Source organism: Rubellimicrobium arenae (genome assembly GCF_017916275.1).
Classification (GTDB): Bacteria; Pseudomonadota; Alphaproteobacteria; order Rhodobacterales; family Rhodobacteraceae; genus Rubellimicrobium; species Rubellimicrobium arenae.
In genome coordinates this window covers 222,938-278,445 of the sequence record NZ_JAFMST010000006.1, presented here as the reverse complement: position 1 = coordinate 278,445, position 55,508 = coordinate 222,938, and the positions used below count along the sequence as shown (strand labels likewise).

The 55,508-nt window shown below is 67.8% G+C and carries 55 protein-coding genes and 1 pseudogene (2 of these 56 running past the window's edge); 31 read left to right on the top strand and 25 right to left on the bottom strand.

Annotation, left to right across the window (positions count from 1 at the left end; translation table 11 throughout):
- Positions 1–83, top strand: partial view of a transaldolase gene (gene tal, locus J3P31_RS11700; protein WP_210528619.1) — the 3' end only. Its footprint begins 859 nt before the window's first position; only the last 83 of its 942 coding nucleotides appear in the window; its start codon lies beyond the left edge, outside the window; it ends in the stop codon at positions 81–83.
- A 93-nt stretch (positions 84–176) separates the two neighbouring features.
- On the opposite strand, the gene phoB is transcribed toward tal, so the two are convergent.
- The 6 genes from phoB to J3P31_RS11670 form a co-directional block, all read right to left on the bottom strand.
- A complete protein-coding gene (gene phoB / locus J3P31_RS11695) occupies positions 177–875 on the bottom strand; it encodes a phosphate regulon transcriptional regulator PhoB (RefSeq protein ID WP_210528618.1) in 699 nt (232 codons plus the stop codon).
- The gene (gene phoU / locus J3P31_RS11690) at positions 872–1,594 is read right to left on the bottom strand and encodes a phosphate signaling complex protein PhoU (RefSeq protein ID WP_210528617.1); all 723 of its coding nucleotides are present in this window, start codon (positions 1,592–1,594) and stop codon (positions 872–874) included. The genes phoB and phoU overlap by 4 nt, the downstream gene beginning before the upstream one ends.
- 11 nt (positions 1,595–1,605) lie before the next feature.
- Positions 1,606–2,403, bottom strand: a complete 798-nt coding sequence (gene pstB, locus J3P31_RS11685) for a phosphate ABC transporter ATP-binding protein PstB (protein WP_210528616.1) — start codon at positions 2,401–2,403, stop codon at positions 1,606–1,608.
- 12 nt (positions 2,404–2,415) lie between these two features.
- Positions 2,416–3,774, bottom strand: coding sequence for a phosphate ABC transporter permease PstA (gene pstA, locus J3P31_RS11680; protein ID WP_210528615.1), 1,359 nt, complete (start codon positions 3,772–3,774; stop codon positions 2,416–2,418).
- A complete protein-coding gene (gene pstC / locus J3P31_RS11675; protein WP_210528614.1) occupies positions 3,771–5,195 on the bottom strand; it encodes a phosphate ABC transporter permease subunit PstC in 1,425 nt (474 codons plus the stop codon). The genes pstA and pstC overlap by 4 nt, the downstream gene beginning before the upstream one ends.
- 62 nt (positions 5,196–5,257) lie before the next feature.
- On the bottom strand, positions 5,258–6,298 hold the full coding sequence (locus tag J3P31_RS11670) for a substrate-binding domain-containing protein (protein ID WP_210528613.1): 1,041 nt from the start codon (positions 6,296–6,298) through the stop codon (positions 5,258–5,260).
- 254 nt (positions 6,299–6,552) lie between these two features.
- On the opposite strand from J3P31_RS11670, the gene J3P31_RS11665 reads away from it, so the two are divergent.
- The 4 genes from J3P31_RS11665 to J3P31_RS11650 are packed head-to-tail and all read left to right on the top strand — an operon-like array spanning position 6,553 to position 9,772.
- Complete coding sequence (locus J3P31_RS11665) at positions 6,553–8,031, top strand: FAD-binding oxidoreductase (RefSeq protein ID WP_210528612.1); 1,479 nt, start codon at positions 6,553–6,555, stop codon at positions 8,029–8,031.
- A gap of 1 nt (position 8,032) precedes the next feature.
- On the top strand, positions 8,033–8,440 hold the full coding sequence (locus J3P31_RS11660; RefSeq protein WP_210528611.1) for a DUF4383 domain-containing protein: 408 nt from the start codon (positions 8,033–8,035) through the stop codon (positions 8,438–8,440).
- Between the two features lie 5 nt (positions 8,441–8,445).
- Positions 8,446–9,492 carry a hypothetical protein gene (locus J3P31_RS11655; protein WP_368373071.1) on the top strand — a complete coding sequence of 349 codons (1,047 nt, stop codon included), beginning with the start codon at positions 8,446–8,448 and terminating at the stop codon, positions 9,490–9,492.
- Entirely contained in the window at positions 9,482–9,772 is a 291-nt protein-coding gene (locus tag J3P31_RS11650) for a hypothetical protein (protein WP_210528608.1), read from the top strand. Before J3P31_RS11655 ends, J3P31_RS11650 begins: the two co-directional genes overlap by 11 nt.
- 2 nt (positions 9,773–9,774) lie before the next feature.
- On the opposite strand, the gene J3P31_RS11645 is transcribed toward J3P31_RS11650, so the two are convergent.
- The gene (locus tag J3P31_RS11645; RefSeq protein ID WP_210528606.1) at positions 9,775–10,734 is read right to left on the bottom strand and encodes a TIGR03885 family FMN-dependent LLM class oxidoreductase; all 960 of its coding nucleotides are present in this window, start codon (positions 10,732–10,734) and stop codon (positions 9,775–9,777) included.
- Between the two features lie 140 nt (positions 10,735–10,874).
- Positions 10,875–11,450, bottom strand: a complete 576-nt coding sequence (locus tag J3P31_RS11640; protein ID WP_210528605.1) for a biliverdin-producing heme oxygenase — start codon at positions 11,448–11,450, stop codon at positions 10,875–10,877.
- A gap of 560 nt (positions 11,451–12,010) precedes the next feature.
- Between J3P31_RS11640 and J3P31_RS11635 the strand changes: the two genes are divergently transcribed.
- The 9 genes from J3P31_RS11635 to J3P31_RS11595 all read left to right on the top strand — a co-directional run bounded on the left by J3P31_RS11635 (position 12,011) and on the right by J3P31_RS11595 (position 20,365).
- Positions 12,011–13,033, top strand: a complete 1,023-nt coding sequence (locus tag J3P31_RS11635) for an acyltransferase family protein (protein ID WP_210528604.1) — start codon at positions 12,011–12,013, stop codon at positions 13,031–13,033.
- Between the two features lie 204 nt (positions 13,034–13,237).
- Positions 13,238–13,480 carry a hypothetical protein gene (locus J3P31_RS11630; protein WP_210528603.1) on the top strand — a complete coding sequence of 81 codons (243 nt, stop codon included), beginning with the start codon at positions 13,238–13,240 and terminating at the stop codon, positions 13,478–13,480.
- Between the two features lie 949 nt (positions 13,481–14,429).
- Positions 14,430–15,011 (top strand): VPLPA-CTERM sorting domain-containing protein, encoded by a 582-nt coding sequence (locus tag J3P31_RS11625; protein ID WP_210528602.1) that lies wholly within the window; start codon positions 14,430–14,432, stop codon positions 15,009–15,011.
- Positions 15,012–15,389: 378 nt separating this feature from the next.
- Positions 15,390–15,527 carry a hypothetical protein gene (locus J3P31_RS11620; RefSeq protein ID WP_210528601.1) on the top strand — a complete coding sequence of 46 codons (138 nt, stop codon included), beginning with the start codon at positions 15,390–15,392 and terminating at the stop codon, positions 15,525–15,527.
- A 517-nt stretch (positions 15,528–16,044) separates the two neighbouring features.
- Positions 16,045–16,320: a hypothetical protein gene (locus tag J3P31_RS11615; protein ID WP_210528600.1), complete on the top strand. Its 276-nt coding sequence runs from the start codon at positions 16,045–16,047 to the stop codon at positions 16,318–16,320.
- Positions 16,321–16,351: 31 nt separating this feature from the next.
- Complete coding sequence (locus tag J3P31_RS11610; protein WP_210528599.1) at positions 16,352–16,801, top strand: hypothetical protein; 450 nt, start codon at positions 16,352–16,354, stop codon at positions 16,799–16,801.
- A gap of 76 nt (positions 16,802–16,877) precedes the next feature.
- On the top strand, positions 16,878–18,371 hold the full coding sequence (locus J3P31_RS11605; protein WP_210528598.1) for a PepSY-associated TM helix domain-containing protein: 1,494 nt from the start codon (positions 16,878–16,880) through the stop codon (positions 18,369–18,371).
- 451 nt (positions 18,372–18,822) lie between these two features.
- Positions 18,823–19,335, top strand: coding sequence for a hypothetical protein (locus tag J3P31_RS11600; protein WP_210528597.1), 513 nt, complete (start codon positions 18,823–18,825; stop codon positions 19,333–19,335).
- 394 nt (positions 19,336–19,729) lie between these two features.
- On the top strand, positions 19,730–20,365 hold the full coding sequence (locus tag J3P31_RS11595; RefSeq protein ID WP_210528596.1) for a LysE family translocator: 636 nt from the start codon (positions 19,730–19,732) through the stop codon (positions 20,363–20,365).
- Positions 20,366–20,486: 121 nt separating this feature from the next.
- On the opposite strand, the gene J3P31_RS11590 is transcribed toward J3P31_RS11595, so the two are convergent.
- The 4 genes from J3P31_RS11590 to J3P31_RS11575 all read right to left on the bottom strand — a co-directional run bounded on the left by J3P31_RS11590 (position 20,487) and on the right by J3P31_RS11575 (position 25,466).
- Positions 20,487–21,071, bottom strand: coding sequence for a DUF1003 domain-containing protein (locus tag J3P31_RS11590; RefSeq protein WP_210528595.1), 585 nt, complete (start codon positions 21,069–21,071; stop codon positions 20,487–20,489).
- Positions 21,072–21,203: 132 nt separating this feature from the next.
- Positions 21,204–21,983 carry a ZIP family metal transporter gene (locus J3P31_RS11585; protein ID WP_210528594.1) on the bottom strand — a complete coding sequence of 260 codons (780 nt, stop codon included), beginning with the start codon at positions 21,981–21,983 and terminating at the stop codon, positions 21,204–21,206.
- Positions 21,984–22,470: 487 nt separating this feature from the next.
- Positions 22,471–23,664: an HPP family protein gene (locus J3P31_RS11580; protein ID WP_246849438.1), complete on the bottom strand. Its 1,194-nt coding sequence runs from the start codon at positions 23,662–23,664 to the stop codon at positions 22,471–22,473.
- Complete coding sequence (locus J3P31_RS11575; RefSeq protein ID WP_210528593.1) at positions 23,661–25,466, bottom strand: chloride channel protein; 1,806 nt, start codon at positions 25,464–25,466, stop codon at positions 23,661–23,663. The genes J3P31_RS11580 and J3P31_RS11575 overlap by 4 nt, the downstream gene beginning before the upstream one ends.
- A gap of 136 nt (positions 25,467–25,602) precedes the next feature.
- On the opposite strand from J3P31_RS11575, the gene J3P31_RS11570 reads away from it, so the two are divergent.
- The 3 genes from J3P31_RS11570 (at position 25,603) to J3P31_RS11560 (ending at position 27,063) form a co-directional block, all read left to right on the top strand.
- The gene (locus J3P31_RS11570; protein ID WP_210528592.1) at positions 25,603–26,007 is read left to right on the top strand and encodes a MarR family winged helix-turn-helix transcriptional regulator; all 405 of its coding nucleotides are present in this window, start codon (positions 25,603–25,605) and stop codon (positions 26,005–26,007) included.
- Between the two features lie 274 nt (positions 26,008–26,281).
- The gene (locus J3P31_RS11565; RefSeq protein ID WP_210528590.1) at positions 26,282–26,560 is read left to right on the top strand and encodes a SemiSWEET family sugar transporter; all 279 of its coding nucleotides are present in this window, start codon (positions 26,282–26,284) and stop codon (positions 26,558–26,560) included.
- 92 nt (positions 26,561–26,652) lie between these two features.
- Entirely contained in the window at positions 26,653–27,063 is a 411-nt protein-coding gene (locus J3P31_RS11560; protein ID WP_210528589.1) for a DUF6841 family protein, read from the top strand.
- Positions 27,064–27,427: 364 nt separating this feature from the next.
- Here the strand turns inward: J3P31_RS11560 and J3P31_RS11555 are convergent, their stop codons facing one another.
- Together J3P31_RS11555 and J3P31_RS21395 are read right to left on the bottom strand one after the other, a co-directional pair.
- Positions 27,428–27,715, bottom strand: a complete 288-nt coding sequence (locus tag J3P31_RS11555) for a hypothetical protein (RefSeq protein WP_210528587.1) — start codon at positions 27,713–27,715, stop codon at positions 27,428–27,430.
- A 506-nt stretch (positions 27,716–28,221) separates the two neighbouring features.
- Positions 28,222–30,216, bottom strand: coding sequence for a PP2C family protein-serine/threonine phosphatase (locus tag J3P31_RS21395; RefSeq protein WP_210528585.1), 1,995 nt, complete (start codon positions 30,214–30,216; stop codon positions 28,222–28,224).
- A gap of 131 nt (positions 30,217–30,347) precedes the next feature.
- On the opposite strand from J3P31_RS21395, the gene J3P31_RS11545 reads away from it, so the two are divergent.
- Positions 30,348–32,183, top strand: coding sequence for a glycosyltransferase family 2 protein (locus tag J3P31_RS11545; RefSeq protein WP_210528584.1), 1,836 nt, complete (start codon positions 30,348–30,350; stop codon positions 32,181–32,183).
- A complete protein-coding gene (locus tag J3P31_RS11540; RefSeq protein WP_210528582.1) occupies positions 32,180–33,541 on the top strand; it encodes a DUF3131 domain-containing protein in 1,362 nt (453 codons plus the stop codon). Before J3P31_RS11545 ends, J3P31_RS11540 begins: the two co-directional genes overlap by 4 nt.
- Before the next feature lie 19 nt (positions 33,542–33,560).
- Here J3P31_RS11540 and J3P31_RS11535 read toward each other — a convergent pair whose 3' ends face one another.
- The gene (locus J3P31_RS11535; protein WP_210528581.1) at positions 33,561–34,964 is read right to left on the bottom strand and encodes a DUF3131 domain-containing protein; all 1,404 of its coding nucleotides are present in this window, start codon (positions 34,962–34,964) and stop codon (positions 33,561–33,563) included.
- A gap of 69 nt (positions 34,965–35,033) precedes the next feature.
- On the opposite strand from J3P31_RS11535, the gene J3P31_RS11530 reads away from it, so the two are divergent.
- The 3 genes from J3P31_RS11530 to J3P31_RS11520 are packed head-to-tail and all read left to right on the top strand — an operon-like array spanning position 35,034 to position 37,197.
- On the top strand, positions 35,034–36,416 hold the full coding sequence (locus tag J3P31_RS11530; RefSeq protein WP_210528580.1) for a DUF3131 domain-containing protein: 1,383 nt from the start codon (positions 35,034–35,036) through the stop codon (positions 36,414–36,416).
- Positions 36,413–36,751, top strand: a complete 339-nt coding sequence (locus tag J3P31_RS11525; RefSeq protein ID WP_210528579.1) for an STAS domain-containing protein — start codon at positions 36,413–36,415, stop codon at positions 36,749–36,751. Before J3P31_RS11530 ends, J3P31_RS11525 begins: the two co-directional genes overlap by 4 nt.
- A gap of 11 nt (positions 36,752–36,762) precedes the next feature.
- A complete protein-coding gene (locus tag J3P31_RS11520) occupies positions 36,763–37,197 on the top strand; it encodes an ATP-binding protein (protein WP_210528578.1) in 435 nt (144 codons plus the stop codon).
- Between the two features lie 22 nt (positions 37,198–37,219).
- Here the strand turns inward: J3P31_RS11520 and galU are convergent, their stop codons facing one another.
- From galU to opgC, 4 genes are all read right to left on the bottom strand, one after another.
- On the bottom strand, positions 37,220–38,110 hold the full coding sequence (galU, locus tag J3P31_RS11515) for a UTP--glucose-1-phosphate uridylyltransferase GalU (RefSeq protein WP_210528577.1): 891 nt from the start codon (positions 38,108–38,110) through the stop codon (positions 37,220–37,222).
- A gap of 129 nt (positions 38,111–38,239) precedes the next feature.
- Positions 38,240–39,598 carry a GDSL-type esterase/lipase family protein gene (locus J3P31_RS21755; protein ID WP_210528576.1) on the bottom strand — a complete coding sequence of 453 codons (1,359 nt, stop codon included), beginning with the start codon at positions 39,596–39,598 and terminating at the stop codon, positions 38,240–38,242.
- A 195-nt stretch (positions 39,599–39,793) separates the two neighbouring features.
- Complete coding sequence (locus tag J3P31_RS11505) at positions 39,794–41,587, bottom strand: family 16 glycosylhydrolase (RefSeq protein WP_210528575.1); 1,794 nt, start codon at positions 41,585–41,587, stop codon at positions 39,794–39,796.
- Between the two features lie 127 nt (positions 41,588–41,714).
- A complete protein-coding gene (gene opgC, locus J3P31_RS11500) occupies positions 41,715–42,986 on the bottom strand; it encodes an OpgC domain-containing protein (RefSeq protein ID WP_210528574.1) in 1,272 nt (423 codons plus the stop codon).
- Between the two features lie 171 nt (positions 42,987–43,157).
- Here opgC and J3P31_RS11495 point away from each other — a divergent pair, with 171 nt between their 5' ends.
- The gene (locus J3P31_RS11495) at positions 43,158–43,676 is read left to right on the top strand and encodes a HupE/UreJ family protein (RefSeq protein WP_210528573.1); all 519 of its coding nucleotides are present in this window, start codon (positions 43,158–43,160) and stop codon (positions 43,674–43,676) included.
- A gap of 191 nt (positions 43,677–43,867) precedes the next feature.
- On the opposite strand, the gene J3P31_RS11490 is transcribed toward J3P31_RS11495, so the two are convergent.
- The 4 genes and pseudogenes from J3P31_RS11490 to J3P31_RS11485 all read right to left on the bottom strand — a co-directional run bounded on the left by J3P31_RS11490 (position 43,868) and on the right by J3P31_RS11485 (position 46,076).
- Positions 43,868–44,521: an IS630 family transposase gene (locus J3P31_RS11490; protein ID WP_246849459.1), complete on the bottom strand. Its 654-nt coding sequence runs from the start codon at positions 44,519–44,521 to the stop codon at positions 43,868–43,870.
- Positions 44,458–44,661 (bottom strand): annotated as a pseudogene (locus tag J3P31_RS21380) (winged helix-turn-helix domain-containing protein); the annotation flags it as partial. The gene J3P31_RS11490 and the pseudogene J3P31_RS21380, both read right to left, overlap by 64 nt.
- A 146-nt stretch (positions 44,662–44,807) precedes the next feature.
- A complete protein-coding gene (locus J3P31_RS21625) occupies positions 44,808–44,933 on the bottom strand; it encodes a hypothetical protein (protein ID WP_256439154.1) in 126 nt (41 codons plus the stop codon).
- Between the two features lie 465 nt (positions 44,934–45,398).
- Positions 45,399–46,076, bottom strand: a complete 678-nt coding sequence (locus tag J3P31_RS11485; protein WP_210528572.1) for a TetR/AcrR family transcriptional regulator — start codon at positions 46,074–46,076, stop codon at positions 45,399–45,401.
- 47 nt (positions 46,077–46,123) lie between these two features.
- Here J3P31_RS11485 and J3P31_RS11480 point away from each other — a divergent pair, with 47 nt between their 5' ends.
- The 4 genes from J3P31_RS11480 to J3P31_RS11465 all read left to right on the top strand — a co-directional run bounded on the left by J3P31_RS11480 (position 46,124) and on the right by J3P31_RS11465 (position 49,911).
- Positions 46,124–47,341 (top strand): HlyD family efflux transporter periplasmic adaptor subunit, encoded by a 1,218-nt coding sequence (locus tag J3P31_RS11480; protein ID WP_210528571.1) that lies wholly within the window; start codon positions 46,124–46,126, stop codon positions 47,339–47,341.
- Positions 47,338–48,513 carry an ABC transporter permease DevC gene (devC, locus tag J3P31_RS11475; protein ID WP_210528570.1) on the top strand — a complete coding sequence of 392 codons (1,176 nt, stop codon included), beginning with the start codon at positions 47,338–47,340 and terminating at the stop codon, positions 48,511–48,513. Before J3P31_RS11480 ends, devC begins: the two co-directional genes overlap by 4 nt.
- On the top strand, positions 48,513–49,241 hold the full coding sequence (locus tag J3P31_RS11470) for an ATP-binding cassette domain-containing protein (RefSeq protein WP_210528569.1): 729 nt from the start codon (positions 48,513–48,515) through the stop codon (positions 49,239–49,241). The genes devC and J3P31_RS11470 overlap by 1 nt, the downstream gene beginning before the upstream one ends.
- A gap of 160 nt (positions 49,242–49,401) precedes the next feature.
- Positions 49,402–49,911 (top strand): SH3 domain-containing protein, encoded by a 510-nt coding sequence (locus J3P31_RS11465; protein WP_210528568.1) that lies wholly within the window; start codon positions 49,402–49,404, stop codon positions 49,909–49,911.
- Between the two features lie 145 nt (positions 49,912–50,056).
- Here J3P31_RS11465 and J3P31_RS11460 read toward each other — a convergent pair whose 3' ends face one another.
- Positions 50,057–50,491, bottom strand: a complete 435-nt coding sequence (locus J3P31_RS11460) for an SRPBCC domain-containing protein (protein WP_210528567.1) — start codon at positions 50,489–50,491, stop codon at positions 50,057–50,059.
- A gap of 237 nt (positions 50,492–50,728) precedes the next feature.
- Here J3P31_RS11460 and J3P31_RS11455 point away from each other — a divergent pair, with 237 nt between their 5' ends.
- The 4 genes from J3P31_RS11455 to J3P31_RS11440 all read left to right on the top strand — a co-directional run bounded on the left by J3P31_RS11455 (position 50,729) and on the right by J3P31_RS11440 (position 55,196).
- A complete protein-coding gene (locus J3P31_RS11455) occupies positions 50,729–51,196 on the top strand; it encodes a glyoxalase superfamily protein (protein WP_246849795.1) in 468 nt (155 codons plus the stop codon).
- Positions 51,197–51,306: 110 nt separating this feature from the next.
- The gene (locus J3P31_RS11450; RefSeq protein WP_210528566.1) at positions 51,307–52,677 is read left to right on the top strand and encodes an MATE family efflux transporter; all 1,371 of its coding nucleotides are present in this window, start codon (positions 51,307–51,309) and stop codon (positions 52,675–52,677) included.
- Between the two features lie 564 nt (positions 52,678–53,241).
- On the top strand, positions 53,242–54,789 hold the full coding sequence (locus tag J3P31_RS11445) for a winged helix-turn-helix domain-containing protein (RefSeq protein WP_210528565.1): 1,548 nt from the start codon (positions 53,242–53,244) through the stop codon (positions 54,787–54,789).
- Between the two features lie 29 nt (positions 54,790–54,818).
- Positions 54,819–55,196 carry a VOC family protein gene (locus J3P31_RS11440; protein ID WP_210528564.1) on the top strand — a complete coding sequence of 126 codons (378 nt, stop codon included), beginning with the start codon at positions 54,819–54,821 and terminating at the stop codon, positions 55,194–55,196.
- Between the two features lie 100 nt (positions 55,197–55,296).
- On the opposite strand, the gene J3P31_RS11435 is transcribed toward J3P31_RS11440, so the two are convergent.
- On the bottom strand, positions 55,297–55,508 hold the 3' portion of the coding sequence (locus J3P31_RS11435) for a hypothetical protein (protein WP_210528563.1). 523 nt of this gene lie beyond the right edge of the window; only the last 212 of its 735 coding nucleotides appear in the window; its start codon lies beyond the right edge, outside the window; its stop codon occupies positions 55,297–55,299.

Below are 55,508 nucleotides of genomic sequence, written 5' to 3'. Positions count from 1 at the left end.
AGAAGCTGGCCGAAGGCATCCGCAACTTCCACGCCGACGCCGGCAAGCTCGAGAAGATCATCGGCGAGCGTCTGGCCGTCTGACGGTCCCGGGCCGGGGGTCGCCACGCGGCCCCCCGGCCGTTCGGAACGCGGGGCGTCCGCGTCAGGGATGCGCCCGGAACGGCGCCCCGCCCCTTATCCCAGCGAGTAGCCGGCCCCGCGCACGGTGCGGAGGGGATCGTCCCCGCCCTCGGCCATCAGCGCCTTGCGGAGCCGCCCCACATGGACGTCCACCGTGCGGGTGTCCACGTAGATGTCACGTCCCCAGACCCGGTCCAGCAGCTGCTCGCGCGACCAGACGCGGCCGGGCTTTTCCATCAGCGCCGCCAGGAGCCGGAACTCGGTCGGGCCGAGCTTGAGGGATTGGCCGCCCCGGGTCACCCGGTGCGTTTCGGCGTCGAGCATGATGTCGCCGAACTCCAGCACCTGTCCCACGGTGGACGGGCGCACCCGGCGAAGCTGGGCCCGGACACGCGCGAGGAGCTCGGCGATGGCATAGGGCTTGGTCACGTAGTCGTCGGCGCCGATCTCGAGGCCGCGGACGCGGTCCACCTCCTCGGAGCGGGCCGAGAGCATGATGACGGGCAGGTTGCGGGTTTCCGGCCGCGCCCGGATCCGGCGGCAGATCTCGATGCCCGAAACCCCGGGCAGCATCCAGTCCAGCACGAGGACGTCGGGCGGGTCGTCGCGCACCGAGGCCAGGCCCTCGTCGCCGTCGGCCGCCTGGGACACGCGGAATCCTTCGGCCTCCAGGTTGTAGGCCAGCATCTCGCGCTGGGCGGGTTCGTCCTCCACGACCAGCACATGCGGAGCGAGGGACGGGCGCTGGCTCATGGGCTGCCCAGATCACCCGCGCCCATGTAGGCGGTCCGGTCGCCCTTGGGCCGATCCTCCTGGGGCCGTTCGCCGGTGACGAGATAGATCACCTGCTCGGCCATGTTGGTGACGAGGTCGCCCATCCGCTCCAGGTTCTTGGCGATGAAGTGGAGGTGCATCGCAGGCGTGATCGTCCGCGGGTCCTCCATCATGAAGGTCAGGATCTCGCGGAAGAGCGCGTTGTACATCTGGTCCACGCTCTGGTCCTGCGTCAGGACCTGGCGCGCCAGGTCGGCGTCGCGGCGCACGAAGGCGTCGAGCGTGTCGCGCAGCATGCCCTGCACCTCGCGGGCCATGCGCTTGAGGCTCGCGTCGGCGCCGTCGAAGGGGCGGCCCTCGGCCAGGACGTTCACGCGCTTGGCGATGTTCTTGGCGTAGTCGCCCACCCGCTCGAGCGAGCTGGCGAGGCGCAGCACCGAAAGGAGGATCCGGAGATCCCGGCTCACCGGCGCGCGGAGCGCGATGGTGCGGGCGACCTCCTCGTTGATCTGCTCCTCCAGCGCGTCGATGGCCTTGTCGCCCTTGCGGACGCGCTCGGCCGCCTCGACGTCGCGGGCGGCCAGGGCCTCGCCGCCCTGGAGGATGGCGTCCTCCACGAGGCCGCCCATCTTGAGGATGGAGGCCTGGATCGCCTCGAGGTCGCGGTCGTAGGACTTGAGGATGTGCTGGTCGTTCATGGCGCGCCTTCTCAGCCGATCCGGCCGGAGATGTAGGATTCGGTCCGGGGGTCGCGGGGGTTGGTGAAGATCTGCCCGGTCTCGCCGTATTCCACGAGGTGGCCCAGGTGGAAGAAGGCGGTCCGCTGGCTCACCCGCGCGGCCTGCTGCATCGAGTGGGTGACGATCACGACGGAGTAGTTCTGCTTGAGCTCGTCGATGAGCTCCTCGACCTGCGCGGTCGCGATCGGGTCGAGCGCCGAGCACGGCTCGTCCATGAGCAGCACCTCGGGCTCGGTCGCGATGGCGCGGGCGATGCAAAGGCGCTGCTGCTGGCCGCCGGAGAGGCCCGTGCCCGGCGCGTGCAGGCGATCCTTGGCCTCGTTCCACAGGGCGGCGCGGCGCAGCGCCGTCTCGACGACGACGTCGAGATCGGCCCGCGTCTTGGCCAGCCCGTGGATCTTGGGACCGTAGGCCACGTTGTCGTAGATCGACTTGGGGAACGGGTTGGGCTTCTGGAACACCATCCCCACCTTGGCGCGGAGCTGCACCGGGTCCACGCGGCGGTCGTAGATGTCCTGCCCGTCCAGTTCGATCCGGCCGGTGACGGCCGCCGAGGGGATGGTGTCGTTCATCCGGTTGAGGCAGCGCAGGAAGGTGGACTTGCCGCAGCCCGACGGGCCGATGAAGGCGGTCACCAGCCGGTCGCCTATGTCGACCGAGACGTCCTTGAGCGCGTGAGCCGTGCCGTAATGGACGTTCACGCCCTTTGCCGAGATCTTCACTCCGTCCACCGCAGCGGCCCTTTCGAACAGTCGCATGTCGTTCATCAGAATAGCCCCTTACCAGCGGCGTTCGAAGCGGCGGCGCACGAGGACCGCCACAAGGTTCATGAGAAGCAGGAAGACCAGGAGCACGATGATGCCGCCCCAGGCCCGTTCGTAGAACGCGGGATCGGCGCGTTTGGCCCATTCGTAGACCTGGGCCGGCATCGCCGAGTTGGGCGAGACGAAGCCGTGGAGCGCGCCGTCCGGGTAGTTCGAGGCGACGAAGCCCACCATCCCGATGAGAAGGAGAGGCGCGGTCTCGCCCAGAGCATGGGCCATGCCGATGATCGTGCCGGTCATGATGCCGGGCACAGCGAGCGGCAGGACATGGTGGAACACCGCCTGCATCCGGGACGCGCCCACCCCCAGCGCGGCGTCGCGGATCGACGGGGGCACGGCCTTCAGCGCGGCCCGGGTCGCGATGATGATCGTGGGCAGGGTGAGCAGCGTCAGCACCAGCCCTCCGACCAGCGGGGCGGACTGCGGGAGTTCCGCGAACTGGATGAAGACGGCCAGACCCAGGATCCCATACACGATCGAGGGCACTGCGGCCAGGTTCGCGATGTTCACCTCGATGAAGTCGGTGAAACGGTTCTTGGGCGCGAACTCCTCGAGGTAGATCGAGGCGGCGACGCCGATGGGCAGCGCCAGCGCCAGAACCGTGAGCATCACGTAAAGCGAACCCACCATGGCCACGCCCATCCCGGCCTCCTCGGGGCGCTTCTCGGAGGCGTCGGCGCCGGTGATGAAGGCCATGTTGAAGCTGCGGGCGATCGTGCCGTCGGCCACCAGCGCGTCCACGATGTCGAGATGCGCCGGGCTCAGGTTCTTGTCGTCCGCGAGGCTTTCGCGGGTCACGCGGCCCTTGATGTAGCCATCCACGCGCGACGAGGCGAGCAGGTCGAAGCTCACGGTCTGCCCGACCAGAGACGGGTCGGCGGTCACCCTGTCGCGGATCTGGGCCGCCGCGCCGGAGGACAGGATGTCGGCAAGGTCGCCGGGCTCCAGGTCCGTCTGGATGCCGGACGCGGCCACCGCCTTGGCCAGCGCGGCCTCGATCAGGTCGCCGTACCCGAAGGTCGAGGTCTTGGCGATCACCGCGGGATCGCGGGTCCCTTCGGGATCAAGTTCGGATTCGAGAAGCTCGACATCCAGCGCGAAGCGGGTCTGGGTGAAGGCCCCCAGGCCGTTCCAAAGGATCGACGACATCAGGAAGACGAGGAAGAAGAGCCCGACGAGGAGGGCCGCGAGGCCATAGGCCCGGAAGCGCGTCTCGGCACGATTGCGGGCGCGCGTGCGGGCGTCGGTTTCCAGGATGGACCGTGCGGGGCGCGGGGCGGCCGGGGCGGCGTCGCCGAGAGGGATGTCGGTCATTCGTACTGCTCCCGGTAGCGGCGCACGATCCAGAGCGCGAGGATGTTGAGCCCGAGCGTGACCACGAAGAGGGTCATGCCCAGGGCAAAGGCCACCAGGGCCTCGGGCGAGGTGAAGTCCTGGTCGCCGGTCAGCTGGCTCACGATCTTGGCGGTGATGGTGGTCATCGCGTCGAACGGGTTCAGCGACAGCCGGGCGGCGGCCCCCGCGCCCAGGACGACGATCATCGTCTCGCCGATCGAGCGGGAGGCGGCCAGGAGGATGGCTCCGGCGATGCCGGGCAGCGCGGCGGGCAGCACCACCTGGCGGATGGTCTCGCTTTGCGTGGCGCCCAGGCCCAGGGAGCCGTCCCGCATGGCCTGGGGCACGGCGTTGATGATGTCGTCCGACAGCGAGGACACGAAGGGGATCAGCATGATCCCCATGACGAGGCCCGCGGTGATCACGGCGGTGCCGCCCTGCATCCAGCCCAGGCCGCCGCTGCCGAAGACGGCCAGCAGGGCCGGCCCGACGGTCAGCAGGGCAAAGAGCCCGTAGACGATGGAGGGAATCCCCGCGAGCACCTCGAGCATGGGCTTGGCCCAGGCCCGGACGCGCGGCGAGGCGTATTCGGACAGGTACACGGCGGAGAACAGGCCAAGGGGCACCGCGACAAGGAGCGCGATCAGGGAGATGTAGAGGGTTCCCCAGACGAGGGGCAGGATCCCGAGCGACGAGCCGCCGCCGAACGAGGGGCTCCAGGTCGTGCCGAAGAAGAAGGCGGACGCGGGATAAAGCTGGAAGAACTTGATGGTGTTGAAGATCAGCGCGAGGACGATGCCGATGGTGGTCGCGATGGCGACCAGCGCGGCGGCGATCAGCAGGCCCTGGATGCCCCATTCGACTTCGTTGCGGGCGCGCAGGGCCGGCGTGGTGCGCCGGACGGCCCAGGCGCCCATCCCCAGGGCCACGGCCAGCACGAGGACGCTTTGCAGCAGCGCCGATCGGGCGCCCAGCTCCTTGTAGCGCGCCGCGGCCGCCAAGGTGGCGGCGGACACGTCCTGACCCAGCGCCACGCCGGCGCCGGCCAGCCGCTCGCGCAGCCCTTCGAGGCTGACGGAGGCCGGGTCCTCGCCCAGGAGATCGAGCCCTTCGGCCACGCGGCGCACGTCGCTCATCAGCAGGCCGATCTCGCCGTCCTGGCCGGCCATCATGGGGGCAACGGTGCGATCAAGCACGAACGGCGAGGCGAGCGACCAGACGGCAAGGACGAGTAGCGAGGGGATGAGCACCGCCATGGCGACGTTCCAGCCGTAGGCGGTGGGCAAAGAGTGCATGGCGCGCAGGCTTCCGCCCGCTCCGGCCAGGGCGCGCCGGCGGCCGGCGGCATAGCCGAGGGCGGCGATGAGGAGGACGATGAGGAAAAGCCAACCGAGGGGCATCAGGACTGTCCAAGCAAGGAAGGACCGATGCGCGGCAGGGCGCATCGGTCCAGGGCGTCAGGTCAGCTCGCGGGGGCGGCCATGACGGTTTCGTCGGTGACGATCTGCTGGGTGGTGGCCAGTTCGGGATCGGCCACGAGGCCGTAGTCGGCCAGCGGGCCACCCTCGCCGGCGAGATCGTCCGAGACGAAGAACTCGGCGAACTCCTTGAGGCCGGGGATCACGCCGATATGCGCCTTCTTCACATAGAAGAAGAGCGGGCGCGACACCGGGTACTCACCGGACGCGATGGTCTCGGTGGACGGGGTGACGCCCGACATGGTCGCGACCTGCAGGGTGTCGGTGTTGTTCTCGTAGAACGCCAGGCCGAACACGCCCACGCCGTCGGGATTGGCCTCCAGCCGCGCGAGGGTCTCGTTGTAGTCGCCGTCGATGTCGTTGGACAGCCCGTCGGTGCGCAGCGCGATGCAGCTGTCGCCGGCCGCGTCCTCATCCCCGCCGTTCGCGGCGACGAAGGCGTCCTCGGCGCCCGAGTCCTTGCAGCCCTGCTCGAGCACGCGCTGCTCGAAGACTTCGCGGGTGCCGTGCTTGGTGCCGGGGATGAAGGCCAGGATGGGCTGGTCGGGGAGCGACGGGTCGATCTGGGACCAGTTGGTGTAGGGGTTGGCAACGATCTGGCCGTCCTGCACCACCTGCGCGGCCAGGGCGTTGTACCACTGAGCGGGCGTGAAGGCGAAGGACGCGCCGCCCTTTTGCGAGGCGAACACGATGCCGTCATAGCCGATGCGGACCTCGATGATGTCCGTCACGCCATTGGCCTGGCAGGTCTCGAACTCGGAGGCGCGCATCGGGCGCGACGCATTGGCGATGTCGATCTGGTTCTCGCCCACGCCTTCGCAGAAGCGCGCCAGCCCCGACCCCGTGCCGCCGCCCTCGACCACCGGCGTGGGAAAATCGAAGTTCTCGCCAAAAGCCTCGGCCACGATGGTGGCGTAGGGCAGAACCGTGGACGAACCCGCGACCTGGATGTTGTCGCGCGCCAGGGCCGGCGTGGCCAGAAGAACCAGCGCAAGGGCGGTTGCGGGTTGTTTCACGTGAAACATGGGGAAGCTCCTCGTTGTCCCAGAGGGGCTGGAGGTGAACACCGCCAGCCCTTGGCGCTCCGGTTAAGTCCGTTGGGCGATGCTTCTGTAACAGACGTGTAATAGTTTCATGACAATCGACGGCCAGAGCTGATGTCCGTCCGGGGTCCAGCACGGGAGCGGTGGGCCGGCCGCGTCCGGAAAACCGGACTGCCCAGATCCGGTCCGCCGGTGCTAGTCCAGCGCATCGTGGGCCGGAGCCCCGGAGATGGACGATGACCTGGACGCGCAGGACCTTCTTGCTGGGCATGGCCGGCGCCGCCGGGGCGGGCTTGGGCATCGCGGGAACGCGCGGGCTCGCACCGGATCCGGTGGACCGGGCGGGGCTGATCACGCCGGCGGGGGGCGACGGCGTGCTGAACGACGCCTCCCTCCTGTCCGAGACGCCCGTCGCGCGCCATCTCCTGTGTCGCGAGGATCCGGGTCAGGCTCTGGTCGCCGCGCTCCGGAGCGAGTTGCGGGCGGCCGAAGCCCAGGGCCGACCGGTGAACGTCGGCGCCGCGCGTCACTCGATGGGGGGCCATGCGATCCCCCGGGACGGTCACGCGGTCACCTTCGATTCGGACTGGCTCGAGGCGGATCGGACAGGGCGACGGATGGCGGTCCATGCCGGCGCGCGCTGGCATCAGGTGATCGGCGCGCTCGATCCCATGGGACTGTCGCCCAAGGTCATGCAGTCGAACAACGACTTCGGAGTCGCCGCCACCTTCAGCGTCAATGCCCATGGCTGGCCCACCGCTTTCGGACCCATGGGATCCACCGTCGCGCGCCTTCGCATGGTGCTGGCGGACGGGAGCTTCGTGACGGCCTCACGGACGGAGAACGCCGAACTCTTCGCAGCGGCCATGGGGGGCTACGGCCTGATCGGGCTCATCACCGACCTGGAGGTCGAGGTCGCGCCCAATATGCTTCTGGAGCCCCGTTTCCAGACTTTGTCGGCGGACCGCTTCGCGGCCGTCTTCGCCGAGGCGGCTGGAGCCTCGCCGATGACCTATGGACGGCTCAGCGTGGACCGTGAAGGGTTCCTGGAGGAGGCGCTGGTCGTCACCCATGCGGTCCTCGACGGGGAGTCTCCGCCCGCCCGGGGTTCGGGCTTCCTGAGCAGGGCCGCCCGTCCCATCTTTCGCGCGCAGGTGGGCTCGGACTGGATCAAGCGCCGCCGCTGGTGGATCGAGACCGAACTTGGACCCCGGCTGGCGGGACCGGCCAGCCGCAACTCCCTCCTCAACGAGCCGGTGATCACGCTCGACGACCGCGACCCGGCCCGGACCGACATCCTGCACGAGTACTTCGTCGCCCCGGATCGCTACGGTGAGTTCCTGGCTGCGGCCCGGGCGATCATTCCCCACAGCTATCAGGAGCTCCTGAACATCACCGTCCGCTGGGTCGGGCAGGACGCCACCTCGCTGCTGTCCTACGCGCCCGACGGGCCGCGCATGGCCTCCGTGCTCCTGTTCAGCCAGGAGATGACTGAACGGGCCGAGGCCGACATGGCCCGGATGACGCGCGAGATGATCGACGCCGTCCAAGCCCTGGGCGGGACCTACTACCTTCCCTACCGTCCCCATGCGACGCGCGACCAGTTCCGCCGGGCCTATCCGCGCTGGGAGGAGTTCGTGGCGATCAAGCGCCAGGTGGATCCCGGACTGCGGCTCAGGAACGGGTTCTGGGACAATTACCTGGCGGAGACCTGACATGCACCGCACCATCGCCTTCGGCTACTTCGTCATCCTCGCGGCCGTCGCGGCGCTCAACTACCTGCCCGGCATTCCGCGCCCGGGTGGAGCGGTCTTCGGCATCTTCGCGCTGGACGCATATGATGACGCCCTGCATCTGGCCTCGGGGCTCTGGGCCCTTGGGGCCGCGCTGGTCTCGGCACGGGCGGCGCGCCTGTTCCTGATCCTGTTCGGAGCCGCCTACCTGGCCGACGGCCTCATGGGGCTGTCGCTGGGATCGGGGTACCTCGACCTGGGAATCCTGACAGTCGGCCCCCAAAGCCTGCCGCTCACCTTCCGCGTCCTGGCCAACCTGCCGCATCTGGCCCTGGGCGGGTTCGCGCTCTGGGCGGGACTGCGGTCCCGGCGAAACGAGGCCTTCCCTTGAGGGCGGTGATCCGGTGGCTGGGCCTCCTTCTCCTGGGGGCCGCCCTCCTCGTGGCCGCGCTGCTGTCCCCGGTGGGCTACGTCGAGCTCGCCTGCCGGGGCACGCCCCTGGGCGACGACCGCGCGCCGATCCTCCCGCCCGAGCATCGCAGGCCCGAATCGAACACGCTGCTCACCTATCCCGAATGGCACATCGTGCACGCCTACGAGGATTATGCCGCCGTGATCCGCACCGGCGATCCGCAGGACTATCGCTTCCTGCCCACCATCGGCGACTTCTGGTCCTCCCTGTGCACGCTGTCGCGCGCCTCGGCCGGGCATGGAGGCGGGAACCCGGAGTACCAGCGCATGGTCTATGTAATCGGCGTGAGCTTTACGGCCGAACTGCTTCTCAAGGCCACCTATGAGGAGACGCTGGGCCGCGCCGCGACGTGGATCCGGGGGAGCGAGCGCGCCTCGCTGGATGACCTGTCGGCGCGGCAGGCGACTGACTACGCCACCTTCCTGCAACAGGTGCCCTGGTACCTTTGGCCGTTCCGTGAGGACGCGGAGGCGCTCGACGCCGCGGCGACCGGGGCCTTCCGGGACCGGGAGCGGCGGCTTGCGCTGGGTCTCGAATACCGGGCCAAAGCCGCCTATGCCGGAGCGATCGCCGCGGCCGTGGAGCGGACGGGCCACGACGAGGTCACGATGCGGAGCATCGTCCGGGGCCTGCCCGTGGAGAAGCTGTCCGCGATCGAGGGCGTTGAGGTGATCCAACGACGCCCGGAGGGCATCGAGATCGAGACGCCCCGCTATCGGGCCTTCACGGACCTGGCGCGCGTGCTCGCCGCCCAGGGCGCGGACTTCGTGGAGATCGCAGGAAACGACGACATCCTCGTGACCACCCTCGGCGCCCAGGCCGGAGATGAAGCCGCCCACGGAACGGTGCTGGCCACCCTCGCCCGCCAGGGTCATTCCGACTGGCGGAGCCTTCGCCTCCTTTCCGTGGCGGACCTGTCCGACCTGCTCCGCGACGGCTCGGTCGCGGTCGAGCACATCCATGACTATTAGGCCGATCCAACTGCTGCTCGGCCTCCTCCTGGCCGGCCTGGGGTGGATCGCCGTGCTCGCCCTGGTCCTGCGGCTCGGCGGCCCGGCTCCGGCGGTGCTCGTGGTCCTCCCGCCCCCGGGGTTCCTGCAGGAGGTGCCCCCGGATGTGACCATCACCGACCGCAACGCCCTGGGCCTCGTGGCGCGGGGGAGCCGGAACCTTGTCGCGGAGCTTTACCGCGCGGGCGCCCCCCTGGTGCTGCCGGCGGGCCTGGCCGGCTGCCTGGGCCTTGCGTCCTGACCTCAGCGAAGCTGCGGCAGGACCCGAGCGCCGAAGGTCTCGATGAAGGACGCCTGGTTGCGCCCGACTTGATGAAGATGGATCTCCTCGAAGCCGAGCTCGATGTAGCGGCCGATCCACTCGACATGCTGGTCCGGGCTGGAGGAGACGAGGATCGACTTCGCCACGTCTTCGGGCCGGACATGCTTGGTCGCGGTCTCGAACTGTCCGGGCGACCGCAGCTCCCAGTTCACTTCGCCCCCCAAGACGTTGGTGCGCCACTGGTCCCAGGCGCCCCGAAGCGCCTCCTCCTCGGTCGGGGCCCAGTTCAGGCCCACCTGCAGGACGAGCCGCTTTCCCTCCCCTCCCCCGCGCCGGAAAGCCTCGATCACCCTGCGGACCTGGTCAGGCTCCCCGCCGACGGTGAGAAGTCCGTCCGCCCAGCCCCCGACGAAGGCGGCTGTCTCCTCGGTCACGGCCGCCCCCAGGAGCGGCGGCGGCGTGGCAGGACGCGAGTAGAGCTGGCCCTCCACGACCGTGACCCTCCCATGGTGCGACACCGTCTCGCCGCTCAGGAGCGCCCGGATGATCCCGGCGCACTCCTCCAGCCGCGCGTTGCGCTCCGGCTTCTCGGGCCAGGGCCCCCCGACCACGTCCTCGTTGAGCCTTTGGCCACTGCCGAGCGCCAGCCAGAAGCGTCCCGGGAACAGTTCGGCCAGGGTCGCCGCGCCCTGCGCCAGGATCGCCGGATGATAGCGGTAGCCGGGCGCGGAGATCACCCCCAGCGGAAAGCGCGTCCGCGCGAGCGCCGCGCCCAACCAGGACCAGGCGAACCCCGACTGCCCCTGCTGCGATCCCCAGGGCCGGAAGTGATCCGAGCATTTCGCCGCGTCGAACCCGGCCGCCTCGGCCGCCTGGACATGGGCGAGGAGCTCGGAAGGGGCGAACTGCTCATGCGAGGCGTGGTAGCCGAAGCGGACCATCAGGACACCTTTCCGGAATATCCGGGGGGAACCTGCGCTTCCAGCGAATGTTCCGCCGGCCCGTGCGGGCTCCGTCCCGGGGCCAGGGCGCAAGCCATGTGACGGCCCCGGCCATCGGGATTGCGCCGGGGCCCGGCCGGTCAGCCGGTACGACCTTCCTTCTGACGCCCGGCAGGCCCGGCCGCGGCCTCGAAGGCAGCGAAGGCGGCCAGTGCTCCGGCGACCACGGCGTCCGGGTCGGCCAGCGCCTGTGGACTCTGTTCGAGCCGGTCGATGAAGGAGGTCCAGAGCCCCTGCGCGGCTCCATGGCCAAGGTAGAGCGTTGCCGCCCGGACATCCGGATCGGTGGCCTCCCTCACGCGGCGCAGCAGGACCGCCGCACCGAGCCGCGAGCCCTCCAGGACATAAACCATGCCCAGCAGAGCCGCCGGCCCCTGGGGTGTCGCCCCCTGCCCGATGGAAGGAGGGAGCAGGCCCAGGACCTCCAGGTCCTGACGAAGCGCGTGCCGGCGCGACCGTTCCGGCCAATCCGGAAGAAGCCGGGCCACGCCCGCCGCCTCGAGGGAAAGCTCCAGCGGCGTCAGGATAGCGGCATGGTGGCTCAGGAAGGTCGCGTAATCGCTTCGGCGCGACAGGTCGTACTGGCCGAACGCCGCATCGACGCGCTCATGGGCCAGCCGCGTGGCGGATCTCAGATGCGTGCGGAGCGGCCCCATGGCGGCATCGTTACGCCAGCCGGCGCTGGGCTGTCGAGGCAACAGAAGTTGATCGAAGGATGCGGAGAGCCGGCCGGGCCACCGTCTCGCCGGGACCAGCGCCGCCCGCGCCCGGCCCGGTGGGCCGCCTGGACAGGTTCGCGGGTCGGGTGTTCCGGCCAAAGATCGGCACCCCTGCGCGGCGGCGTCTTCGGAATGCCTATTCTTGCGCCGCGTTTGCGCAATTACGCGGAGGTGCTTGGCAGAAATCCGCTTGGGCCCGGCCAGAGATGAACCTCCTCCGTTAATATCCGAAGGTCGCGACCTATCTCGCGTGGTTCGAGGGCACTGGAAATACGGCGCCCGGGACGTCGAGACCGATCAAGTCGGCTAAGGGACAGATAATAGGGAATAGAAGGGATCAAAGGACCCAATCCCATAGATCAGGCAGGGTTCCTTTGAATGCGATTGTAGATTTCCCGCGGAATGGCCGGCAGGGAGACTGAAATGCGCATGACATATTTGCGTGAAATGTACGAGTCGCGGTCGTTGATGCTGGCCTCCAACACCCTGAGGGACGCATGAAAGCGAATTCGGAACGGATCGACTGGATCGACACGGCCAAAGGGGCGTCGATCCTATTGGTCGTCCTGTGGCATTCCTATCTTTTCGCACGCCTCGGAGGAGACATGCCCACCGAGGTGACCCGGCTGAACGAATGGCTCATCTACGCCCGGATGCCGCTGTTCTTCCTTGCGTCAGGTATCCTGACGGCCGGTCTGGCGCGGCGCCCGATCGCGCAGACCATCCGGAAGCGGGTTCTGCCCATGGTGTGGATCCTGCTGGTCTGGACCGTCATCGGCAGCGCCATCGATGCCGTGGTGCCGCTTTATCCGTGGTTCACCCGACCTCTTCCGGGACTGGGCGAAATCCTCTGGAGCCCGCAGGGCGAACTCTGGTTCATCTATGCGTTGCTGGCTTATGCCGTCATGGCTTGGTTGGTCCTGACGCAGGACGGCTGGCGGCGGCTGGCGTTGCTGGGTGGCCTGTTCGGATTGCTTGCCGTCAATCACCTGCTCCGCGAGGAGTTCTTCACCCGCAGCTTCGCCCTTTATTATCCATTCTACATGGCCGGGGTTCTTGGCGCCCCCTATATGCGCTGGGCCACGGAAAGGGGCAGCAGGGTGCTCGTGGTCGCGGCCGTTTGCGCGGGCGGCCTCCTGATCTCCCTGGCCTTGCCGCTTCATGGCTTCACGAAGCTGGTCGTCCGAAGCGCGCTGGGGGCCGGGCTCGGCGTCGCGGCCGCCTACGGGCTGCAATCCCTGCCAGCGGCCTCCGCCTGGATGAATTCGATAGGCCGTCGGTCGCTGCCGATCTATCTGGGCCACATGCCGATCATGGCGATCCTGTTCGCCCTGCTGCCCGAGCCATGGATGGCCGCCGCTCCGACCGTGGTCTGGATCGGGTTCGCCGGCATTGCCGTCCCGGCCGCCCTCATGATCGAACAGGTCGCCCGCAGCCTGGGCCTGGGATGGCTGTATGCCGTTCCCGATCCGGTGGTCATGCGGCTTCGCGAGGTGAAGCAGGCCTGGACGCCGGGGTGATCGGCCCCGACGGAAACAGGATCGCAGGGCGTTGGCGGCGCAGGAGTCCCGCGGACTCCGGCCGCCTCGTCCTGATTCGGGGTGACTGCTGGATTCTGGCCGCGGCCCCGCCATCTTGAGGACACAAGAGGATGGTCAGGTCCAACATCTCGCATGTTGGAGAGTTCGATGGTCAGCCACCCGAGCCGTGTTCAGAGACAGCAGATGCAGGAGCTGTCGCAGGGCTTGTCCCGCTCCTGGACGATGCCGTCGGAGGCGGCCCTTGCGCCGGCGACGCCGTCCTCAAGCGGCGGCACCGGGCTTGGCAAGGCGATCTCGAACCTTGGAGCCCGCCTCGGATCGCATGTGACGAAGCTGGCGGCGAAAGAGCGGTCCAAGTGGCTGGACCCGTTCGAGGACCCGTTCACGGGCTCCATGGCGGACCCGATCCCGCCCAAGCGGAAGTGAGCCCGGCCGGCAAGGCCCGAGAGCGTTTGGTCTAGCCCTCCACCCGAGAAGGCCACTCAAGGCTTTGGGGCACGTGTCGGGGCCGTCCAGGCGACCGTAGCGTCGCCCGGACCTCCTGGCCCGCCCAAAGCAGCCTGCGCTGCGACGGGGAGGATGGATCCGTGACCCCGTTGCCCTCCCGCTTGACCCAGGGCAACTGACGAGGGCGGCTCCACCCCCACAGCGTTGGCGCTGCTTTGGTGACTCTCGTGCTGCCGACCGGACGCGAGCCCTGACGGGGCGCTCCGCGATGGACCACCCGGTTCCCCCGCCTCCGCGTGCGTTGCCGGCCAAGACTGGTCGGGCGCGGCGCATGGCATCACCTCTCCCGATGTTCGTCGCTGAAGCCATGGTTTCGCACTGGTCCTCGCCCCTTCGCTCGAGGGCGGGTCCGGTATGTGGCACGACATGTCAGAGTTGGCCCCGCCGCCCTCCCCATTCTCGGCTCCCGGGATCAACGTCCTCCGGCGAGCGGGCGGGGTCCCCGGGCTGGTGCTGTCGGCCAAGCCTCTTGGGCGCAACGCCCCCACGGCCAGGTCTGGTTGCGCGTGGAGCCTTGCAACTCGTTCCCGCCGCCTCAACGCTGGCTCCTTGCCGCGCGCGACCAGGGAGCCAGCTCAGCCATCCCTGAACCAGCGGTGCATCGGATTGCCGAGGGAAGCCATGATGCGCACCAGCCTCGCCTGACCCGAGCAGTTGCCCATCGGGTCGAGACAACGAACTCGAGCGACACGCGAGAGCGTGCGGATGTCGGACCGCGCGCCGGGATCCTGGTGTCCGATCCGCGTCAGGAGATCTCTGGTCATATGTCGACCAGACCGCGCCACGACGGGCCTCTGAGGCGCTCAATACGATTATGGCAGAATTCAGCCATTTTTATGATTGACCTAGGCAAAATTCCGCTACCTTTATGTTCACGACCCCAGCGGTCGCCAAGAAAACCAAAACGGCGGAAGATTTCATGCTTGACAGACTGAAAATCGCGGCCTTGGCCGCAGGGTTGCTTATTGCTCCGGCTGTGGCCTCGGCCACGACCATGGTGACGCCGGGTGGCAGCTACGACCTGCTTGCAGACGATTTCTTCTTCGATGGCCAGTTCGAGATCGGACAGGCTGCCGACAGCTACACCTTCTCGTTCGTCAACACGTCGTCGCGCAACGCCGCGCTCTCGATCCTGGGCGGCACGGTCCAGCAGCTCTCGGCCGCCTTTGCCGGAGGTGTCTCGGTCTCCTTCGGCTCGATCGGTCCGTTCGACTTCGCTCAGGATGAGACCAACGGCTTCGAATCCCAGCTGTTCGTCGCGGCCGGTCAGACCGTCGACCTCATCGTGTCGTTCGGCAACGTGATCGATACCGGCGTGCGGGCGGGCGGCGTGGCCGACATCGACTTCGCGGTCGAGGCGGCCGTGGTCCCCGTGCCGGCCGCTGGCCTTCTGCTCCTGTCCGCCGTGGGCGGCCTGGCGGCCCTGCGTCGCCGCAAGAAGGCGGCCTGACGGCCGCATCAGGGTCGGGCTGACTGATCCGACCCTGAGACGAGGGGCATCCATCAGGGGGGCCCTCGTCCCCGAGCTTGGGCTCGGCTGTTCGAAAACCGTGCAAGAAAGGTCAGGAGGCGCTCATCCAGGGCCTCCTGCCCTTTTGTGCCGCAGATACCGACGCGGCGGACTGCTGCACCAAGAGTTGGACGCATGACTCATTACGCCATCGACCATTCCAAGGGTCGGCGCGCTCCTTTCTGGAGCGGTCCAGGCCGACCGGACGCAAACCAGATCTCCGGATATCCGGGTCGTGCGCCGACTGCAGACCCAGTTGTCCTGCCCGATGCCAAGGTCGCGACAAATCCTGCCGACGAGGACACGACGGTCCGGTCCTTGACCGATGCGGAACGGGACCTGCTGGCCGTCGAGAAGACGGACATCCTGACGGTGCTGGTCCTTGGGCTGGTCACCCTGGCCTGTATGTCGAGTTGGGCGGCCCTGGCGCTGGCTTTCAGGACCGTCTTCCTCTAGCGGGCGCCGCCCGCCCGCGCGACCACCATCCTCATCCAGCCCGGGAGGCACGGCAGCAGCCCCGCGCGATCTGGTCGCGGGGCCCGGCCCGTTCGTGCCCATCCCCAGGCCTGTGCCCTGCTTGATCGACAGGCCTAGGTTCTGCGGTCGTGGCGGGCCTGCCCGATGTCCAGGGTCTGGCCCCAACCTGTCTATAGCACGCAAGCAGCGCGACCGGGACCTTGGGCGCGCGGGGGCCTGCTCGGTTCCAAGGCTGATCACGTGCGAACTTTGCCTTGGGTCAAAGTCGCCGCGCGCAGGTCACCCTAGACATCGCGAGACACCTTTCGATGCCAGTCGGTCATCCTGGATGGGATGCACCTCGGAGACCGCGATGAGCCCCAGACGCCCGACCTCTGCAGCGGTCCCGATCCCGGACGCCGCGCCTGTCCTGGTCCATGCGGCCCGAGCCGGCAGGGGAAGGCCCGGCGGCGGCACTTGCAAGGAGATCCTGAGCAGGGACCCAGGACAGGCCGCAATGGCAGGATCGGCGGCGGACGGCTGCAAGCGGCATGTCCGGCTCTGGGGTGAACCCCTGACGGGGATCGACAGAGGGATCGGATCGACCGACTTCGGACAGCCCGAGGATCCGCGCAGCGGGATCGTCGCGCAGGCCCAGGGGCACGACGGCAACCAGTCGGGGCCCGGCTTTCGCCTTGCCGTCACGCGGGGCGGCGGCCAAACGGTGACCCGCTGGGCCGAGGTGGCGCCGGCTTCGGACCTGCGGTGGGCATCCGGCCCGGTGATCGCTTGACCCAGGGCCACCACCTCCCTAGCGCGTGCTCATGGATCTGATCCACCGCCTGCTCGACCGGCTCCTCGTGGGGCTGCTGGCCCTTGCGCTGGCGGCGTCGGGTGGCATGGCCATGACTCCCGGCCTGACCGCAACGAAGGACGGGGGGATGGCCAGCGATCAGGTGCCGGCCAATTGCGGGACATCAGTCGCCGCCATGCAAGGCATGCCGACAGGGCATGGCGCCCTCGGAAGGCATGATGCCCATGGAGCGGGGGCCGGCAAGGGACCGGACGGTGCGCCCGACCATCATCGACACGGCCCCTCCCACTGCTCGATCTGCCTGATCGCCGGCGCCTTCGTGGACATGCCCGGCCTGGTCCTGCCGCCGCTCGCCATGGTCTGGCACCCGCTCGGCTGGATCGGTCCAGGACTTCGTGCACCACCCGAAACCCATGCCCGCGCACCCCCCGCGCGCGGTCCCCCTGCCCTCGTCCTCTGAGACCCGATCCCTTGGGTGCGACCCGCACCCGATCCCTGCCGTGCGCGTCACGGCGCCTCAGATGACGAGTTCTTCCATGACTGCCTTTCCCAACGCGGCGCCCGCCGTGGGCGGCGCCCCCGCGTCCGTTGCGTCCGCCTCCTCTCCCAGGCTCGACAAGCTCTACTTCGCCGCCTGGCGCTGGCACTTCTATGCCGGGCTTTTCGTGATTCCGTTCCTTCTCATGCTGGCCGGGACGGGCTTTGGCATGATGCTCCTGTCAAGCGTCTGGCCCGAATACGGTGAACGGCTGGTGATCGAGCCCGCGGCTCAGGCCCTGTCCGTGGAGGGCCAGGTCGCGGCCGCCTTGGCTGCCGTCCCGGGCGGCACCGCCGTTTCGGCCTACGCCACCGCCTACGCCCCCGGGAACCCGGTGCTCGTGACCGTGGCCGGACCCGAGACGCCGGTCGTCGTCGCCCTGAACCCCTACACCGGCGAGGCGCTTCGCCTGACCGCCGATGGCCAGACCTGGGAGGCGTGGCTGGAGGATATACACGGCACGCTGCTCATCGGCACCCTCGGCGACCGCCTGATCGAGATCGCGTCGGGGCTGGGCTTCGTGCTGCTGGCCACGGGGCTGTATCTCTGGTGGCCGCGCGGCGGACGGCCTTGGCGCGACCTCCTCGTGCCACGGATGACGGCCCGGGGTCGGTCGCTCTGGAAGTCGCTCCACACCGTCGTGGGCTTCTGGGTTTCGGCGGCGCTTCTCGTGTTCCTGCTGACCGGCATGGCCTGGACGGGAGTCTGGGGCGGCAAGTGGGTGCAGGCCTGGTCCACCTTCCCGGCCGGGGTCTGGGGTGACGCGCCGGCCTCGGATCTCACCCATGCGAGCCTGAACCTCAAGGGCGAGAAACGCGTCCCCTGGGGCTTGGAGCAGACGCCCCTGCCCCAGTCCGATCCGGCTGCCGCGAGCGCCCACCATGCGGGCCCGGCCCAGGCCGCCATGGATCATGCGGGCCACCAGCACCATGGCATGACGGCCGGCCCCGCGCCCGACCTGACCGCCATCGTGACCCTTGGCCAGGCGCTGGACCTGCCCGGCCGGATCCGGATCGACGCGCCCAAGGGCGATACCGGCGTCTGGACCATCTCCCACGACTCGATGAGCTACGACAGCAACGAGCCCACCTCGGACCGCACGGTCCATGTGGACCGATACAGTGGCGCAGTGCTGGCGGACCTCCGCTACGAGGACTACTCGCTCGCGGCCAAGGGACTTGCCGTCGGAGTGGCGATGCATGAAGGGCAGCTGGGCCTTTGGAACGTGCTCGTGAACGCCGTGATGATCCTTCTGATCGCGTTCCTTTGCGTCTCGGGCCTCGTGGTCTGGTGGAAGCGCCGCCCCACTGGCGCGATGCGTCTGGCCGCCCCGCCCCGGCCCGAGGAGCTGCCCCTGTGGAAGGGCGCCCTTGCGCTGGCCGTGGCGCTGTCCATGCTCTTCCCGCTCGTGGGCGCCACGCTCATCGGCGTGCTGGTCCTTGACATGCTGGTGCTCCAGAACGTGAAGCCGCTGAAGCGCGCCCTGTCCTGACCCGGCCCGTCCGAGCGGCCTGACCTGCGTCATGGGGTCGGGTCGCCTCGCGCCGGAAAGGTCGTCAAAGGCGATCGCCACGAGCAGGATCACGGCGGGCACCAGGGCGCCCGCGCTGGCCGTCTCACCAGGAACCAGCCACATCCAGAATGCGGCCCGCATGACCTCGGTGTTCGAGAGAAACGTGAGTTCGGCCGCGGGGATGACCTTGCTGCCCAGGGTGTAGAGGATAAGGCCCCTGGACAGAGTGACCATGCCCATGAGCACGCACCAGAGCGCATCCGGGACCGGGGATGGCCAACGGCTGTCCCAGGTTCCGCGCGATCAGAGCGCCTGCGATGGTGGAGAAGACGCCGCCCCGCAGCGCGGATGGCAAGGTATCGTCGAGCCGGCGCCAACGCCGGGTCACGCCATGGGCGGCAGAGCCCAGAGCCGAGACGAGCGCCAGGACATGCCCCAAGATCGCGCGGTGGTCTGCTCCAGCGCGAGCATGCTGGGCGTCATCGCGGCGGCGTGGGCCGGGCTTGCGGCCGCAGGGCTGGTCGAGTCCTGCGTGCCGCCGGGCCTGATGCCCGTGGGCGAAGCCGAGGGCCTGTCGACGTTGCCCATGTTCGACCTCAGCCTTGTCCCGGGTCCAGGGGAACCCAGCCGCCTTGCGGCACGGCTTCGCGACGTCCTCCTGTGGGAGCTGAGCAGCGGGCAGACCGGAGCGGAGCAGGAGCGGCAGGCGCTGGGAGCCCGGATCATCTTCCGTGCGGCCCCCGACCGCACCATGCTCCCGCCCCGCGCCGGCCCTGTCCCTGGGCCGCAGGACGGGGCGCCGAACAGGCAGGGCCGCCGCCCCATGACCCCGGTCGAGTTCGGCGGCAGCGCCTGCAGCATGACGTCGTCGGCCTGGATCGCGTCCAGGGCCTACATCTCCCGCCGCGCGCCGGAGGGCCCCGGAAGGAACTGGACCCGATGACCGGCATGGCAGCGGCGGGGATCGTTCCGGCGGTCACGGGCGGCGCGCCCCGGCCTGGAACCCTGCGACCCTGGCCGCACCTGCGGGCGTGGGCCAGCGGGCTCATGCCGGCGGGCACGTCGCGAGGCCACCCGAAGGTCACTCTCGCAGTCAGGGCCGCTGACCGAGCCTGCAGGGGGGCGACGCCGTCCTGACAGCTCGAATGGGTGCGGCGGTGATCGGCATGGGGTGTCGCAGCCGCAGGATGCCGGCCCCTTCGTGCAGTTTCCGTGCCATCGCCTTGATGTTATCGGAGGAGACGCGGGACGGGATCCAGGGCGGGTCCGCCGATCTTCTCATCCAGGCCGGCGCAGGTCGAAGGGCTCCAGCCTGCCGCTTTCATGCAAGGACGCACATGATCCCCCTCCTCGAGCCGATCGCCACCTTCACGGTAGCGGCCACGATCCTGACCGTGACGCCCGGTCTCGACATGGCTCTGGTGCTTCGGACAGCGGCCTCGGAGGGGCCGGCGCGGGCCATGCTCGCCGGGATCGGGGTCGTGGCGGGGCTCTTCGGCTGGGGCCTGATCGCCGCCGTGGGACTGGGCGCCCTGCTCGCCGCGTCGGAACTCGCCTACCACATCCTTCGATGGGTGGGGGCCGCCTACCTGTCCTATCTGGGCGTCCGGCTTCTGCTCGCGCCTCGACACGGCGTCCCCTTGGCGGAGGCCACACCCAAGGCGGCAGGCAGCGGGAGGCGATGGCTGGCCCGGGGCTTCCTGACGAACATCCTGAACCCCAAGGTCGGCGTCTTCTACGTCTCGTTCGTGCCGCAGTTCATTCCGGCCGGGGCTAATGTCCCGGGCATGACGGTGCTTCTCACCGCGATCCACGCAGGTCTGAGCGTGATCTGGTTCGCACTCCTGATCCTGGCCACGCGGCCGATCGGCCGGCTCCTGCGCCAAGGCGCCGTCGTCGCCTGGCTCGACCGCGTCACAGGCGTCATCTTTATCGTCTTCGCGGCGCGGCTCGCGCTGAGCGCGCAACGCTGAGACGGACAGCCGACAGGGCAACCGCTCCCGCGCGCCATCCAGGTCCGCTCAGGTCGAAGCCCACCCACCCGCTGCCACGAGGGATCGAGCCTGGCCGATCGGACCTCTGCGGCGTCCAGCCTCAGCCCACCTTCCGCGTCTCGTCGGTCGCCTCGATGGCATCGAGCACCGCTTCGGGCGAGACATCCTCCTGGATCTCGGTGAGCTCGTCCTCGACCCTGGTCTGGACGTCCAGCCGCTCGGCGATGCTGGCGACCAGGGTCGTGAGCCGCGTGATCTCGTGTTCGGCCAGAAGGCTGATCTGCAGGTCCAGCTCGGACCGCCGCTCCGCCACGGCCGACATCCGGTTCTGGCTGATGAGCACGAAGGTCGACAGGAAGATCGCCTCGACCGACGCCCACATGGCGAGCACCACGAAGGTCGGGTCCCAGCGGGGAATGCCGGGGATCCAGCCCAGGTTGGCGACGATCCAGAAGCCGAACAGCACGAGGTGGATGTAGACGAAGAGCATGGACCCGGTGAAGCGGGTGATCCGGTCGGCCACCCGCTCCTGGGCGCTGGCCTCGTGCTCCTCGCGCTGCTGCCGCTCCTTGAGGGCCTGGATGTTGCGCTCGAGAACCGAGCTCAGGCCCGGCGGATGGGGCGAAGCATGCGTGAGCGTCTGAACGGCGGCGTCGGGATGGGCTCGACCGTTGGGACCCGCCATGGTTTCTTCCTCCGGTTTGGCCCCATCAGGCCATCTCCTGGCGCCGGGCCGGTCATCAACGCTCCTGCGGAAGCAGAGTTCCTGGGCGGTGACGCAGGTCCGGTGGAAGCCGGGAACGGCCTCGCCTGCGCCTCACATCAGCTCGGACAGGATCAGGATGAGCAGAAAGCCCGCGCCGATGGCCAGGGCGGCCGATTGCTGGAATTGGTGCGACTCGGCCTCGGGCACGAGATCGGTGACGGTCAGGTAGAACATGCCGCCGGCCCCCAGGGCGAAGAGAACCCCCTGCACGGCGTCCGGGATGCGGCCCAAGGCGAACCAGCCCACCAGGGCCGAGGCAAAAAGCGCCAGCCCGATCAGGGACGTCCAGAACAGGATCCTGCGCTTGGCCCTGCCCTGGTCCTCGCTCAGGATCAGCTCGCCGATGCTCATGGCCTCGCTGATGTTGTCCACGGCGATCGCGATGCCCACGATCAGCGCCGTGCTGGGATCGAGCGCGCCGCCGACCCCGATGGCGATGCCTTCGATGATCTCCTCCGAACTGGTGCCGCCCGCCAGCACGGAGGTGCTGCCGCCGCGCGGCTTGCGCCGGCGGTGATGGCGCTTCACGCGGTCGGACTGGTCGGCCTCGGGCCCCGCCACCTCCCAGCGGTTCACGTAAAGGTCGAGGAGATAGACAAGCCCGAAGCCGAAGGCGAATCCGGCCACGGCCCACGAAAGCCCCGCCATTTCCAGCGCCTTGGGCAGCATCTCGAAGGCGAACGTGCCCAGGAGCACGCCGCCCGCGAGGCCCACCGCCGCGGACAGCAGCAGGCTCGATGGGCGGAGCCAGACGGCAAGCAAACCGCCCAGGGGCGAGGCCAGGGCCGCCGCGAGCGCGATGCCCGGCACGATCAGGGCTGAACCTTCCATGCCCGCTCCTTTGACGCGATTCCATCCGTCGCGCAGAGCCCAACGTCATGATCCAGAGTTGGTTCGCTTATCCTGGTGGGGGATGGGACGGGCTTGCAGGTTCTTTCTGTCACGCAGGTCGACCGGATGGGCGTCGGTGACGTGGGCGGATTCGCATTGCAAGGACGCCCTGGACCTGTGCTGCTTCACCTGATCGCCTCGGCCCTGCCCAAGATTGGCCGCGATGTCCTGCTACCCGGCATGGGCAGCCGTGAGCACGTGCTGCGGCGGGTTAGCCGGAGAGTGCCGCTGCCCTCAGAACCCCGGCCGTTCGAGTTCTCTTCCCAAGAGGGAATGATCGGATATGGGCCCGTCGGCCGCAAAACGACGGGCCCCCTTCCATACTGATGGCCCCGGGCCAGGATCCCACATGCAAGGCGATGTCCCGCGCGACGCTTCCGCCTTGCCCGGTCGCCCGGGTCCGATCCGAAGTGGACCTTGGCGCCGGTCAGGCCGTCTGGCCCGCCAGGGACATCCGGAGGTGCTGTCGCGCCAGGGCGGCGATCAGGTCGGTCTGGGTGACGATGCCGACGATGGTCCGGTCCTGCGTCATGACCGGGACGGCGTCGGATTCGTTCTCCGCCAGGAGGGGCAGGAGTGCGCTGACGGGGGTCGTCGGGGCCACGCGCGACATCCCCGTCGCCATGATGTCGGCGGCTCGGACCGGCGTGCTCCGCCGCGGGTCGACAAGGCGCGCCATGGCGGCGGCGAAGCCGAGCTTCAGACGCAGGGCGTCCTCCCGGGCGCGGCGGATCAGGTGCAACTGGAAAATCACCCCGAGGAACCGGTCCTCGTCATCCACGACAGGCAGGGACGTGAAGGCGTGGAGGCGGAACAGGTCGGCGACCTCGGAAAGCGGTGTGTCGGGATGAACCGTGACGAGGTCCCGTGACATGATGTCCGCCGCCGTGAGCGGGTTGGGTTGGTGGCGCGCCGCCTGCATCTCGGCCGCGCCGATCAGGCGCGCGAGGTCTTCGACACCGAGGTTGAGCGACTGCCGGTACCGCCGGAGAATGTCCGTGAGCTCCTCTTCGCTCAGGCCCAGGCGTTCCACCGCCGGAGGGTCGGCCGTATGGTGCGCGCCCTCGTCGTCGAAATGGCGGAACGGATAGCGCCGCCCTGTCAGGTGAGCGTAGGCGATGGCGATGGCGACCAGCAGCGCGGAGCCGAGCGCGACGGGGGCCAGCGCAAAGCGGAAGCCCAGTTCGTGGATCGCGTCGGGGTTCATCGCGGCCGTCATGGCCACGGCCCCTGCAGGCGGGTGGACGGCCCGCGCCAGGATCAGGACGATGATCGACAGACCGACCGAGAGCGCGATGCGAAGGATCGGATCGGCGACGAGCAGCACGACCGCCACGCCCACGACCGCCGCAAGCGTGTTTCCGACCACCGCCGACCAGGGCTGGGCCAGAGGACTGTTCGGCACGGCGAAGATCAGTACCGACGTCGCCCCGAACGGCGCGATCAGGTAAAGCCCCAGCCGGAGGTCCACCGCCGGCGAGAGCACGAGCAGGCCTGCGAGGCCCAGGCCGACCAGCGCTCCGACCCCGGCGCGCAAGGCTTCGGTCGGAGGCACGCCGGCGATGGCGGGGCCCAGTGCTCGCGCGGCGTGCCGCAGAAAGGAAGGCTGGCGTGAAGTCAACTTGGGACGGCTCCGTCTCGGGATGACGGGCCGGGGAAGGCCCGAAGAAGGCGTGTGCGGCTGCGATGGCTGTCCTGGCGCCGCGAGTCCAGACGGGCCCGCAGGAGGTCCTGCCGCGTGATGACGCCCAGCACGCGCCCGTCGGTCGGGGAAACGACCGGGATGCGGCCCACCCCCGACTGCACGGCCAGGTCCGCCACTGCGCTGCAGGTCGCATCGGGGTGGACCACTGGGTAGGCGCGGTCGGACAGTGTCTCCACCAAGGTGGCGCCGGGGTCACCGACGCCCTGCCGCCAGCCCAGCGCGTCGGTGCGCGAAGCGAGACCGAGAAGGCGACCCGCTTCGTCCACCACGGGATAGCTGCGGTGGCGGGCGTCCCGGGCAAAGAACTCGACTGCGGCCGAGGTGGTCATGGTCCCCGGCAACGTCTCGGGCCCGGGCGTCATCACCGCCTGGGCCTGCAGGAGATCCAGGGGATCGACGCCGTACTCCTGCAGCAGATGACGCCCGCGGCGGGCAATCTTCTCCGTCAGGATGGACCGGTGGCTCAGGAGCACGCTGACGCCGAAGGCCGCGGCCGAGCAGGCCAGCATGACGGCCAGGGCGTCGAACCGCCCGGTCGCTTCGGCGGCGAAGAGGATGCCGGTCAGCGGAGCCCGCATCCCGCTGCTCATGATCCCCGCCATCCCGATCATCGCCCAGAACCCCTCGCTCCCCGGCAGCATCCTCCCGCTGAGCCATCCAAGTGCTCCTCCAAGGATCAGGAGCGGGGCCAGCACGCCCCCCGATGTGCCCGAACCGAGCGCCAGGAGCCAGACCGCAGCCTTGACCACCAGCAGGAGCAGAATGGCGTCCGTGGTCGATGTGCCCGCCAGCATCATGTGGATGTTGGCGTAGCCTGCTCCCAGGACACGCGGATCGATCAGCCCCCCAAGCCCGACGGCGACGGCCCCGAGCGCAGGCCACCACATCCAGTGGACGGGGAGGCGATGGAAGGCGTCCTCGATCGCGTAGAGGGCAGCCGTCAGCACGACCGAGAGCAGCCCGACGAGGAGCCCCAGGGCAGCCGCTCCGGGAAGCGTCCAGGGGCTGTCCGGAAGGCTCGCCGTCGTCGGGAACAGGGGACCGACACCGATCCAGGTCGCGCGCCATGCCAGCGAGACCAGGACGGCCACGATGACCGGCAGCAGGCTTCGTGGCTTCCACTCGAAGAGCAGCACCTCGACGGCCAGGAGGATCGCAGCCAGGGGCGTCCCGAAGATCGCCGTCATGCCTCCCGCGGCTCCGGCCACAAGGAGCGTCTTCCGTTCGGCTGCGCTCAGGTGGAAGCACTGGGCGAAAAGAGAGCCGATGGCGCCACCGGTCATGATGATGGGGCCTTCGGCGCCGAAGGGCCCCCCGCTCCCGATCGAGATGGCCGACGACAGGGGCTTCAGGACTGCCACCTTGGGCGACAACCGGCTCTCGCCGTAGAGGATGGCCTCCATGGCCTCGGGGATGCCGTGCCCCCGGATCTTGTCGGAGCCGAAGCGGGCCATCAGGCCGATGATCAGAGCGCCGATGACCGGGAGGACCAGAGCAAGGAGCCCGACCGAGGCGTCCGCGATCTCGACCTCGGCAACCGACAGGCGCCCGAACCAGAAGACGTTCGTGCACAGGGCGATCAGGCGCAGCAGGACCCAGGCCCCGAGAGCGGCGCCCGAGCCCACGACGAGCGCCATGGCCGAGAGCATGACCATGCGGCGGTCGGCGCTGTGATCGCCCAGACGGGCAGGAAAGGCGGGGCTGCGGGACGGAAGCATGGGGGACCCTCGAAGCGGATACCGCCGGCTGTTATATCGCAGAGCGATATAAAGCAACTCGGGACGCAGGCTTTCGTGGGTGGGGGGCGACAGTGTATTGGCGGGCCGCACCGAACCGCGCCTTCAGGAGACGCGCATGGACGAGCCGATCAGCGACTCCGATTTCCGCACCCTCGCCACCTTCCGGCGGGAGTTGCGGCAGTTCCTGCAGTTCAGCGAGGCCGCCGCTCTCTCGCAGGGGCTCTCGCCGCAGCAGTATCAGGCGCTGCTTGCGATCCGGGGCGCCGACGGACAGCAGATGACGGTCGGAAACCTGGCCGAAACGCTTCTTTTGCGCCCGCACAGCGCCAGCGGCCTCGTCTCGCGGCTGGAGACGATCGGCATGGTCGAAAGGCACGGCTCGGAGGAGGACGGCCGGCGGCGGGTCGTGAAGCTGAGCACCAGGGCCAAGGCGTTGCTGGACACCCTGTCGGCCGCGCATCGGAGCGAGTTGCGCCGCCGTCGGGCGCTGCTCACGACGCTCCTGGACAGCTTGGGATAGGCAAAATCCGCCATGAGCGGCGACCAGCGGACGGGCAAGACCGGGATGTCCGCATCATTCGTCCCCCTCGCGCCGCGACAGGGTATCGCGCAATGGCAGGGTGATGCCGCGTGGCTGGCCGACCACACCAGGCGGCACGACGCGGGGGACTGTCGTCCATCACACCGCATGTCCCGACGGTGCGGACTGGCGGCCCATGGCCCCCGCCCCTATGTCCCGCCCGAACAGGCCTGGTCCGCGCGGTTGCGGAGGCCCGCTATCCGGGAGACGCGGCGTGGACGGCATCGAGTATCTGGGCCTCGCGGCCAGTGCCTTGGCGACATTCTCGTTCCTGCCGCAGGTCGTGCGAACCTGGCGCACGCGCAGCGCCCAGGATTTCAGCTTGGCGACGCTCCTCATGCTCATGACCGGAACAAGCCTTTGGATCATCTACGGCGTCTGGCGGGACGCTTTGGCGATCTGGCTGGGCAACGGCGTCACCTTCCTGCTGGTCGGCGCGATCCTGTGGGTCAAGATGCGAAACCTGCTGTCCACTCGTAATGTCACGGGCTGACCGGGCCACGGCTCCGGGCCGGGACCTCCTGCCTGTGGGGGGAGGCGGCGGCCTGAGAGGGCGGAGGCCCCAAGCGAACAGGGAGATCTGTCTTGAGTCTGCACAATGAGATCGGGGCGTTCTTCGACAGCTATGTCGATGCCTTCGCGCGATGGGACGCCGATGCGGTCTGCGACCTGTGGGAACCGGTCGGGCTGTTTCCCTCCCCGGCCGGAAACTTCGCCATGGACCGGCAAACCTTCCGGGACCACTGCGCGACGCTAATGGACTTCTACCGTCAACAGGGTGTCGTTCGTCCTGAGGGCCGCCTGCTATCCGCAGCCGAGCTCTTTCCGCAGGTCGCCGAGGCTCGGGTGGCGTACCAGATGCATGGCGAAGGCGGCGTCGTGGTGGCAGAGTGGGAGCACGTCTACCTCCTGCGTCGCACCGACCGTTGGCGAGTGACCTTGACGATCCCCGACGGCGAGATGGCGGCCTGGGCCGCACGCGGGGCGCAACTCTGATGCGGCAACGGATAATGGCTGCGTCGAGCGCGTGGATGCCGGATTCCGCGTGGTGCATACATGGCGCCTGCGGATGCATGGTCTGACCCGAGAGCCTCTTCCAGCCTGACAGCAACCTTCGAGCACCCAGCAAGAGGAGACGATCTTTCCAGCCACGGACGGGTTGCCCGTCCGCTCTGGCAAGCACGGCCACGAGCAGGGGCGCGTCCGGGACGCGGTCCTCCCACCACGGAGGAGACTTGACGATGATGTCCATCATCACCGTGTTTGCGCTGGGCCCTTGAGGGCTCCCCCTCCCTTGCACGCGCTGAACACGTCCCGCGCCAAGCTCGGACCACGACCCCTGTGCGCCGTGCTGGCAAGGTCAGCCGCTGGTCCGGTCCAGGGTGGGTTGGACCTCAGGTGGAAGCGAGGCGCGCAAGGTCTCGTACGCCGCGACGATCCGCGTCCGCAATACTTGGAGATCGCTGGTCGGCACCTCGGCCCAGCGGCCATCCTCTCGCACCTCCACCTGCTCGCCCACTCGGGCAAACGGCTCGTGCGCGGCGGTCCAGAGGTCGGTGCCCTCAGGCCCCGGCACCTTCTCGGTCCCAGGTAGCTCGGCGCAGGTCAGGTTTACGATCTCGCGGCTCATGCGCCTGAGTTGGGGCAAAGCCGCCGTTTGTCCACTCAGAGCATTCGGCGCATCTGCAAGGCGCTGCGACGTTCAGCGAAAAGGCTGACCAGACCGCCGTCAGACCGATGCCTGACATCAATTCCTTATGCCGTACTGTTCGAGGTGAATTACACAGATCGTGGACCTGAGAGCGAGAGCTCACTCTTAGGAGCCGGTTCAACGAGGCTGCTTGAGTTGGCGTGGTGCCGCAGAAGGGACCCAAATATTCAGATTTATCAGACCTTTAGTCTGAAGATCAACTGAGATACCAAGGTAAATACCATCAAAAGTGAGTTGCTGGAAGGTCGAGTCCCTGTTTGTGACTCGTAAGCGCCCCCCTAACCCGGGTTGGGGGAAATACTGGTGCCGCTGATGCGTCCCGGCCATTCCCCGACGGTCCCGCTCCTCAGGGTGACTGTTTAGTAACGCTCCCTTATGAAGCACGGGTAGATCGCCCCGAGCACTGGACCTCCGATTGTTGCCGGCCGTAGTACCAGATCCTCTCACTCCGCGGCGACCCGCCAGTCCTCCTCCTCGTCACCTTCGGTGGCCTCGAGAACGAGTAGGGTCATGTCATCCACCATCGTCTCGGAACTGCGCCAATCCTGGACTGATTGGGTGACGACGGAGACAAGATCCTCCGTGGGCAGATGAACGCGGCCCCGCAGCAGATCGAGTAGACGCTCTTCCGTGAACGGCTGACCGTCGGGGCTCTCCGCCTCGCTGAGCCCGTCGGAGTAGATCAGGAGCCGGTCACCGGGCTCGAAGCCGAAGGCGATCTCATCGAAGTTGGCCCCTCGGATGACCCCTATGGGCAATCCACCCTCGCCGATCATCTCGACGGCTCCGGAGCGTCGCAGGAGGACTGGAGGCGGATGGCCCGCCTGAACAAGGCTTCCCCGCCCCTCCTCGGGGCGCAACTCGCCCATGATCACGGTGAAGTAGGGCAGGTGCTCGGGCCAGTCGTCGTTTAGGATGGCCATGGTGTGGGCGAGGCTGTCGCCCGCCCGGCGCTGCAGAATCGCCTGGGCGGCGGCATAGCGCGAGGCCACCGACACGAGGGCCGCGGCCGCACCGTGCCCAGCCACGTCGGCCAGGAAGAAGTGGACGGGTCCGTTCGGCTGGCGCAAGACGTCGTAGGTGTCGCCGGAGATGAAGTGAGACGGCTGGAGCCGCCCGGTGAACCGGACGCCCCCCAGCCGTGCGGCCGCAGGAAGAAGAGAGAGCTGGACTGCGGATGCGGCTTCCAGGTCCTTCTGGAGCTGCTGGTGCGCGGCCTGAAGCTTTTCGTGCAGAGCCACGCGCTCCTCTTGCAGCCTGGCCCGGCGGATGGCGTTGGCCTTGAAGACCCGCAGGGCATCGGACATGGCGCCCACCTCGTCCTTGCGGGAGCGCTCGGGCAGAGCCACCTGGAGGTCGCCACCGGCCAGAGCAAGCATGCTGTCGCGCAAGGAACCCAAAGGCTGGATGACCCGGCGGCTCACCACCCACGCACCCCGCGCGACGGCGCCGAGGCCGATAAGAAGCGTGCCCAGCCAGAGAAGCGCCAGCCATGAGGCTCGCCTTTGCTGCTGCGCCAGCCGATCCCGGGAATAGGTGAACAGGCTCTCCTGCAGGTCGGCGCCGGTGCGCGTGATCTGCCGTGTGTCCCAGAGCAGGCGGGTGGCTTCGGAGTCGATGGAGTCCCCCGCCGGGTCCGGGTCGGCGAGCGCCGCGATCAGTTCCTGCTCCAGCGGACGGTAACGGTCGGCATAGGCCACGGTCAGAGAGGCCAGCCCGAGGCGGAGTGGCCGATCCTCGACCGCGGACCTGTTGGTGATGAGATCGAAGGCCAGCTCGGCCCGCTCCGAGTTGCCGCGGATCTGGTCCCAGGCGGCGCGCTCGGCGGCCGGCGGCAGGTCCGCCAGAAGGCCGCCGATCACGGCCTCGTTTTGCATGAGGGCTTCAAGCAGGATGGAGGTGTAACGCCGGAGCTGGAAGGCGTTGGCCGTGCCGGCGTCCGTCGGGTGTTCCTGCGCCAGCAGGGAGACCCGGAGGGTCACCAAGTCCTCGATCACCGCCGTATAGCCGGCCAAGAGCCCGGCTGCGGCCGTAGTCCGGGCCTCCCGGTTCGTCCTGAGCCAGGCTGCGGCCGCTGTGTTCCGGTGGCTGTCCAGGGTCCGCTCGATCTGTTCCAGAACGGCGGACCTGGTCTCGCCGTTGATCCGGGCCAGCGTCTCCGCGGCCTCGACGAAGGCAGCATCGGTTGCGCCGCTGAGCTCCGTCGCAGTCCGCTCGACCCCCGCTTTCCCCAGCAGGGACAGATACGCTTCGGTCCTCTCCTCTGCGACGGCCACCGCCGCGCGCGAGAGCTGCTCTCTCGCCAGGTTGGATACCGTCAGGTCCTGGGCTTCCCGATACTGCTCGAACGCGGTCCAGGTCTGGATCGCCACCGATACGCACAGGCCGAGGCCCAGGAGCAGGAAAAGGCCGGTCAGGGTCTGGCGGATGGTGAACACAGGTGACGTCCCTATGAGGAAAGCCGGAAGGGTATGCGGAGAACGCACTCGCGGGCTGATAGTGTGGCCCGCTTGTGGTTCCAAGCTATTGTCCAATGAACAAAAGCGTTGGGCTCCACAGGAAGCTGTCCATGGCTTACTACTTTGACCGGTATGAGGGCCGCGTTCCGCCGGAGCCCCTGCCGCACTCCCCCGCACGCGAGCTGCTCTATCAGTACCTTGCGACCATCAGCCTCGTTCTGGGCGCTTGGTATCTTTGGTGGCGCTGGACCGAGAGCCTCAACCCGGAGGCGCTGTGGTTCGCGATCCCGCTGGTGCTCGCGGAGACCCTGGCCTTTGTCGGGCTGATCCTGTTCACGATCAATCTCTGGCGCGTGCAGGACTATCCCGTCCTCTCCCCTCCGGCCTCCATCCGCGACTGCGTGGACGACCCGGCCACCCCCGACAGGCCGGTGGTGGTGGACGTGTTCTTCACCACCTACAACGAGGATGTGGAGATCGTGCAGAGGGGCGTGCGCGACGCCAAGGCGATGCGCTACCCCCACGCGATCGACTTGCGCATCCACGTCCTCGACGACGGCCGCCGCCCCGAGATGCGGGCCATGACCGAGGCGGAGGGCGTGGGCTACATCACCCGCGACAACAACCTGGGCTTCAAGGCAGGCAACCTCCGCAACGCCATGGAGCAGAGCGCGGGCGACTTCATCATCATCTGCGACGCCGACACGCGCCCGATGCCCACGATGCTTGAGCGCACCTTGGGCTATTTCCGTGACCCCGACGTGGCCTGGGTGCAGACACCGCAGTGGTTCTATGACCTGCCCGAGGGCACGCCCTTGCCTGAAGCGATGAGCCGAAAGCTCGGCGCGGTGGGCCGTGGCATCGGGCGGACGGTGGAGGCGGTGTTTGGGCCCATCCGCGTGGGCGAGGACCCGTTCCTCAACGACCCCGAGATGTTCTACCAGGTCATCCTGCGGCGGCGGAACTGGGCCAACGCGTCCTTCTGCTGCGGCGCGGGGTCCATCCACCGGCGCGAGGCAGTCATGCAGGCGGCGCTGGGCGCCTACGCCGATGACGTGCTGCGCCGCGCGGGAGAGGACGCAGCGGCCGTGCGCAAGCTCACTTCGGAGCGGGAGCTTGGCCCGGAGGTCCGGTCCGCGCTGGTGGCCGGCGCGCTGGAGGAGCAGGAGTTCACGCCCTACAAGTTCCACGTCTCCGAGGACATCTACACCTCCATCGAGCTTCACGGGGACCCGGTGCGGCGCTGGAAGTCGGTCCTGCACCCCTGGATCGAGTGCAAGATGCTGTCACCGCAGGACCTGCTGAGCTGGACGGTGCAGCGCTTCAAGTACGCAGGCGGCAGCCTCGACATCCTGTTCCACGACAATCCGCTGTTCCGCGGCAAGATGTCGTTCTGGCAGCGCGTCATGTACGGCGCGACCTTCTGGTCCTATCTCGGCGCCTTGTGGAACGTGGTCTTCCTCCTGGCGCCGGTCGTGTATCTCACCACGGGGATCGCGCCGGTCGCGGCCTATACGACGGACTTCTACGTCCATATCCTGCCGTTCCTGATCCTCAACGAGTTCGCCGCCATGGTGGGCACCTGGGGCATCTCCGGCTACCGCTCCAAGCTGTGGTACATCTCCTTCTTCCCGATCAACCTGCGCGCGCTCTGGACCGTGGCGCGGGGCGAGAAGATCAAGTTCCCGGTCACGCCCAAGGTGCGGCAGTCGGGCAACTTCGCCCGGCTCGTGGCGCCGCAGATCGCCGTCGTGGCCGTGACGCTGCTCGCGCTCCTGTTCGGGCTCCTGTCCTGGGCCCTGGGGCGGGAAGGCTACACGCTGGGCGGGATCGTGGCCAACGGGTTCTGGGCGGCGAACAACATCCTGGCCATGGGCGGCATGATCTTTGCCGCCTTCTGGAAGCCGGAGGAAGGTGACGACGAACTGGAAGGAGTTCCTGCATGACGACCCCCACCCACAACGGCTGGAGGAGCGCCCGTGGGCACATCGTCTTCCTCCTGGCGCTGATCTCCGCCTTTGCCCTGGTCTACTGGCTGGAGCAGTGGGAAACCGGGGGCACGTCCACGGCGTCTGCCTGGACCGCCGACCCGGACGCGGCTGCGCCACGTCCGCCGCTGGAGCCGCTCGGCGATGATGAGCTCGAGGCTGCGCGCGCCGCCTGGGCCTATTTCGAGGGCAACACCCAGTCCGACACGGGGCTCGTCAACTCCGTCGCAGGCTACCCGGCCACGACCATGTGGGACACGGGGGGCTACCTGCTGGCCGCCATCGCGGCCGAGCGGCTGGGTATCCTTCCCCGGCAGGAGTTCGACCGGCGGATGACGCAGGCCCTGGACAGCCTCGCGCGCCTGCCGCTCTACGACGGGCGGCTGCCGAACAAGTCCTACGACACGACGACCCTCGCCATGACCGACTACGCCAACACCCCGACTGAGGCGGGGATCGGCTGGTCGGCCCTGGACCTCGGCCGCATCCTCGTCCCGTTTGACGCGCTGATGCGTCACTACCCTGAGCACGCAGCAGGCGTGGACGCAGTGCTGGACCACTGGGACCTCGCCTCAGCGGTTCAGGACGGCGAGATGATCGGGGCCCTGCCCAGCGAGGGTGGGGGCTACGAGCTCGTGCAGGAAGGCCGTCTCGGCTACGAGCAGTATTCGGCCAAGGGCTTCGCGCTTCTGGGCTACGACGTGGGTGAGGCCGCCCGCGTCGAGGCGCATCTGGACTGGGTTGATGTGGCGGGCCTGGACGTGCCCGTCGATCAGCGCGATCCTGAGGAGTTCGGCGCCCACGCCCACACCCTGAGCGAGCCCTACCTCCTCGCGGCGCTCGAGTTCGGCTGGGACACGCGCCTGCGGGATCTCGCCTGGCGCGTCTACCAGGCGCAGGAGCGGCGGCATGCCGAGACGGGGATCCTGACCGCCGTCACCGAGGACCACCTCGACCGCGCCCCGCATTTCATCTTCAGCTCCGTCGTCGCCGAGGGCGAGCCCTGGGCGGTGCAGACGGACACCGGCGAGGACGCGGACGAGTTCCGCATCCTCAGCACCAAGGCAGCGCTGGGCTGGCACGCGCTCTACCGCACGCCCTACACCGAAGAACTCGCCGCCGCCGTCTGGGACCTGCAGACGCCGAACGGCTGGCAGACGGGACACTACGAGTCCCTGGGCGAGCCCAATGCGGTTCTCGCCGCCAACACCAACGCGGTGATCCTGGAAGCGCTGCATTACTGGGCGCTGGGGCCGATCCTGCATCCGCAGGGCGGCGAGGAGCGGGACGAGACCGCGTCGGCCGCCACGCCCTGACAGCGATGTGGCACCCGCATCAGGTCGGCGCAGGGACCGCCAGGGGCAGGCGGCAGCTCCCGCCGACCGAGGCGGCTGGCCCGAGCTCCTCGGGCCAGGCTGTCCTTGGGAACAGCGCCTCAAGGTGCCGATAAGCGATCGCCTCCAGCACGAAGGCGTTGGTGGCGCTGGTGCGGGTCGCCTCGTAGGCCCCCGTTGCTTCGTAGCGCCCCTCATACCAGCCTGCGGCCGGGTCATGGAGCTCCGCCGTGAGGGCAGTCAGCGTGTCGATGACCGCGCCGTCGAAGAACGCGTCGAGAGCGAAGACGGCCCGCGTGGAGATAAGGTCCAGCCGGGGATAGAGCGTGCCCCCGGGATCGACCGTGGACCAGGGATAGCCGTTGGCGAGGATGGTGCCATACAGCGTGAACGGCTCCTCCGAGCGGCGGAAGTCGGCGCGAGCCGTCGGGAGGCCTGCTTCTGTGGTGCGCAGGGCCTGGAGGTTGTAGACGGCCGTCATCAGGTCCCCTGAGGACAGCCCGCCGGCCACCTCCTCGCCGGACAATGGGCCCAGAGTCAGGAAGCCGAACTCCAGCCCCATGTAGGCAGGCGGCGTGGTCATGATTGGCGCCTGCGAGGTCACATCCACGTCCAAGGGGAAGCGGACGCCGTCGATGTCAATTTCCGCATTGGCCGGCCCCGTCTGGGGAATGGGGGCGTCCAGACCCCAGGCCCGGTAGCCCTGCACGGCGTAGGAGTCGTAGCCGCGCGAGGTCTCGGCCGCGTATTCGGTCCCGTTCTCGCCGGGCCGGCTCCGCTGAAGCCGGGACTGGTCCGAGATCGCGCCGCAGACACTGAACCGGCCCACCGCGTTGCGGATGAAGGAGGCGAACTCCGGATGCTGCTCCGCTGCGATCCTGAGCCAGATCAGCAGGCGTCCCGTGTCCACCGCCGACCAGCCCGCCTGGCCCTCGGCGAAGTCCTCGCCCAGCATGGCCCCGGTGTCGGTGCTGTAGAAGCGGTTGGGCAGTTCCCCAAAGGCGAGTGGCATGGTGCTGATGTAGGTGAGCAGGCGCGTGAACCGCTGGTCGAACTCGCGGTCATCGATGAGTCCGAGACGGTGCGCCAAAAGGGTGGCGGCGAGCTGGTCGCCCATCGACCAGGCGGACGCGATGGGCGCTCCGGCCCGAGCAGGAACCAAGGGCGGCCGGGGCGGGGCGCCTTCGGCGGGCGGAGCGTCTCCGGTGCTGGTGAAGTAGGCCCAAGCCGCCTGAGCCCAGGCCAGCTCCTCCTCGGTCAGGGGCGTGTCCAAGGCGGCGCTGGAGGTGGGTGGCGGGCGCTCGCTCTCCTGGGCCGCAGCCGCGAGCGGGACGAGCAGGAGAGCCACGCAGCCGCCAAACAGGCCCTGGCGCCGGACGCGGGTTCCTTGTTCACCGAAAGCCATGCTCTATCCTCCGAAACGAAAGCGAACCGCCCGTTGTCCATCTATGTTCCCGGCCTTGAGGTTCCACACGTGACCACGACCGCCCGTCCCGCGCTCCTGGCTCTCCTCGGCATCATTTCGGCCCCGCTGGCCTCGGCGGACGAACACTGGCCCGACCGGCCGCTGTCTACCGTGGAGCCGATCGCCCAGCCCCGCCATGGCGAGCTCACCGAGGCCGAGATGGAGATGGCCCGGAACGCCTGGCGCTACTTCGAAGCCAACTGGCAGCCGGACACCGGCTTCACCAACGCCGTGAACGCCTATCCCTCGACGACGCTCTGGGACACCGGCTCCTACATGGCCGCGATGATCTCGGCCCAGGGTCTGGGCCTGATCGAGGAGCAGGAGGTCAGGGATCGGCTCGACCGGCTCCTGGGCACCCTCGAGCACCTTCAGCTTTTCCGGACCGAGTGCCCGAACAAGGTCTATCACACCCAGACGGCCTTCCCCACGACCTACACCAACGAGCCCGGCGAGATCGGCTGTTCGGCCCTCGACATTGCGCGGCTCATGGTCTGGCTCAAGGTCGTCGAGCAGCGCTATCCCGAGTTCCAGCCCGAGGTGCGCCGCACGCTCCGGCGCTGGAACTGGTGTAACATCGTGACCGAAGCGGGCGTGCTGCAGGGCACCTCGGTCGGTCCCGATGGGGCCACGCTCTATCTCCAGGAGGGGCGGCTCGGCTACGAGGAGTATGGGGCGGCCGCCTTCGCGCTCTGGGGGTTCAACGTGGAGGCCGCCTACGATCCCGAGCCCTACAGCACGATCTGGCTCTATGGCGTGGAGGTACCCTACGACAGCCGCGACCCTCGCGTGCTCGGGGCCCACAACTATGTGGTGACCGAGAGCTACGCCCTTCTCGGCATCGAGTTCGGCTTCGCGGATCCCTCCGGTGACGACATCCCGGCCTGGATCGCCAGGGCCGCGCAGAACATTTACGAGGCGCAGGTGCGCCGGTTCGAAGATACGGGCATCCTCACCGCCCGGACCGAGCATCAGCTCCTGGACGCGCCCTACTTCGTCTATGACACGATCTTCAGCGACGGCCGCCCTTGGGCCACCATCACCGACACGGGTGAATGGGTGCCGCAGCATTCGGCCGTCGCGCTCAAGGGCGCTCTGGGTCTCTGGGGCCTGTGGGAGACCGGCTACACCGAGCAGCTCTTCGAGCACATTGCCGGACAGTTCGACCCCGAGCTGGGCTACGTCGAAGGCATCTACGAGAACGGCAGCGGTCCGATCCAGCAATACACTGCCAACAACAATGGCATCATGCTGGAGACGCTCTACTTCAAGTTGAACGGGCCGATCCTTGAGCTGGTGGAGAATCCTCTGGCCTGGGTGGAGACGAACGACTCGCAACAGAACCGATGCCTGCCGGGCGTCACCGAAGAGCAGCAGGAGCAACCCGGATGAACATCACCGACGAGCTTCAGGGCAACATCCTGGTCCTCCGCGTGGGCGAGACCCGTCTTGATGCTGCCCGGGCGCCCGCCTTGCGTGAGGAGCTTCTGCGCCACATCGATGCCGGCCACAGCCAGATCGTGCTGGACCTTTCCAAGACCGATTTCCTCGACAGCTCAGGGCTCGGCGCGCTGGTCTCAGCTGTCAAGCGGCTGGGCTCCAAGGGCACCCTCGCGATCGCCGGGGCACAGGGGGCCGTGACGCGCCTTTTCTCGCTCACCCGCATGGACCGTGTCTTTGCGCTGCACCCCAGCGTTGATGCGGCCGTCACGCAACTGGCGGGCTAAGGCGAGGCGCGATGGCCAGCGAGCGGACTTGGGTTCTCGACCGCAGCAGCCTGGAGGACATCGGCCCCATCTCCGAGGTCGTTCGATCCCTGGCGGAGCCGGAGTTGGGAGCGGAGGGGGCGAGTGACGTAGAACTCGCCCTTGTCGAGGCCGCCACCAACGTGGTCCGCCACGGCTACGGGCCCGAGGGCGGGCCCATTCGCATCGAGGCGTCCGAGATCCCGGATGGCGTGGTGGTGCGCATCTGCGACTGGGGCAGGCCCATTCCGGGCGAGGCCCTGGCCAGCGCCGGCCTCAGTCGCTTCGATTTCGATCCGGCCAACCTGCTCGACATCCCCGAAGGAGGGATGGGCCTGTCGCTCATCGCCTCGGTCATGGACGAGGTGACCTACCGGAGCGACGAGGGACAGAACGTGCTCACGCTCCTGCGACGGGCGCGCGCCTGACGCAGGAGGCAGGCCTGAGGCCTCAAGCGGCGGCGCTGCCGCCCAGCATGCCCTGAAGGCGCGCCCGGAGCTGGGGCCCGTATTCGGGATGGGCAAGACCCATGTCCATCGTGGCTTCCAGGTAGCCCATCTTGGAGCCGCAGTCGTAACGGCGCCCGCGGTAGCGGAAGGCCTCGACGCCCGTGGTCGGGATCTGCTTCTTGATGGCATCGGTGAGCTGGATCTCGCCTCCCTTGCCCGGCTCCTGCTTGGCGAGAATGCGCATGATGTCCCCGGTCAGGATATAGCGCCCAACCACGGCGAGGTTGGACGGCGCTTCCCCCTTCGGGGGCTTCTCGACCATGTCAGTGATCGCAGCTGAGCGACCTTCGCCTGGATCCTGGGCTGCGACGACGCCGTAGCTCGAGATCTCGTCCAAGGGCACGGGATTGACCGCGAGGACCGACTTGCCGGTGGCGCGCTGCACCTCGGCCATCTGCGCCAGCACCGGCGGCTCGCCCTGCATAAGGTCGTCCGCAAGAAGCACGGCGAAGGCCTCATCCTCGCCGATGAGGGGCGCCGCGCAATAAACGGCATGCCCGAGACCGAGCGCTTCCGGCTGGCGGATGTAGATGCAGGTGACATGCGGGGGGATGATGCCCCGGAGTGCCTCGGCCACGTCGCCCTTGCCCTTGTCCCGCAGCAGGCGGTCGAGCTCGGGCGTGGCGTCGAAATGGTCCGCGATGGCGCGCTTGGTGCGCCCCGTCACGAAGATGAGCTGCGTCACCCCGGCCGCGATGGCCTCCTCGACTGCGAACTGGATGAGCGGCTTGTCGATGACCGTCAGCATCTCCTTGGGCTGCGCCTTGGTGGCGGGCAGGAAGCGGGTGCCCAGACCCGCGACGGGAAAGATGGCTTTCGTGACGGGCTTCATTGCAGGTCTCCTCCGACTGGTGTTCAGGGAAACCGTAAGCGAAACGGTGAGTTCCGCAACGGAAAGCCAGCCGCCGACAGGGGCGAACTGCCGCCGGCCACGTCAGAGTGGGGGAGTTGGCCACCGGCCTCAGACGAAGATGAAGTCGGTGCCTTCGGTCAGAGTCGCGCGCCCGTTGATCTTGAGGACCTCGACCCCGCCATTGTAGGAGACGCACCAGTCGTTTGACGCAGCGGTCCCGCCGTTCTCGACCAGCACGGCGCCACGGCCGAAGCCCTCCAGGCGCAGCTGATCCCCTGTCTCCAGGTTCACGCAGTCGCCTGCGGCTTCGCCCTTGCGCAGCACAAAGGTGTCCGCGCCCGCGCCACCCCAGTAGAGGTCTGCGCCCGCGCCGCCGTTGAGCACGTCCGTCCCTGCGCCGCCGCGCAGGATGTTGTCGAGGCCGTTGCCGGTGAGGGTGGCGCTGCCAGTCCCGGCGAAGGTCAGGTTCTCAATGTGGCTGCCGGCGGCATAGCTATTGAGCGTCGTCCGGACGGTGTCCACGCCGCCGCCGGCCTGCTCGACCACGACGTCACTCCGGTTGTCGACGGTGTAGAGGTCATCGCCCGCAAGGCCGGTCATCGTGTCGGCGCCCGCGCCGCCGTCGAGTTTATCGTTGCTGGCGGTCCCGGTAAGCTTGTCGGCCTTTTTGGTGCCGGTCAGCGCCACGCCGTTGACAGCATCATAGGCCCCGCTCTCACGGGCCGTGGTGGCCGCCAGCTGCGGGAGGCTCGACTTCAGGTCCAGACCGCCACTCGCCATCAGGGCGTCGAACCACGCGTCCGCCGTCTTGCGGTAACCCGTTTCGCTGAGGTGGACGCCATCGGAGGACAGGTCGGCTTCCGTGGTGCCGTTCTCGATGAGCGTAACGCCCTTCGTGTTGTACTTGGTCGCGACCAGTGTCTCCAAGCCCTCGTTGAAGATCCGGATCGTGTCGTTGTTGGTCCGGGACGTATCCCCGTCCGCCCACCAGTCGCCGCCGACATACTGCAGCTTCATGAGCATAACGTTGGGACTCTCGGGGCTCTCGACGATCTGGCGGAGCAGCTCATCCATCTTCGTGAGCATCGTCTCGGCGCTCTCGCCGGCGATGACGTTGTTCGTTCCCGCGAGCAGCAGGACCACGTCGGTCGAGACCAGGTCGGCCTGGTCGACCATGTATTGGACGGCGGTCTGCGTTCCACTGTTGACCGTGTGGCTGTAGGTGCCGTTCCGGTCGTAGATGCCCTCGTTCACCGGGCTGGTGTACCAGTCGATCCTCTTGCCCGAATGGCCGTTGTGCTCGGCATCCGGGATGGCACCGTCGCGGTCAAGGCCCACGAAGTCATAGCTCACGCCCTGGGACTGCAGCATGTATTGGAGCGGCCCGCGGTAGCCGCCGGGCGACGTCGCGTCCTCGTACATGCCATAGGTGTTCGAGGCCCCCAGGGCCATGATCTTCGTGACCATACGCGCGCATCCTTAGGTGGAAAGGGGGCTCTTCCCCGAGCAGAGGAGCTCGTCGAAGGCTGGTCCGTGCGGGATGGCGCCTCTTACAGATCGTGGCGAGATTGTGTCATCACGAGCGCGTGAGAATGTGTGGGTGCCCCTGCGACAAGTGCGCCCACGTCTCGCTCGACATGGCCGCCGAGTTCACTTCAAAAGTCACAGGAGGAAGTCGTCGCCCTTCAGCGATGTGAGGCCGTCGGTGCGGATCTCGAGATCCGCGACCTTGTCACCGTTCATGTCGGCCTTGAGGATGACCTCGGACCGGCTCGCGGTGAACCAGACCGAGTTGGCCGCGGCCGTGGTCCCGCTGAACCCGAAGGCCTGATCTCCGGAAAGGGAAGCGTTCGCGTCGATCCCGCTCAGGTCGAGGTCGTCGATCCCGGAGACGAAGTCGTAGATCGAGTCCCGCTTTGCGCCGACAAGGCTGTCCGCGACAGAGGCGAAGACGAACACGTCCCGGACACCATCGACGCCGCCGTAGATCGTGTCCTTACCAGCCCCGGCTGCGAGGGTATCGGCTCCACCGCGGCCATAGAGAAGATCATCGCCCGCGTTCCCTTGGAGAACATTCGCGCCGTTGGTCCCATAGAGCTTGTCCGCTCCCGAGCCGCCAGCGGCGTTCTCGAGGCCCGTGAGGGTGTCCGTGCCATAGCCGGTAGCCTGCGCCCCGGTCTTGACCAGGTCGATCGTCGCGGCGGCGGAGCCAGTGACGGCAACCCAGTCGGCTCCGGCGCCGCCGTCGAGCACATCGTTGCCGGCATCCAGCTCGAGGCTGTCGCTGCCATCCCCGCCTTCGAGCCGGTCGTCTCCGCCCCGGCCGATCAGCGTGTCGTTCCCCGCGCCGCCCGTCAGGGTGTTGGCGCCGTCATTGCCGGAGAGCTTGTCACCCCCAGTGCCGCCGGCAGCGTTCTCAATGTTCCTGAGGGCGTCGAGCCCGAAGCCGGTGTCCTGCACGGCCGTCAAAGCGAGGTCCAGGGTGGCCGCCGTCGATCCGCCTGCCCGAACCCAGTCGAGGCCTGCCCCGCCATCGAGGACATCGCTTCCGGCGTCCAGGTTCAGGCTGTCGTCCCCGTCACCCCCGAGAAGGGTGTCGTTTCCCGTTCCACCTGTCAGATCGTCGTTCCCGGCGCGGCCGTCGAGAGTGTCGTCGCCATCCGTGCCGATCAGGATGTTGTCGCCGGTATCCCCGTTGATCGAAGGGTCGATCACCGCAGGACCGAAGTCGCCAAGATCGCCGGGGAGGACGTCGATGGCAGTCACCGTCGCCGTGAGCGCCTCACCTCCGTAGGTCCCGGCCCAGCTCGCGAGAGAGGGGTCCACGCACCAGAGATTGGTGAATCCCTTCATGTCGCCGGTGGTCCAAGTGCCGTAGGGCATGTCCGCCGCCCCGAAGCGGCCGACTACCTGTCCGTCGACCAGGAAGATGGCCTCAGTCCCTGTGACGGTGATCTCATAGGTGTGGAGGCCCTGGGAGGCATCGAAGCCGAGGTCGACAATGACCGGCGCCCCGTTCGCGTCCTCAAGGGTGACGTGCTCGCCGGTCGCCGTCTCCATGTGGATGTTGAGCCGGACCTGCGTGGTGTTGGCGCCCACGAACTCGAAGTCGAACTCGATCCAGGGGTCGTTGAAGTGGTCGGCCCGGTAGGTGAACATCCCGAAGACGGCGCCGTCCACCATCTGCGGCGCCTGCGCCGTCCAGGTCCAGGTGCCGAGCGAGGCCGCCTCGCAGGACTGCACCTCACCGCCGCAGTAGGCGTAAGCGGAACCCGCAGGCGCGGCAGCGAGCGTGAAGGTCACGCTCCCGTCTGCCTGCTCCACCACATTTTCAGGCGACCATTCCATGATTGTGCTCTGCCCCGCCGCCCAGTCCGACACGAGCCAGCTTTCGGTGGTTGCCGGCTCGCCAATCCGAACGAGGTCGATGGACTGGGTGCCTTCGGTCGTGGACATGCGATTCCTCTCGCTGCTGGTCGGCGGAGGGCACAGCCAAGACGAGAGGAATGGCAAAGCGACGTCTGCCAATGATCGTTCTTGTGGCAGAGTTGCTCATCGGGAGCCAAATGGGCCACGCAAGTCCCTATCGTGGCACAACCCCGAACAAAACCTTGTTCTTCACCAGCAACCACAAGCCGAGAATGGTGCCGATGTAGAGCGCCGTGTTGATCCAGATCTGCCCGGGCCAGACGTGGGCCCAGTCGGGAATCTGGTCGAAGTAACCGGGGATCTGGTCGATGAGCACGATGAAGACGAGGTGCATCAGGAACACGTAGAGGCTGGCCTCACCCAGGGGGATCAGGAGCCAGCCCAGCGCCTTGTTGATGGGCACCCAGAAGTAGGTCAGGACCGCGTAAAAGGCGACGAAGAAGGCGCCCACGTTGAGGAGCCGCACGGGACTGGGGTGCTTCTTCATCAGATAGGTGTCGTAGAGCGCCTGCCACTGCTCGGCCGGGAGCCACGCCAGGTGCGACCAGGCCGGGAAGGACGGGTTGGGCGTCGTCTGCGCGGCGATAAGGAACAGAAGCGCCAGGGCGACGCCAACCGCGATTGTGAGAATGCGCCGTGACGCCTGGGCCAGCCACTCCGAGATCTCCCTCCGGAAGTAGCCTACCGCCAAGGCGTGGGTGAAGAAGACCTGATACATCATCACGGGAAAGGCGAACTCCCACTGCATGGCCATGAGCGGCGTGTCCACGGGCATGAGCCAGCCTGCGAAGTAGATCCCCCAGGTCAGGGCGAAGAAAGGCCCTAGAAGCCGACGCTGCAGGAGCCAGAAGGCGGCAGGAGCCAGGGCCAGAAGGACCACGTAGAGCCCCAGGATCTGGATCTGGTGGGGTGACACCCGCATGGTGAGAATAAGCGCCAGGTCGTCGCGCCAGGGCACCTCCGGGGCCGGCACCATGGGCCAGCTCTGCCCGGAGAAGCGGTCCGTGAAGGCCGTCAGCATCGTCATGTCGATGAGACCCAAGCCTCGGATCATCATGACCAGAATCACCGTCACGACCAGCGCCCGCCACAGCACGAAGGAGCGCCGCCAGAGCCGCTCCGTCACGCTCCCCATGCCCTCACGCTCGAGCACCTTGCGGTTCACGAGCCCCAGCACCAGGCCCGAGGCCACCAGGAATAGCTCGGCCGCCGAGATGAAACCCAGCCGCTCCCAGAACAGGAAGTTGAACCAGGAGAAGAACTCGAGGTGCGCGGCCACCACCGACAGCATGGCAAAGCCGCGCAGGAAGTCGAAGCGAAGGTCGCGGGAGCCGGTATCGGCGGGATAGCCCTTGCGGCCGTAGAGGGAGGTCATGCTCGGGGTGGGTCGTCTCTCCCGTGCCGGGTCGCGGCACACCTGGTCCATGGCGTTCTCCTCCCGCTGGTTGCATTTGCAAGGCTCGCTCATCTGCGACGGGTTGGGAATGCCTTAAGGGGGCAAAGGGTTCAGCCATAAGGCAAGACCGGCCGCCGCGGACCTCTCGCCCGAGATCCGCTTTGATCTATGCTCAGGCCCAGGCAAGCCCTGGATGGATCCATGAAACGCGTTGCCCTGATGACGGCGGTTCTCACCATGATGTCGCTGCTGGCCTCCTTGGGCTGGGGAGACCGGGGGCGGGATGCGCTCGCGGCGGGCCTCCTCGATCCGGTCCTCGGCCTCGACCACTTCATGGTCTTGTTGGGCGTGGGTCTCTGGGCCAGTCAATGGGGCGGGACGGCGCAATGGGCGCTGCCGGCCGCCTATCTCCTGGGCACGCCCTTGGGCTTCGTGCTGGCGGCGGGGCAGCCGCCATTCCCGCTCATCGACGCCCTAGTCCATGTGCTGATCCTGGGATCGCTCCTGCTCATCGCGGGTGCCCTGGTGGTGCCTCTCCGCTTGCCGATGCGGGAAGCCGCCGGCACCGTGGCGATGTTCGGGGGCTGCCATGGCTATGTCCACCGGCTGGAGGCGGTCTCGGACCTGCCGCTTCTGCAAGGCTTGGGCGTAATGTCCGCCTCCGCGGTCCTGCTGGTCCTGGGCGTGGGTCTCGTGCAGGCCCTACCCAAGCCGGGCTGAGACCTCAGCGGTACGTCAGAACCAGATCAGACGGGAGAACGGCCGGCCCCGAGGATCGACCCTTCGACCGCGGGAAGCCGTTCCCAGCTCAGCCGAGCGCTTCAGGTCTTCGTCCGCCTATATCCCGCAAGGTGGGGCAACACCGATAGGCAAGACCTAGCAACTGTGTATGTGATACCAACTCCGGGTGATCAGTTCGGGACGACACGATCTGGCCACCAATGGAAGCCGGCTTGGCCCCTGACGCGGTCTCGGTCTGAGTTGAGGGCAACGCACTGGCGGGCGACGACCGCGTCGAGATCGGCGAGGCTGTCGAAGTGCCGGTTGACGATGGGCTCGTCGAGGTGGACCCACAGGGTCTCGGCGGGCTGGAGCTCCGGGGTATAGGGCGGCAGGTAGACGAGACGGATCCCCTCCGGAACGGTGAGCCCGAGCGAGCTGTGCCAGCCGGCGTTGTCGAGCACGAGCACGATGATGCGGTCCCGGCCCGCGCCTGCTTCTCGCGCGAAGAGGGCCAGCACGTCCTCGAAGTCCTGCTTGGAGATGCCGGTGGACAGGTACCAGAAGCTCTCGCCGGTCTTCGGCGAGACAAAGGCGGTGACATAGAGCCACTCGAAGCGGTGGTGACCGACCGCGACGGGCCGCTCGCCCCGCGGGGCCCAGATGCGGCGCAGGATCGGCTTCAGCCCAACGCGGTGCTCATCAGTGGCGAAGGTCTCGATTACTGCGCCGGGATGGCGCTCTGCCTCTTCTGCGACGGCTTGGGCAAGGTTTTTTTGAACTCTGCCTGTGCCTCGGGGCTCGCCGCCCGGGCGTGCCGGGGCCGGGGTCGCTGGATCGTCCAGCCAATGGCGCGGAGCGCCTCCCAGCCGCGCTGCTCCGCTACGGCCGCCAGCCCAAGCTCGGCCGCGATCAGCGCTGCAACCTTCTTCGAGGTCCAGACCCCGCCATCCTCGGGCGGGCTCTTCAACCGCTCTCGCAGCATATCGAGCACCGAAGGGGTCAGTATCGTCGCCTTGGTCCCGTTGCCTCGGCGGCGGTCACCGAGTGAGGACGGTCCAAGCTGATTGTAACGCACCAGCAGCTGCTCGACCCAGCGCGGCACAAAGCCCGTCAGTCGCGCCGTCTCGGTCACCGTGTCCGCCCTTGCGCCAGCAGCCAGACAACCTGGTAATGCCGCGCCAGCGTCGCCTCCTTGCTGCCTCGATAGCCCGCCTGCAACTCTGCCACGCTCAGATGATCCGCCACCCGCGCCATGTCTGCCCCCGCGTTGTGCTGGCGCAGGACTGTAAACCTCTCGATTCCCGCTGGGAATCCCACCTCCCTGAGTCAATCAGCCGGAGACCGTATGAGTTGGGCTAATGCTGCCATGGTATGCCGCCTTTCAGAACGTCATTGCTTGTTGATTCTCGCTCAGAACTGACCCGGCTGGGCACCTAGTTCCCGCTGAGATTTGACCCATGGGACCCTTCACCGAGCGCGGCGAGCGGCGGGGGCACTGCTGGCCCCGACCAGGCCCGCCTGCTCCTGCCACAGCCTATCCCAGAAAGCGAACTCAACATCTTTGGCTCACACGGTGACAGCAACGGGCGCGAGTAGCTGCCTTGGCAACGACCAACAGGCGGTCAGCTTCACAGTCCGAGGCTGCGATACGCGAGAAGGCTCATCGATCGCAGGCAAGTTTATTGATGCCTCTCGGTTGTCCCCCGATGATCCTGCTTCTCACGGTGACTGTGTGGTCGAGCATGGCTCCACCAACAGCCCCCGCAGCACCAGATCGAGATGTGCCTTCTCGTACGCTGTCCGGTCCAGGGAGGGTCCGACCCCGAACAGCATCCGCCAGACCGCCGCGGCAATCGCGGGGGCTACGACCATGCGCGGGTCCACGGCCTCTGGTGGCAGGCGCAGCTCGCCTCTTTGGGCCGCCCGCTCGAGGATGCGCCGGACCATTCCCAATCCGCTCGCCAGCGCGACCTCGCGGTAGAGCTCGACCAAGCCTGGGAAGCGGTGCCCTTCCCCGATCAGCACCTTGAGAAGTGCGGCGCTGTCGGTCTCGAGCAGCCGGTCGTAGATGGCGTGGAGCAACAGACCGAGCTCCGCCTCAAGGCTTCCCTCCAGTTCCGGCAGCTGCGCGCCCACCGAAGCCAGCGTACCACCGATCCGGTCACGCAGTGCCGCCTCGAATAGCGCCTCCTTGGACGGGAAGTAGAGATAGATCGTTCCCTTGGCGATCCCGGCCCGCGTGGCCACCGCCTCGAGCCGCGTGGCCGCAAAGCCCTGCTCGGCCCAGAGCGCGAGGGCCGCGTCGATGATCTCCCCGGGCCGCGCTTCCTTGCGGCGTTGGCGCGGGCGGCGGGGAGCAGGCTCGGATCTCGGAGACGGTTCTTGCGTGAGGGGCATGACTATGCTTTAATGACCAACGGGTCATTAGTCAACTAGGCGCCGCCATGACAGACCAAGCCATCACGATCATCGAGGCCCCGAAGCTCCCGCTTCTCGACAACGGCAAGGCCGTGGCCCGGCCCGTGAAGCGGTTCGAGCGGTTTCGGCGCCTGCGCCTCTGGCGGGTGCCGCTCGTCATGGCGATCCTGTTCACCGGGGCGGTGATCGGCCTCTACTTCCAGCCACCCCTCCTGCGCGTGTTCTTCGGCGTGACGGGGCTGGAGCCCGGGGGCGGCACCTCGCGCCCCATTGCCGTCGCAGCCCCGCCCCCAGCCGCTCCCGTTATGGCTGTCTCGCGCGACGTCGTCGCGCTTGGCCGGCTCCTGCCCCAGGGCGACGTCGTCACGCTGGCCCTGCCCTATGGGGCCGGGGATGCGCGGGTCGCTCACCTCCTTGTGGCGGAAGGCGATGCGGTAGACGCGGGTCAGATCGTGGCCGAGCTCGACAGCCTGCCGCAGCTCCATGCGCGGGTCGCCAGCGCCGAGGCGCAGCTGGCCGCCCGCGAGGCGGCGCTCGATCAGACCCGGGCCGCCGTGGCGGCGAGCCTGCGAGAGGCTCAGGCCGGCCGTGACCGGGCCGCAGCGGCCTTATCTTTGGCCACCTCCGAACTCTCTCGCGCCCAAGGCTTGGCCGAGCGCGGCGTCGCCGCCCAAGCGCAGCTCGAGAGGGCCGAGGCGGCGGCCGCGCAGGCCGGGCGCGATCTTGAGGCGGCCGAAGCCACGCTCAGCCGCTACCAAGGAGAAGCCGAGGGCGCCCAGCCCGACATCCTCCTCGCCCAGCGCGAGGTTGAGGCAGCGCGAGCCGAGCTCGACAGCGCCCGCCAGGAGCTCGCCAAAGGCGTGGTCGTCGCGCCCCAGGCGGGCACGATCCTGCGGCTCCACGTCCGTCCAGGCGAGAAGCCCGGCGCGGCGGGCGTGGTGGAGCTCGGCGATATCGCCCGCATGGAAGCGGAGCTGGAGGTCTACCAGACCGACGTGCAGCGGGTCGATGTGGGACAGCCGGTCGAGCTCACGACCGAGGCGCTCGATGCGCCCCTTCGGGGCGAGGTGTCCCGCATCGGTCTTGAAGTAGAACGCCAGTCCGTCCTGGCGGACGACCCCGCCGCCCATGCCGACGCCCGCGTCGTGCGCGTGACGGTGGCGCTCGACCCGGTGTCCTCCCAGAGGGCGCGCAGCCTTACGGGGCTTGAGGTCGTGGGCCGGATCGTGGCGGGAGAGCCATGACACGCCTTCTCCACCGGCTCCTCGGGCGGCTGCCCATCGGCTGGCTGCAACTCACGCACAACCGCACCCGGCTCGTGGCAGCCATGGCAGGCGTGGCCTTCGCCAACATCCTGGTCTTTGTGCAGCTGGGGATGCTGGGGGCCCTGCAGGGTACGATCGGCGCCACCTACTCCCTTGTGCAGGCCGACATCCTGATCTCCTCGTCGGACGCCAATACGCTCACCGACGGCTCCCCCCTGACGCGGCGCGTCATGTTCCAGGCCCTCGCCGAGCCCGGCGTGGCGGCCGCGGCGCCGCTCTATCTGGGGCAAACGGACTGGACGCGCCCCGACGGCTCGACGGCGACCCTGACGGTCTATGGCCTGCCACCGGAAGCGGAGAGCTTTGCCGGTCCTGCGGTGGGCTCCGGCTTCCGACAACTTGCCGTGGCGGACCGGGTGCTCCTAGACCTCCGCACACGGGGAGTGGACCCGGAGAGCCTTGCCGACGTCTCACCCGACCACCCGCTGCGCTTCGAGGCCAACGGCGTGGCTCTGACGGCGGTGGACACCGTCGAGTTGGGTGGTGGCTTCAGCGCCGATGGGGCGATGGTCACCTCGGACCAGACGTTCCTACGCCTCTTCGGCCAGCGGCTCGCGGGGACACCGACCCACATCCTGGTCCGGGTGGCTGAGGGACAGGACCCTACCCTTGTCGCTGCTGGGCTGCGCGAGGCGCTGGACGACGCGCCCGTGCTGGTTCGGACCCTGGAGGAGGCCGCCTCCGCCGATCTCGCCTACCAGACCACGCAGCGCCCCGTGGGCGTGATCTTCGGCATGGGCGTGCTCATCGGCATGCTTGTGGGCCTCGTGATCGTCTATCAGGTGCTCGCGACCGATGTGGCCGACCATCTTCGCGAGTACGCCACCTTCAAGGCCATGGGCTACCCTCATCGGTTCTTTCTGAGCCTTGTGTTCGAGGAGGCGCTGATCCTGGCCGTGCTGGGCTTCCTTCCCGGCGTGATGCTCTCGCTCGGCATCTACGCCGCCATGGCCGCGAAGACCGGGCTGCCGGTCGACATGACCGCGCTCAGGGCCGCTGCGGTGTTCGCGGGCACCATCCTGGCCTGCGCGCTTTCGGGCGCAATTGCCACGCAGCGGCTGCGCGGCGCCGATCCGGCGGAGTTGTTCTGATGCTCGCGCCCATCGAGGTCCGCCATCTCGACCACTGGTTTGGCGCAGGCGAGGCCCGCAAGCAGGCCATCTTCGACGTGAGCCTTTCCATCGAGCCCGGCAGCCTCACCATCCTGATGGGTCCTTCCGGGTCGGGCAAGACTACCCTTCTCACCCTGATGGGCTGTCTTCGCGAGGTGCAGGGCGGGTCGGTGCAGCTTCTGGGCGAGGAGCTCCGCGGCGCCTCGGCCGCCTGCCAAGTCGCGCTCCGCCGCCGGCTCGGCTTCATCTTCCAGGCCCACAACCTGCATGAGAGCCTCACAGCCCGGCAGAACGTGCTCATGGGCCTGGAGGTCCACGGCCGGGGCGACCGGGGCCGACAGGACGCGGCCGCGGAGCACATCCTGCAGCTTCTGGGGCTCGGGCACCGGGTGGACTACCTGCCCGAGAACCTCTCGGGCGGGCAGAAGCAGCGTGTGGCCATCGCCCGCGCGCTGGTCTCCAACCCCGAGGTGGTGTTCGCCGACGAGCCCACCGCCGCGCTCGACCGCGAGGCCGGGCTGCAGGTCGTGCGCATGCTGAAGGCCTTGGGACGCGAGCGAGGCACCACGACGGTGATGGTGACGCACGACAACCGCATCCTGGAGCTCGCCGATCGTATCATCACGCTGGAGGATGGGCGCGTGGTCACTGACAGCGCCGAGGCGCACCAACCGGCGGAACTCCTCCCTCGGTCTGCTTCCGGCTGAGCGATCGCTCGCGCCTGCATCCTGCCCGTCAGCAACAGGTTCAGTGGCGTGGTGGATATTCGCTAACGCGCGCGTGTTCTTGGATCTTTCGGGCTTGGCGCATAGAGCCTGCGCAGTGGTCTGCCGCACTTGGGGATCACTTCACGAGAGAGATCATTCGATGCGTAGCACTACCTTTTCCCTCCTTGCGGCCCTGTCGATGGCACTTGCCCCCTTGCTCCTGCCCGACAGAGCTGCGGCCGACCCGCTCGTCTCCGGAGGAGAGCATTGCGTCATCAACATTGCCACCGATGATACGCTCAACCTGCGGGAAGGACCGGGCACCGGATCGCGGGTCCTGACCCGCCTGCCCTATGCCGCCTGCGGTGTCACCTTGATGGACGACTGTCAGGTCGACTGGTGCCCCGTCGAGAATGGGCACTACCGGGGCTGGGCGCATCGGCGCTACCTCGCCGCCGTCTCGCCGGCCATGTACTGCGTCACAGGCGTGGCGGAGTGGGACGTCCTCAACCTGCGAGCCTGGCCGGCCGCAACCTCCCGGATCCTGACGGAACTCGCGCCCAACGAATGTGACATCGCTTTTCTGCCCTATGCTGTCGGCAGTTGGCAAAAGGTGCGCGCCGGCGGCTGGGAGGGCTGGGTCAACCGCCGCTATCTCAGCGGGCAGTGACAATTGGACCGGGCCGGGCCACGACGGCCCGGCTCAACGCGTCCCCGGGGACAGCTGTCGGAACCTGACCACGCGCCCGCAGTCCACAAATCCTTATGCTTTCCAGGACGCGTCCACGGATGAGCTTAGCGGCCCCCTGCCTGTCTCAGATGCTGATCCGAGCAAGGCGCTGCTCCAGTGCGTCGTTCATCCGTTCGTAAGCCGCCGTCTGCTTGGCCATCCGTTCGCGTGTCCAGGTCAATGGCACCAGGCCTGACAGTACCTCGCCATGGTGAAGCTCGGTTCCGTCCTGCGATGGCGCAAGTTCAAAGAAGTGGACACCTGTGAACAGCACCGGGATGTGCCCGCGCCAGGCCAGCCACCGGGGTGGGTCAAAGGCCACCACGGTCACGGTCTGCTTGATGGTCGCTCCTGGCCTGCCCGGGTTCATGAACGTCATCGGCACCCTGGCGCCCAACCCGGCCTTACCAATCGCGGACACGTTCAGCGGGTTCCAGTCAGAGTAGTGCTCGAAATCAGCCAAAACGGACCAAACGCGCTCTGGCGAATAAAGCAGAATCCGCTGTGTAACGAGCTTCATGTCTGCTGAGGGTGTTGTCTCTTGATCTGGCTGCCAGTGGTAATGATGTTTGCGCCATTCGGCAACGATGAGCCCTAGGGCGGCCCGGATCCGCCTTGACGAACACCTGCCGATCCGGCATGGAGCGTGCGGCTGCTGACGCCCGCCGCTCGCCGGTTCATCCGATGGTGAAGTCAGTTTCGACGGACCTGATCGTACCTCCTCCGAGGCGGTTCATGGCAACGCGGGCCCCATGAGATGATCCGCCTCACGAATGTGAGGACGACCATGACGTCGCATGTGAAGGCGCTGAGCCGCGAGTTTCTGAAGACTGAAGCAAGAACCTGGCGCGGGCAACGCCAAGCCATGGGCGCGTCAGTCACGCACGGGGCCGCGCTCGAGGTCGTGGCGCGACGGCACGGCTTCCGTGATTGGAACACAGCTTGCGCCCACCTGCCTGAGCGGGACCCCACTCCCCTTGCCCCGAGTAACCGGGTCACCGGCACCTATCTAGGCCATCCCTTCGAGGGTGTCCTCTTGGCTGCAACGCCCTTGGGCTCCGGGCAGACCAGCGTCACCGTGCAGTTCGATGCGCCGATCAACGTGACGGCGGGAAGCCCGTATGCCCATATGCGGCGGCGCGTGACCGCGACGCTCGACGAGGATGGAACATCCCCAGCGCGGACCGGCAACGGCGAGCCCCACATGCGCCTGCAGCGCGCCTGAGCGGCCCGCCTCACCCTTGAGGCCCGACTGCGGCTCCGCTGCCCGTTCCATCCCGTACTTGGCTGACAGGACTCCCTCGTCGGCATCCCCCTTTAGCAAGGCAACCTTCCATGACCCGCTTGTCCGAGAATGTGTACCTTCAGGGGTCCGTCCCCGCGACCTTCGCCCGCACGGCCCTCCCCATCATCCTGCTCACCAGTGTCAATGGCCTGCTGACCGTGGCCGATGCCGTCCTCCTGGGCCTGTTCGTCGGCCCCGAGGCGCTGGCGGCGGTCACCCTGGTGTTTCCGCTCTCGATGCTCCTGGTCGCGCTCGCTACCATGGTGGCCAGTGGCATGGCCACACTTCTGGGGCAGCAACTCGGCGCAGGCCGGCTTGACGAGGCGCGCCGCTACTTCGCCGGCGCCCACGGGCTTGCCCTCGTCGTCTGCGCGGCCGCCTTCACCCTTTTCGCAGTCATGGGCCTGCCCCTCGTCCTTGCGCTGGCCAATGGGTCAGTCGAACTGGCCAACCTGGGCCATACCTTCCTCGGCATCGCAGTCCTGACTTCGCCGTTCCTGTTCCTGCTCTCGCTCCAGTCCGATGGGCTGCGGAGCGAGGGGCGGATCGGATTCATGGCTCTGGCGGGCCTTCTCGTGTCGATGGCCAATCTCGGGCTTAACTACGTCCTCATCGCCTGGTTCGACCTCGGGGTCGCTGGCTCGGCTTGGGGCACTGCCTTGGCGCAGGCACTGGCTCTGACGGTCGTCATCGCCTACCGCGCCCGCGGTCAGACACCTCTCGGCTTCCGCCTGGGATTCGCGACTGATTGGCACTTCGGCTGGCGCGAGATCCTGGCCTTGGGCGCCCCGCGCAGCCTCAGCTTCATCGGCATCGCCTTGGGCTCCGGGGCTATCATCGCAGCACTGCGCCTCCATGGCGGGTCAGACCAGCATACAACCGTGGCCGCTTACGGCGTGATCACCCGCCTGATGACCTTCGCCTACCTCCCGCTCCTTGGAATGGCGCTCGCGCTTCAGGCTATGGTCAGCAACAGCCATGGCGCGGGTCTGACGGCGCGCTCGGGCGCCACGCTGCGGCTCGTGCTGGTCGTCGCCCTCGCCTACTCGGCCCTGGTCGAGGCCGATCTGATCCTGCTGCGGCATACGATCGGGCTGGCCTTTGTGGAAGACCCGGCTGTGGCATCTGAGGTGGCGCGTATCCTGCCGGCCTATGCCGCACTCTACGTGGTCTTCGGGCCCTGCCTGATGGTCGCGAACTACTTCCAGAGCATCGGCGATGCGCGCCGTTCGGCGCTCCTGTCGTTGGCGCGAACCTATGTCTTCGCCATCCCGCTCAGCTTTGCTCTGCCCCTGGTCCTGGGTGAGCCCGGTATCTGGCTGGCCCAGCCCGCAGCCGATGCGCTCCTGTTAGTTACAACCGGGCTGGTTCTACTTCGCGGCTCCACACGTCGGTTTGCAAAGCGGCTGACGCCGAGCTGACGGCCGGGGTAGGAGAGCTGGAGCCTCCGGTCAGGGCGGGACACTCGCCCGGCGCTGGCCGGGTGTCGGACCGGCAAAGTCGTGAAAGGCGACGTTGACGCCAAGCGACCTGCTCAGGCTCCAGCCTGCAAACCACCCCCCAGCGATGACGATCTGAGCGGGCCCGACCGACCACTTGTTGGTCAGCCCCACGTCTGCGAGATGCGCGATCCTCCCGCAGACGTCGAGGTGGGTAGACCCATATCCCGCAGCAGATGCTCTGGCAGGCTCTCGAGTCGACGTGCCTGGCGGTAACGGACATCCGCCTCAACGAGGCGGATCACAAGGCGCCGTATCAGCGACGCAGAGGACAGGGGGACAGTGGTCAGCGTTGTCGAGTGGGCGGAGCGCATGGCGGCCTCTCCTTGTTGGGACCTGCTGCAACAATGCCCTGAGGAACGGATCGCGGCTTGAAGCGCCTCTTGCGAAAGTCTTGCGATCCTCTTGCCTTTCGCCTCAGTCCGGGCTGACCGTGCTGTCGCTGCTTGTGATAAGCTGCCCCTCGCCGAGCCCTGGATCGTCTCCGTGAACTACCGCTTCGCCACCTGCAGCCTGGATACCGACCGCCACATCTTCGTGCGGGACGGGAAGGTCTTGCGTCTTGAGCCGCAGGTATTCGATCTCCTCCACCTTTTGGTCCGATCGGCAGGCGACCTGGTGACCCACGATGCTCTGCTGGCCGATGTCTGGCGCGGGCTGATCGTGTCCGACGCGACCATCAGCGCCCGCATCAACGCCGCACGGAGGGCCGTGGGCGACAGCGGCAAGGCGCAGAAGATCATCGAAACGGTGGCGCGGCGGGGCTTTCGCCTGATTGCCCCCGTCGAGGTGGAACGAGTCGATCCTGCGCCCAAGCCCAAGCGGGCCAGTGCGCCCTCTTGGTCCGATGGCATGCCAGCTTTGGCTGTCCTGCCCTTCCACTATCTCGCAGACAGCCCGGACGACGTTCTGGCCGATGGCATCGTCGATGAGATCACCTCGGCCTTGAGCCGCGTTCATGAGTTCCGAGTCATTGCCCGCCAGTCTGCCTTCGTGTTCCGGGATAAGCTGTCCGACGCTCGCACGACGGCCCAGATCCTCGGGGCGGATTATCTCGTCGAGGGCACCATCCGGCGGGCCGGCGAGCGACTGCGCATCGGCGTGAGCCTTCTGGACGCGGGCGGCCACACGCTCTGGTCGGGCCGCTTCGATGATCATTTTGATGACCTCTTCGACCTGCAGGACCGCATCGCCATGCAAGTGGCAGGCCAATTGCCCGGCCGGGTCAGGGCGGCCGAGATCGCTTGCGTGGATGGAAGTTGCGAGATCACCAATGAGGCGCGGGCGTGGGTCCTCCGCGCCCTGCCCCACTTCTGGGCTCATCGGCGCGAGGAGAACGCACAGGCCATTGCGCTGCTTTCGCGCGCGACCGAGGCCGATGCCAACCATGTCCGCGCGCTGGCCTACAAGGCCTGGGCCGTCGCGCAGCAGCCGAGCTACATGTGGTCCAGCGATCCATTGGCTGATCGCGCCGAGGCCTTCCGCCTCGCCGGCCGAGCCGCCGAGCGGGTCGACGATGATGCGCCCGCTCTCGTGGCGATCAGCGCAGCCTACTCTCTGGCGACCGCGGACGAAGCTCAGGCTCTGACCTTCGTGCGGCGTGCGCTCGAACTCGATCCCAACAACGCCTGGGGGCGCATGCGCCTGGGTTGGGCCTTGTTCTATGACGGGCAACCGGCCGAGGCGCTTGTCGAGTTCGAGCGCGCCCGCCGGCTCTCCCCGCTCGATCCGTTCCTGTTCAACATGCGCATCGGTGCTGCCTCGGCCCAAGCCGATCTGGGCCACCTCGATTTGGCAATCCGGCTGATTCACGAGGCGCTGATGAACACGCCGGGGATCACCTGGGCGTACCGCCCCTTAGCGAGCCTTTATGGTCGCATCGGTGATGTCGCGAACGCCACGGCAGCAGCGCGCAAGCTGCTCGAGGCCCATCCGGGGCTGACGATGGAGCGGCTCGCGGCCAGCGTGCCGCCCGCCGTGGCCGAGCGGAATCCGGCTTACTTGGAAGGGCTACGCGCGGCCGGGATCACGTGACGCATGATGACCGTCTTTGGAGGCACTGCGTGAAGCTTCAACTCGAACTCTTCGTGGAGGACGTCGAGCGCTCGCTCGCCTTCTACACGGGCGTGCTGGGCTTCGAGGTCCTCAAGCGCAAGGAGGACGGCTACATCGCCCTGGCGCAGGGGGAAGCTGTGATCGCGCTGAACCGGCGAAGCACCCTGGACCCCACGCACCCCATCCACAGCCGACCAGGGGAGCCACTCGGGCGTGGGGTGGAGATCGCCCTGATGGTCGAGGATGTCCGAGCGACGTATGACAGGGTCGCAGCGAGGGACTGGCCGCGATCGACGGAGTTGACCCTTCAACCCTGGGGAGCCTGGGACTTCCGGATCCTTGATCCGGACGGGTACTATCTCAGGATCAGCAGCCAGGACGAGTAAGCGCCCAAGCATGAGGACCGGGGTCTGGACCTGACCGCCAGTCCGAGCATGATCTGCGCCTATCCGACATTTGGCGCAGCATTGATTCTCTGCACGTCGATCAAGCTGATCCAAGCGCGCTTGTGGGACGGTGCCACACGGACAGGCTGCCGATCGGCTCGAAGCCAATCGACTGGAAGTCGGCCAAAGCGGCATCGCGTTCATAGCCCACGAGGCTGGATTGGCCGAGCCGATCAGTGATGAAGCGCACCATTGCAGCCCAGCAGGCCCTCGGCTCCTCCAGTGCGAAGCAGTTGGAGATTCCCAGGACAT

Excerpts from the sequence above, each read along its gene's own strand:
- J3P31_RS11605 (WP_210528598.1), top strand. The coding sequence starts at position 16,878 with ATGACTGCCTTTCCCAACGCGGCGCCCGCCGTGGGCGGCGCCCCCGCG.
- J3P31_RS11465 (WP_210528568.1), top strand. The coding sequence starts at position 49,402 with ATGCGTAGCACTACCTTTTCCCTCCTTGCGGCCCTGTCGATGGCACTT.
- J3P31_RS21755 (WP_210528576.1), bottom strand. The coding sequence starts at position 39,598 with ATGGTCACGAAGATCATGGCCCTGGGGGCCTCGAACACCTATGGCATG.
- J3P31_RS11585 (WP_210528594.1), bottom strand. The coding sequence starts at position 21,983 with ATGGAAGGTTCAGCCCTGATCGTGCCGGGCATCGCGCTCGCGGCGGCC.
- phoB (WP_210528618.1), bottom strand. The coding sequence starts at position 875 with ATGAGCCAGCGCCCGTCCCTCGCTCCGCATGTGCTGGTCGTGGAGGAC.
- J3P31_RS11650 (WP_210528608.1), top strand. The coding sequence starts at position 9,482 with ATGACTATTAGGCCGATCCAACTGCTGCTCGGCCTCCTCCTGGCCGGC.
- J3P31_RS11520 (WP_210528578.1), top strand. The coding sequence starts at position 36,763 with ATGGCCAGCGAGCGGACTTGGGTTCTCGACCGCAGCAGCCTGGAGGAC.
- J3P31_RS11480 (WP_210528571.1), top strand. The coding sequence starts at position 46,124 with ATGACAGACCAAGCCATCACGATCATCGAGGCCCCGAAGCTCCCGCTT.
- phoU (WP_210528617.1), bottom strand. The coding sequence starts at position 1,594 with ATGAACGACCAGCACATCCTCAAGTCCTACGACCGCGACCTCGAGGCG.
- J3P31_RS11635 (WP_210528604.1), top strand. The coding sequence starts at position 12,011 with ATGAAAGCGAATTCGGAACGGATCGACTGGATCGACACGGCCAAAGGG.
- J3P31_RS11595 (WP_210528596.1), top strand. The coding sequence starts at position 19,730 with ATGATCCCCCTCCTCGAGCCGATCGCCACCTTCACGGTAGCGGCCACG.
- J3P31_RS11505 (WP_210528575.1), bottom strand. The coding sequence starts at position 41,587 with ATGTCCACGACCGAAGGCACCCAGTCCATCGACCTCGTTCGGATTGGC.
- J3P31_RS11665 (WP_210528612.1), top strand. The coding sequence starts at position 6,553 with ATGACCTGGACGCGCAGGACCTTCTTGCTGGGCATGGCCGGCGCCGCC.
- J3P31_RS11450 (WP_210528566.1), top strand. The coding sequence starts at position 51,307 with ATGACCCGCTTGTCCGAGAATGTGTACCTTCAGGGGTCCGTCCCCGCG.
- J3P31_RS11470 (WP_210528569.1), top strand. The coding sequence starts at position 48,513 with ATGCTCGCGCCCATCGAGGTCCGCCATCTCGACCACTGGTTTGGCGCA.
- J3P31_RS11535 (WP_210528581.1), bottom strand. The coding sequence starts at position 34,964 with ATGGCTTTCGGTGAACAAGGAACCCGCGTCCGGCGCCAGGGCCTGTTT.
- J3P31_RS11615 (WP_210528600.1), top strand. The coding sequence starts at position 16,045 with ATGGCAGGATCGGCGGCGGACGGCTGCAAGCGGCATGTCCGGCTCTGG.
- J3P31_RS11625 (WP_210528602.1), top strand. The coding sequence starts at position 14,430 with ATGTTCACGACCCCAGCGGTCGCCAAGAAAACCAAAACGGCGGAAGAT.
- J3P31_RS21625 (WP_256439154.1), bottom strand. The coding sequence starts at position 44,933 with ATGGCGCGGGTGGCGGATCATCTGAGCGTGGCAGAGTTGCAGGCGGGC.
- J3P31_RS11590 (WP_210528595.1), bottom strand. The coding sequence starts at position 21,071 with ATGGCGGGTCCCAACGGTCGAGCCCATCCCGACGCCGCCGTTCAGACG.
- J3P31_RS11485 (WP_210528572.1), bottom strand. The coding sequence starts at position 46,076 with ATGCCCCTCACGCAAGAACCGTCTCCGAGATCCGAGCCTGCTCCCCGC.
- J3P31_RS11610 (WP_210528599.1), top strand. The coding sequence starts at position 16,352 with ATGGATCTGATCCACCGCCTGCTCGACCGGCTCCTCGTGGGGCTGCTG.
- pstC (WP_210528614.1), bottom strand. The coding sequence starts at position 5,195 with ATGCCCCTCGGTTGGCTTTTCCTCATCGTCCTCCTCATCGCCGCCCTC.
- devC (WP_210528570.1), top strand. The coding sequence starts at position 47,338 with ATGACACGCCTTCTCCACCGGCTCCTCGGGCGGCTGCCCATCGGCTGG.
- J3P31_RS11660 (WP_210528611.1), top strand. The coding sequence starts at position 8,033 with ATGCACCGCACCATCGCCTTCGGCTACTTCGTCATCCTCGCGGCCGTC.
- opgC (WP_210528574.1), bottom strand. The coding sequence starts at position 42,986 with ATGGACCAGGTGTGCCGCGACCCGGCACGGGAGAGACGACCCACCCCG.
- J3P31_RS11545 (WP_210528584.1), top strand. The coding sequence starts at position 30,348 with ATGGCTTACTACTTTGACCGGTATGAGGGCCGCGTTCCGCCGGAGCCC.
- J3P31_RS11640 (WP_210528605.1), bottom strand. The coding sequence starts at position 11,450 with ATGGGGCCGCTCCGCACGCATCTGAGATCCGCCACGCGGCTGGCCCAT.
- J3P31_RS11460 (WP_210528567.1), bottom strand. The coding sequence starts at position 50,491 with ATGAAGCTCGTTACACAGCGGATTCTGCTTTATTCGCCAGAGCGCGTT.
- J3P31_RS11575 (WP_210528593.1), bottom strand. The coding sequence starts at position 25,466 with ATGCTTCCGTCCCGCAGCCCCGCCTTTCCTGCCCGTCTGGGCGATCAC.
- J3P31_RS11495 (WP_210528573.1), top strand. The coding sequence starts at position 43,158 with ATGAAACGCGTTGCCCTGATGACGGCGGTTCTCACCATGATGTCGCTG.
- J3P31_RS11570 (WP_210528592.1), top strand. The coding sequence starts at position 25,603 with ATGGACGAGCCGATCAGCGACTCCGATTTCCGCACCCTCGCCACCTTC.
- J3P31_RS11630 (WP_210528603.1), top strand. The coding sequence starts at position 13,238 with ATGCAGGAGCTGTCGCAGGGCTTGTCCCGCTCCTGGACGATGCCGTCG.
- galU (WP_210528577.1), bottom strand. The coding sequence starts at position 38,110 with ATGAAGCCCGTCACGAAAGCCATCTTTCCCGTCGCGGGTCTGGGCACC.
- J3P31_RS11540 (WP_210528582.1), top strand. The coding sequence starts at position 32,180 with ATGACGACCCCCACCCACAACGGCTGGAGGAGCGCCCGTGGGCACATC.
- J3P31_RS11600 (WP_210528597.1), top strand. The coding sequence starts at position 18,823 with ATGCCCCAAGATCGCGCGGTGGTCTGCTCCAGCGCGAGCATGCTGGGC.
- J3P31_RS11645 (WP_210528606.1), bottom strand. The coding sequence starts at position 10,734 with ATGGTCCGCTTCGGCTACCACGCCTCGCATGAGCAGTTCGCCCCTTCC.
- J3P31_RS11670 (WP_210528613.1), bottom strand. The coding sequence starts at position 6,298 with ATGTTTCACGTGAAACAACCCGCAACCGCCCTTGCGCTGGTTCTTCTG.
- J3P31_RS11525 (WP_210528579.1), top strand. The coding sequence starts at position 36,413 with ATGAACATCACCGACGAGCTTCAGGGCAACATCCTGGTCCTCCGCGTG.
- pstB (WP_210528616.1), bottom strand. The coding sequence starts at position 2,403 with ATGAACGACATGCGACTGTTCGAAAGGGCCGCTGCGGTGGACGGAGTG.
- J3P31_RS11455 (WP_246849795.1), top strand. The coding sequence starts at position 50,729 with ATGATCCGCCTCACGAATGTGAGGACGACCATGACGTCGCATGTGAAG.
- pstA (WP_210528615.1), bottom strand. The coding sequence starts at position 3,774 with ATGACCGACATCCCTCTCGGCGACGCCGCCCCGGCCGCCCCGCGCCCC.